The sequence below is a fragment of the Jeotgalibacillus sp. 10bf12 genome (assembly GCF_055597105.1).
Map to the genome: position 1 here is coordinate 1,628,584 of NZ_CP200276.1, position 57,671 is coordinate 1,686,254.

A 57,671-nucleotide genomic window follows, 5' to 3' on the forward strand; every position below is an offset into this window, starting at 1 on the left:
TCGATGCAATGATTCAATTGGCTGATGAACCTGGTACGATTCTTTGCACTTTCGGTGATATGATGCGCGTTCCCGGGTCTGTATCCACCTTGATGAAGGCAAAAGCGGAAGGTAAAGATATACGGGTTGTTTACTCACCACTTGAAAGTGTAAAAATTGCACAGCAGCATCCTGATAAAGAAGTGATTTTTTTAGGAATCGGATTTGAAACCACGATTCCAATTCTGGCGCTTGCGATCAGAGAAGCTGAAAAGCTGGACCTGCATAACTTTACGATCTGGATGACAACAAAACTTGTTGAACCCGTATTGCGTGAGCTGCTGGAGGCCGGGGAAGTTAAGGTAGATGGATTTTTACTGCCTGGTCATGTATCTGTGGTACTCGGAAAGAACAGCTACGATTTTTTAATAAAAGAGTTTCAGGTGCCAGGTGTGATCTCCGGTTTTGAGCCTGTTCAGTTACTGACAGGAATGTATAAATTGGTTGACCTTCTTCATAATCAAAAGGTGGACATTATTAATGATTACACCCACGTAGTAAAAGAAGAAGGTAATCTGGTTGCGAGAGAATTACTACATACATATTTTGAACTGGCAGATGAAGCGTGGAGGGGCATGAGTATTATTCCTGACAGTGGGCTTGTTCTCAAAGAAAAGTACGCAAAATACGATGCGAAAAAGAAGTTTAATGTGGCGGTGAAAGAACCACGAAAAGTAAAATGCCGCTGTGGAGAAATTATCAGAGGTTTAATTAATCCTGAAGAATGTGTGTTATTTAATAAAGGCTGCACGCCTGTTCATCCTATTGGTCCTTGTATGGTTTCATCTGAAGGAACCTGCGCTGCACATTATCAATATATGAGGGAGGAATAAAACTTGGTTCAGCGAATCAGCATGGCCCACGGGGAAGGTGGAGAATTAACACACGAGCTGATTAAAAAAGTTTTTATGAAATACTTTCATAATCAGACACATGCCAGACTCGATGCTGCAATTCTTCCCTGGAACCCGAATGAAATTGTCATGACAACGGACAGTTACGTTGTGAATCCTATCTTTTTTCCAGGCGGCGATATTGGGAAATTAGCCGTAACTGGAACGGTGAACGATCTCGCGGTATCCGGTGCGAAGCCGGTTGCGATAACTGCCGGATTCATTATTGAAGAAGGGTTTAAACTCAATGATTTAAAAGAGATCGCAAAAAGCATGGCAAAGGAGGCAGAACATGCAGGCATTCAAATCGTTGCCGGAGATACAAAAGTGGTAGAGAGAGGGAGTGCAGATGGTATTTTTATCAATACCACAGGGATTGGACAGCTCTATGAACAGCGCTTAGAACCTGAAGCGATCGCAGAGGGAGATACCATCATTATTAGCGGTCCTATCGGAGAACATGGTGTGGCAATCATGAGTGCGAGAGAGGAACTGGGATTAATCACTGATATAACAAGTGATTGTGCTTCCCTTCATCACTTAGTTGAAGAAGTAATGAATAACGTTAAGGGTGTAAGAGTCATGCGTGACCCTACCCGGGGAGGACTCGCGACGACACTGGTTGAATTATGTGAAGATTTTCAGTTTGATCTGGAGTTGGAAGAGTCATGTATTCCCGTACCTGAAGCAGTGCATGGCGCATGCGATATTCTGGGGTTTGATCCGCTATATCTGGCTAATGAAGGAAAAGTGGTTTTTATTACAGAAGCGGGTCAGGAAAAAAAGCTGATGGAAGTCATTAAAAGCCATCCTTTAGGCGAAGGAGCTCAAGTGATCGGCCGGGTGAAATCCTGTGATCATGCGTCCGGGAAATTGTATTTGAAAACGCCAATTGGAACGACAAGGCGTTTATTTCGTCTGGCAGGCATGCTCTTGCCCAGAATTTGCTGATAAACGCAAAGACTAATTCATAGGTTAAGGAGAATTGCTTACTTGAGGAGGATAACATGCATAACACTCCGGAGTTGCTCAGGTTGCAGATAAAGCACCTGGTTGTTTTGGCACAGCGGGATCTTTACAACTTTTCTGAAGCACGAAATCCTTATATGACTGCTGAGCTGACGCTGCAGCGGTTAAGAGAAACATTATTTTCGATTCAGTCGATAGGGGATCAGTTGGCTCAGCATCACCATGTCCAGCAAGTTCAGGGTCAGATGCCGGCCTCCATATTTTTAGGACACTCTGCGATTCCACCCATTACACCGACGCCTCCGCTTCAATTCTATCAGCAGGCTAACCGTGACTTCACAGTGGAGGAACTTTCCACTTTTGATGGAAAAAACGGCAGACCTGCCTATGTAGCGGTTAACGGCGTTGTGTATGATGTAACGAATAATCGTGCCTGGGCGGCAGCGACGCATTTCGCATTAACAGCAGGAAAAGACCATAGTGGTGCATTTGCAAGCTGTCATGCAGGACAGGAGTCGATTTTAGCAACATTACCAGTGGCAGGGAGGCTTATCTAATGGAGAGATATATATTACCGCCCGAATCTCTGACAAACGAGGCGATTGCTTCAAGGTTAAAAAATCAGTTGAATGAACAGATCAGGCAGGGACTCATTAAAAAGAGAAATCTCGTCTACCTTGAACTTAACGGTTGCTCGGGTAATATTATTTCTTTATTAAATGGGCAGAATCCGGATTTCGAATATACCCTGAATTCAATGGTTAATCTCCGGTACAGCAACAGCTTGATGACTGCTGAAGGTGAACAAGCAATTGAGCAGCTGATGGAAGTGCTTGATGAAGATTACATTCTGGCGGTAGAAGGTGCCGTCGCGCTAAAAAATAACGGGTTATATAATGTGATCGGCCGATGGAAAGGTGAGCCTTTTACAGGACTGCAGGCAGCTCAGATGTTAGGAGAGAAAGCATCCCATATTCTGGCTGTAGGGGCTTGCGCCACACATGGAGGCGTATCAGCCGCCAAACCTAACCCTTCAGAGTCAGTCGGTCTGCAAACGGTTCTGCCTGACAAAAATATCATCAAATTAACGGGCTGCCCTGTTAATCCGGACTGGTTTTTAGGCACCTTAGCGCACATTTTGCTGTATGGAGAGCCTGAGACTGATAATCTGAACCGTCCGCTGATGTTTTACAGTACATTGATTCATGACCGTTGTCCACGCCGCCCGTTTTTTGACAGGGGAATTTTTGCTGAAAAGCTTGGTGACAAAACGTGTCTGTTCAAGCTCGGATGCCGTGGACCGGTTACGAGAGTAGATTGTCCCACCCGCCAATGGAACGGTCATGTAAACTGGCCGGTCGGAGCATCGACTCCCTGTATCGGTTGTGCGTCATTCGGTTTTCCGGATGCAATGGAGCCTTTTGTGAGCTATGACACAACAAGGATTGTACAGGATGAATAGAAAGATCATCATCAATCCGTTAACAAGAATCAGTGGGTTTATGGAAATAGACGTAACGGTTGAAAATAACCGGGTGGTTGATGCGAAGACAAAGGGGAACTTATTTCGTGGGTTTGAACAAATGATGGTCGGGAGAAAACCTTTTGATGCTGTTTATTTTACGCAGCGTATATGTGGGATCTGTTCAGCTGCTCACTCGATGGCGTCTTCTGTTGCATTAGAGGATGCGTTAAATATCACCCCTGTTGAACAGGGAAGATACTTGAGGGATATCATTCACTGCTGTGAGTATCTTCAAAATCATATCCGCCATTTTTATCAGTATACAGTACCCGACTTTGTAAAAATGGAACAGAACACACTTTTAGAGTCAGGCCACGAAGACTTCCGTCTGCCGAAAAAGGTCAATGACCGGATCGCCAGGCATTATTTTGATTCTCTTCCGATCAGCCGGTCAGCTCATCAGATGCTTGCCGTATTAGGCGGGAAGGCGCCTCATAATCATGGCGTATTTATTGGCGGAGTCACAACACAGGCTACTGCAGAAAAAGTTGTTACACTTGATGCGCTACTCGATGGCATCATTAAATTTATTGATGACAAAATGATTCCAGATGTATATGAAATTGCTCATTACTATCCGGAGTATTTTCAAATAGGAGGGGGTTACGGAAATTTACTCTCTTATGGAGCTTTTAATCATTACAAAGACCTGGGAACATTGTATGTTGACCCGCTCGTTTATTCAATGAACACGTTAGAGAAATTTGATGAAAGTAAAATTCAGGAGAAGATTGATTACTCCTGGTTTCAGGCTCCGGCAGACACTTATGACCCCAATTCACTGATGCCGGTTCCTGATCAAAACAAACAGAAAGCCTATTCCTGGGTAAAAGCCCCAAGATATAATGGTTTGCCCTTTGAAGTAGGACCGCTTGCGAGATTGATATTGAGCGAAAATTATCACAACAAGGTTTCCGCAATGGACCGGACCATTGCACGTGCACTTGAAGCGAAAAAAATAACAGAAATCATGAAGACACTGCTTTCTCAAATTGAGCCTGATATTGATGTGCAGAGAAAGTATGAAGTTCCCGAAAGTGCTGAGGGGAGAGGGCTTGTAGATACAACAAGAGGAGCCCTTGGACACTGGCTGAAAATCAAAGACAAAAAATTATCCTTCTATCAAATTATTACGCCTTCAACATGGGATTTTTCTACAAAGGATGATCAGGGATACAGAGGGGTTGCTGAGGAGGCACTCATCGGTACGCCTATTCAAAATCCGGACAAACCTGCAGAAATCGGGCGGATTCTCCGGTCATTTGACCCCTGCATGTCTTGTGCGACTCATGTATACAGCACAGGAAATCCAGTCAAAACAATTAAGGTGTTTTGATGAAAAAAGTAATTGTTTTAGGTATTGGAAACCGGCTGATGATGGATGACGGGATCGGAATATATCTTGTGGAAGCACTGGCGGAAGATCATCATGATGACCAGGTTCAATATTTGATTGGAGAATCTGATGTGGATTACTGTCTGGAACAAATTCATGGAGCAGATACAGTCATCATTGTCGATGCAGCTTTCAATCATAAAAAAGCAGGTGACGTGAGTATACTTCCACTTGAAGAACTGCGGCAGCAGCAAAGTCTGGACATCTCACCACACAATATTCATCTCTTTAACGCGCTGTATCAGCAAAAAGATGAAATAAAGGGTTATCTGATTGCAATAGAACCATTTGCTATCCATTTTCAAATCGGACTGAGTAAAGTGCTGGATGAAAAATGGGAGCAGATAAAAGCTGAAGTTGAAAAGAAAATTAACATGCTGAAGGTTGAAACTGAAGGATAGGATCAGACCTTATTCTTCAGTTTTTTTATGCTTATAAACCGCCTCAATGAATGTGGTCTGTGTGATCATAATTGTTAATATATTCTTATTAATAGAACAGCCTTTCTGGTAAGTTTACGGTGAAATGTAAATAAGTTTAAGGAGCACAAGTGATGAGAAAAGCATTAGTCATCTTATTATTACTGATTTTACTTTCAGCCACAGGGTTCGGTTTTATGAAAGCAGTTCAGGCAAGTGTTGAGAAAAGTGTCATCGAATATTTAATCACTGAAAAGAACATTTCAGAAGATCAGATCATTGTCAGTGAACCTTTCATTGCCAATCTCCCGGGTGAAAAAAACTGGATGGTCGGAATCAGGCTGAAAGATGATGAAAAAACCTATTATTACTATAGAAGCAACGGCGAAGTCCTTTTAGAATCGTACACAGAAAAAGGAATAGAGCATGTTGATTGAGAAGGAGCGAAGGATGGGGTCTGACCCTTTACTGCGCTCCTGTTCTGTTAAAACAAGACTCTTACCTTTACCAAATCAATGACACTCCCGTCTTTTGCGCTTCTTGCATATACCCATAGTTCTCCTGTCTGAGCTGTAGGGTTACGGTCAAATTTGATCGGGATAGAGTATGCACCGAATGCAGGACCGCCTTCAGAGGCCTGGATCGGCGCTTCATTGGTTACGATTGTTCCATTTGCATCTGCGATTTTATATAAAATTGCGCCTTCAAATGCGCGGGCGAAGCCGGAGAGCGTTGTGCCCCGGCTGATTTTTGTTCCCGGGAGTGGACTGAAGACGACGATATTAGTTGATGAAGGAAGCGGGATCAGGAAGCGGTAACCCTGAAAGATCACATCAGGTGAGAAGCCTGGCCGCTGTTCATTTGCTTTTAGTATGTCAGAGAGCGGAATCCCGAACCGAGCAGCAATTTTGTTGAGCGTATCACCTGATTCCACCTGATAGACAAATGCAGGAATGAGCAATCTATCATTCACGTATATGAGCCCGGGATCGGCCAGCTGCGGGTTGATGCCAAAAAGTAAATCGACAGTCGTTGAGTAACGCTGGGCAAGGCGGTAAAGATTATCACCAGGCGCAATGACCTGGTTCGTCTGATTCGTACCAGCTCTTGTTACGAGCAGCACCTGCCCCGGGAAAATCAGGCCGGGATCTGTAAATGGCGGGTATAACGCATTGGCAGTTTCGATTTCAACCACGCTGCTTCCAAATCTTCGTGCAATTGAAAATAGTGTATCACCAGGCTGAACAGTATAGACGAAATGCGTGCCACTGACGATCGGCATATCATTCACTCCTTAATAGGTTAGGTCCATATTCTATTTAAGGTATTCATCTTACTTTTGAATCATGATTCGCAGAAGGAATGAAATGGTCACCATTTAACAAAAGAAATGAAACTTTTCAAAACATTTCCACGTAATTGAAATATGAAAGGATGGGGATGGGATGAAGAAAATCATTAGAATTGGTCTGGTGTCTGTCATATTACTTACAGCATGTGAAGAGGCGGACCAGACATTAATGGAGGAACAGACTGAGGAGCTTGTGGTCAATAGGGATTTTGAAGCACCTCCTGGAGCTGCTGATTACCTGCATAACTATCAGGATACAGTTATTCCTGAACTCGATGCAGATACGCTAAAATCACTGACTGAGGAGCGTGAATTGGCAGATCAGCTGACCCATGAAGATATGGAAAATGATCTGAAGACTTTTTTGAGTGCGATGCGCTATGGGTATGGTCCGTATGAATTTTATGGAGGAGATGAAGCATTTCTGTCTGCAGCAGATGAAATGATGCAGTGGATCAGCTCTTCGGAACCAGAAGTTGACGGAGAGGAATATGCAGATCAATTGATAGAGAGCTTTTCGTTTATAAAAGACCAGCATTTCTGGATTAATGGACAGAATGCTTATGAAAAAGAGGTTGTGCAGTATGGAGTTGAGGAATGGACTTTCACGAAAGAAAATGAAGCATACTTTTTTAATGATGAAGAAGTTACGCTGATTAATGATGAATCGCCGCGGGACATTTTAAAGCCGTCACTTGATGAAAACGGTGAATTGATTTACCGGGCTGTTTCATTGTCAGGGGGTGAAGCTGAACAGTGGGAGGTTGAAACAGAGGAGGATATCCATACAGCAAAGCCGCAAAAGCTGTTTACGAATCCAGGTGGAATGAAGCCGTTTGAAGTGAGTGACACAGATGGAGGCATTCCGGTTATTACAATCCGGACAATGATGGTATATGAAGATGACCAATATACTTATGCTGATATGCTGGATACAGTTGATTTAATTAAAGAAGCACCTGCAGCCATTTTAGACTTAAGAAATAACATGGGGGGGAATCTTTATTTAGTAAACAAATTTATTCATGATCTGACAGGCTCCCCACCCTCACATTCGGAATTCGTTTTTCTCGAGACGAATACTGTTCATGCGCTATTATCTCATACAAGAGAAACGTTAGAAGAGACCGGTCTGGATTCGGAAACGTTCTACGATCACCTGCCACAGGCCGTTTATGGAGAATATGATGCAAGTCTTACGGACTTGAGTCCGACTTCAAGGGTGGAGACATTTGGTACGGAATGGGCAGGTACAGGTGTCGAAATTTCAGAAGAACCATCTCTTGACACGCCACTCTATGTACTGATGAATGAAAACACAGCATCAGCCGGTGAAATTATGGTTGAAGGACTAATGGAATATGACAATACGGTTCTCATTGGCGGACCTTCAGCAGGCGTTTTTACAAGTGATATGGGATCAATGATCTTCCTACCGCATTCTGGGATTGTGATTGGTATGCCGTCCATGCTGATTATGAGTCCTTATTCTTATGGAAGAGAAGCCGTTGGATTGGAGCCGGACGTATGGCTCGCAGGTGATGGGGTGATGGAGCGTACGGTTAAGTGGGCGGAGAGTAGATTGGCAGATGAAGAGTAAGGGTTTTGAAGCGTATTAGCGTTGAAAAGGTAAATAGCACCGATCAAAAATGAACGCCTCGATTGCCGGGGCGTTCATTTTTGAGTGAAATACTTAAGTAACTCTCCTGCTTCTTGTATATGTATAACCTGCTGCAATGATCGCTCCCACTATATTTAAGCCAAGCATGATCATATAGTAAAAAGAATCCGAGCCCTGAATCAGGTAGCTTGAATATCTGATTATGTTAAAAGCTAACAATCCTATAAGCAACAATGTTACTTTACTCATCCATCATCCTCCTTTGAAAAATAAGTCTACTATTATTACGTGTGAAAACGGGTGGGGTTTCACTTATCCTTAAAATTCCCACTTTTGGTTACGATCTTTCAATTGTATGATAGACTGATTAAATATCAGATGAAGGAGTTTTTTGATGCTACTCAGAGGATTTATCACGGTCGCAGCGATACTCGTGATGATCGCTGCATCTTACAGCTTTAATAATGAACCTAGCCATTTTTCGACTTTATTTTTAGGGTTATCACTCAGCAGCCTGTTTTTGCTGATTGGGCTAAAAGAGTGGCCGAAGGAAAAAGGAAAAGTACCCGGCGTTATTATGTTTATTGGGGCAGTAGCGGTTTTTATTCAAATGATCAGTATTAGTGTGGGGAACTGATCAGAAAGGGGGAATAAATGTCTGTGCAAAAATCAAAGACTGTCACCTGGCAGCCTGAGGGAATTGAACATTTAGAGGGAAAGAATCCGAGTTATCTTTTCCTGAAATCAATCAAAGTAGATCCGAATTTCCTCGAAATCCTGATTAGCGACTTTAAGGGACACACGATCCGGATTGTGTATGATCAGGGATGCGCTGCTGACTATGCAGTATGGCATTTCGAGTATGATACACATGATGGCAGAATGGACCTGAGATATGATCTGGATGTACAAATTCCAGCTGATCATAATCATACAATCCCTTATTTCATGAAAACCTACCATGCCCCGGAACTTGAAATCTACAAGCGCAGTATCACACTTGCAGATGCCATTCCGCGTGCAGAAACCCATTTATATTCTACGATCAATGAATTTTTCAGGGTGATTAGTGAATATGATCCGGTGATTACGGTTTACGAAGGCTAATGAGTTTTAATCTTCTTCTGTTCTAACATCTCTATCAAAACGGTTAAAAACCCATCTGTAAATCAAATAATAAACAATCGCTATCGGGATAGCTGTTGAGAAGTATAGAATCCCGTTAACAAGCCCATCTTTGGGTATAAAACTATGATAATATGAAACGATACTGCCGGTCAGCAGGATATAAAGTACTTTTAAAATTTTCAATGACACCATCACTCTCTTCTGCCAAACTCGTAATTAATTCTTATGTAAAAGCATTTTCTTAATCACCCTGATCTGCCCGCGGTGATTGATCTCATCCTCCATCACATGATACCAGAACCAGTAGTTATTATGAGCTACGCCGTTATCCCACGTCCCCTCTCTAAACAACCATTCTTCATTTTTTGAGTTTAAAATGAAATAGGTTTTTTCCCTGGTTTCCTGCAGGGTGTTCAAGTAATACTCAAGTGGCTGATTTCTGATCTCGCGGTTTGCTTCAGGTCCGAGTAGTAATGCAGTTTTCCATTTTAAAAGTTCTTCTTCATTCAAATCTCTGTTTTCATGTGAAATCACTTGGTAAACAAAATCTACTGAAGCAATATGCATAAGTAACGCACCTATTGAGTTTGCGCCATCATAAGCGATGAAATCAAGATCATCCTGACTCAGATTTTTTATATCTTCGAGCAACACTGCTCTTGAATAATCAAGCATTGCAACCAGCTCACCGATCTTTCCATCAAAGCCTTCTTTTTGCTTAATCGTAAAATTCATGAACATCCCCCTTTAAAGCATCGTATATATCTAATGATAACAGTAAAAAAATGGAGAACAATACTGATAGATTTAGAGGGAAAATGCTATAATTAAAACAGATACACATTGCGAGAGAAGAAGTGTCAAAAAGACGATCCTGATTGATTGGATCGTCTTTTTTTATACAATACATTAAAACGTACATTCATAAATGTGAAAAATTTTGAATCGAAAAGGTAGATTGTGTCGTCAATAGGGAAGCATATATATAGGTGTCAAATTTCCTGTGTGTCTTCATTCGATATCCGGATAAATGGTTACTTTTGGAAACTTCTGATACCATATACATAATGAATAAACTTGGGGGTCTTTGATGAAAACAAAACTGGCAGGACTTACAGTTATGCTAACGGCTGTCTTTTTAACAGGTTGTCAGGAAGAACCGGTTACACCGGAAGAACGTCTTGGTGAATATGTATCGCACTGGAACGAGCAGGACTTTGATGTGATGTTTGAGGAATACTCAACAACCGAGTCGAAAGAAACTTTTACTGAAGAAGAAATGATTGACTACTGGTCAAAAGTCTATGGTGATATCGAGATATCGAACCTGGATGTTTCAATGGTAGAAGTTCCTGAGGATAAAGAATGGCCAGAAGAGGAGCCTGCTGAGATCGGAATCAGTGTGGCATTCGACACGTTTGCCGGACCGGTTTCTTACAGCAAAAATGTAACGCTGATCAATGAGGAACGCGAGGAAGAAATGAACTGGTATGTGGATTGGGAACGTTCATTTATTCTGCCTGATCTTGAACCGGATGATCAGATTCAAATTTCATCCACCAAGGGTGTGCGCGGTGAGCTGTTTGACCGCAATGGCAATCCTCTGGCGATTAATGGCACAGGCTACCGGTTAGGCGTGATTGCAGGTGATGTGTCAGATGAATCTAAAAGCGAACTTGCGGAAGCCTTATCGATCACCACCGAAGAAATTGACAGCGCGCTGGATCAGGGTTGGGTGAGTGATGGTTTGTTTGTACCTATTCAGGATTTACCGCGTTCGCAGGAAGAAGTGTTAAATGGACTGAATAACCTTGAAGGTGTCGATTATCAGACAGTCGATATGAGGGAATATCCATATGGTGAAGCCGTGTCTCACCTGACAGGCTATATCGCCCCAATCAGCGCTGAACAGCTCGAGGAAGCTGAAGGCGATGGTTATACATCGACTGATTTGTATGGCCAAAGAGGTCTGGAGCAATTGTTAAATGATCGTCTGCGGCCAAAAGCGGGCGGAATTATCGCAATTGAAAAAGGTGAGGAAGTCATTACGGTGACAGAAAATGCACCGGAAGATGGAGAAAGTATGACACTCACCATTGACGCTGAACTCCAGCGCACGGCATTTGAAGCAATGGATGGTCAGCCGGGAACTGCTGCTGCAGTGGATCCGGGGACAGGAGAAACACTTGTGCTTGCAAGTTCACCTGGATTTGATCCAACAGAATTGTCCCTTGGTATCAGTAGCGAACGCCGTGCTGAATTGGAAGAAAATCCAGACCAGCCTTTACTGAACCGCTTTTCAGCAGCATTTGCACCAGGGTCAACACAAAAGACGATTACTGCTGCAATCGGAGTAGAAGCAGGAACGGTTGATCCGAATGAAGGATTCACGATTAATGATGGGTTGACCTGGAGTAAAGACGGCTGGGGTGACTTTCAAGTAACACGTGTATATGAAACAGAAAATCCAGTAGACCTGAACAAAGGCCTTGTTTATTCTGACAACATTTATTTTGCAATGGTGGCACTCGACATGGGTGCAGAAACGCTAGTTGAAGGACTTGAATCTTATGGCTATGAAGAAGAAATGCCGTTTACCTATCCAATGACAGATTCACAGATTTCAAATGACGGTACAATTGGTTCAGAGGGGCAGCTTGTAGATACTTCTTACGGACAGGGTGAAATGCTGACCAATATCCTGCATCTTGCTTCCATGTATGAAGTGGTGATCACAAACGGCACAATCATGAAGCCGCTCCTGCTTGAGGAAGAAGAGCCTGAAGTCTGGAAAGAGGGACTTTTATCTGAAGAAAATGCTACACTTTTAAGAACGGATCTGCGCGAAGTTGTTACTGAAGGCTTCGCTCAGCCGGCAAATATTGATGAAGTCAGTATCGCAGGTAAAACCGGAACAGCTGAACTGAAACTTGCCGGAGAAGAGTCCGGAAAAGAAAATGGATTCTTTGTCGCTTACGACCAAAACGATCCAAGATTTGTGATGGCGATGATGATCGAAAGCGTGGAAGATAAGGGAGGAAGCACCTACGTTTCTGAGCTTGTGACTGAGGTGTTTTTGAATCAATAAGTTATTGAGAGGCGCGGTTTTTGCGCCTCTTTTTTTGTGGGAGAAATATAGTATAAAGTAAACCGGATCAGTATTTTTAGCGGCTGTGACGGTGGAAACCTAGATTTGGTTTGTAATTAAGACACCTTTTGCAATATATCTATCGGCAATATAATGATTCGGTCAGCAATCGGAAAGATTCAATCAGCAGTGGTTTGGCGGAGGAGAATTCCAATACCAATGAGCATGATTCGGTCAGCAATCGGATTTATTTCATCACCTTTTCGAGAATTCGCCCGCAGACGTCCCCGCCCTGCACCCCACCAGAATCCCAACTACATACAAAAAAGGGAGACCCGGATTTGTTTTTTGAAACGTTTTCTATTTCTTCTGACTCTAATAGTCAAAGGAGTTGATCCTGTTGGAGCATAATCTTGAAACAGTAAAGCGCGCAATTGACGGTGACCGTTATGCGCTTCAGGAATTACTGCATATTGAAAAGCCAAAGCTTTACAGGATGGCTTATACATATGTAAGAAATGAAGATGAAGCAGTTGAGGTATTTCAGCAGACTGTTTTGAAATGTATTGAGTCTATTCACCAATTGAAGCGGCCGGAATACTTCTCTACCTGGCTGACCAGAATCTGTATCAATGAAGCATTATCACTGAAACGAAAAGGAAAAAAGCTGATCCAGCTTTCTGAACTGATTAGACAGTCAGGTGGGAAGGACTTTTCAAATGAAATTGTTCACGGTCTGGATGTGAAGGAGGCACTTGAAGCGTTGCCTGATAAATATAAGACTGTGCTGATACTACGGTTTTATAGGGATTTGTCAGTACAGGATATTGCTAATGTGCTGAACTGTCCGCTCGGAACTGTTAAGACCAATATTCACAGAGGACTATCACATCTGAAAGCCCAGTTGAAAGGAGTGTATGAAGATGACACTGGAAAGAGATTCAATTAAAACTGCGATGGAATCAATTCCATTACCTGAAGATCGTTTGGATCGTATCATTGATCAGTCGGTATTTAATCATACAAAGATAAAAAAGCCGACAATTAAAGCTTATGTAAAGCCGCTTTCTGCTGCGGTAGTAGTGCTTGGGATCGGAAGTACACTAATGGTTACAACACCTGTCGGTCAACAGATGGTTTCATACTTACCCTTCGTAGAGTCGGGTTTCACGACAGGATCGGGAGAGTTCAGCAGACCTGAAAAGGCCGTCTATCCTTTAGATGAAAGAATTAGTGAGCAGTTTGTTGAGATTCATTTTACAGAAGTATCTGTAGCGGGTAATCAAGTTGATATTACTTATCAGCAAATTGTGGATCCTGAATTCTATCAAAAAGAAATGGGTATTGAAGCAGAGCTGTTTGCTATTGATAATCTGAACAATCATTATGATGTTCCTTACAATAGTGGGACTGGTTATGGAGAAGGAACGCCAGAAGATATCTACTGGACAGCTACACTTCATGATTTAAGCTTACTTGCAACGTCTGTCACATTTATTCCAATGGCAACCGTTAGCGATGGAGCAATGATGGATGGGGGAACTTCTGAGATTTTCGAATATGATGCGCTTAAAGTGAATCTTATCGATGGCAGCGTGGAGATTGTAGAGAGTCCGGGACTGCCTGCAAAAGTATATGAAAGATGGTGAAAGGGATTAAAGAAATATAGCTACTTTAGTAAAACCTTTAACAGAGTGGCCCGCTCATTAGCACGAACCGGTGGTTGCTAGAAGACTGCCGGTTTTTGCTGAGTTAGAGATTGAGACACCTTTTGTGATATATCTATCGGCAATTTGATTATTCGATCAGCATTTGCACAGATTTAATTAGTAATAGATTTATGATCGGGAATTCCATCATCAATCAGTTGGATTTGATCAGCAATCAGATTCATTCCATCACCTTTTTGAGGATTCATCCGCCGACCCGGGTCTACCTTGGAACAAAAAAACACGGAGGCTAACTCCGTGTTAAAGTCAATTTTCTTCAATGATCTGTTCTTCCGCCGCCTGAAACTCCCCGGTATCTCCTATGTAAATGGGACCGTTAGCATGATCGATTCTGATTGGCCACTCATAAGGTGCCAGCAGCCGTCTTGCGATATGTCTCCAGAAATCAGTTGATTCTTTTTCAAAGTCCTGAAAATCTTTTAATAGTTCTTTGTAAGAGGACCCATCGAACTGAATATTCATATCCTGGAGCCGCATAAATGCTACATGCCGGATCTCAAGGTTTGCTGCCTGTTCCATTTCTTCTTCAGTTGCCTCACCAATGATTGTTCCTGGCGGCGGCATCATTTCATACACATTATCAAATTCAATTACTTCTTCATCATCGTGATGTTTTGACATACTCGACTCTCCTAACCTGTTAAATTATTCTAAATATATCACTGTTTTTGCAAAAAGATATGGATCTTAAGACCTGTAAAACGTAAAAAAACCCGGCTCAAAGTCCGGGTCTGTATCTTAATGCGCCATCATTTCGTGTGCAATTTCTTCACCATCCATGGGTAATATGTCGGCCAGTTCACGACTTCATCAAGCAACGCTTCACGGTCATCGCCCCAATACAGGTGATAGTGATCCGCATCTGTCGGGGAAATTCCGTGGTCACTGAACTGAATGTATGCAGGCATTGTGCCTTCCTGCTCTTCTTGCAGTTTAAAGACATAACGGACGCCGCGGTTTCCTGCTTCGTAATTCAGTACCTCGTATCCATCGTATGTGTAGATGCCTGAAGATTGTTCGCCGTTTTCATAGAATGTGAATGTATCTTCCTCAATGACAATCCGGTCCACACCAGTTACATATCCTTCAGTATAATATTCCTTGTACGCTTCAGCAGTTTTATCGCCTTCCTCTGCCTTATGCTCAAATACTTCATCGAGTGTTCCATCCTGAAGATAAGGATAGACTGACTGCCAGTCACCTTCCCAGTCAGAGAGTGGACGATCTTCTATCTGATCATCTTCAAAATAACCATCATAAATTTTTTGTGCTTCTTTATCGAGATCATGGCTATGATCGTGACTGTGATCATGGTCATGCTCTTCCGGCTCTACAGCGGGTGCTGTAGAAAGCGCGATGTTCAGCTGCTCAAGATTACGCTTCATTAGAGAAAAGTAATCTTCACCATTTTCAATATCCTCATCAGTTAATACAGACAGGTTATGCAGCATAAGCGTTTCTGCGCCAATTTCTTCTCTAACAACTTCAGCGATTTTTGTGGTAACGTTTTGCTCAAAAAAGACATGCTGTAATTCATAAGCTTCAGCAGTTTCCACGATTTCCTGAAGCTCCTTTTGAGACGGCTCCTGTGTCGGGCTCAGACCTGAGACTGCAATCTGATGAACGTCATATGCTTCTTCCCAGTACCCATAGGCAGCATGTGAAACAATAAAATGATTACCGGATGCTTGTTCAATACTTGAAGAGAATTCCTGGTCCAATGCTTCAAGTTCAGCCTTCAATGACTCGAAGTTTTCGTTAAATAATGCTTCATCATCCGGCTGCAGATTTATTAGTAATTCTTTAATATTTTCAGCCATTTCAATCGAACGGATTGGATCGAGCCAGACATGCGGATCATAGTCCCCGTGATCATGATCGTGATCGTGTCCATGGTCATGGTCATGCGCGCCTTCACTCAATTCAATGCCATCAGTTGCTTCGGCAATTAACACATTTTCAGATTCTACAGCTTCAGCAATGCTGTCTGCAAAACCTTCCAGACCTGCACCGTTCATAATAAATGCATCTGCTTCAGCAATCGCAATGACATCTTTTGAAGTAGGTTCATATGTATGTGAGTCAGAACCGGGCGGAAGGATTGAACTTACGTCAGCTTCATCACCTGCAATTCGCTCTGCGAAAAATTGGAGCGGATAGACCGTTGTATAGATCGAGAGAGGGTCAGACTCTGATGACTCAGCAGACGAACCTTCTTCGTTATTATTTCCACACGCAGCAAGCGCAACAACACTTAATAAACTTAACGACATAAACCATTTTTTATTCATTATTTGCCTCCTTATTTAAAATCACAATGAATAATATATCGTAATGATTACGTTTTGTAAATAAGAATAATTACGATTTAATAGATATGGTTCTTTTGGATCTGGAATATGTCAGATGGTTTTTGTTAAGGGAAGAGTGAGGTTGGGCTTGATTACGTCAGCTTTTAGAATATATCTATCGGCAATCTCATTATTCAATCATCAATTGCATGGATTCGATCAGCAGTGGCTGGGCGGTGGAGAATTCCATCATCAATCAGTATGATTCGATCAGCAACCGGATTTATTCCATCACCTTTTCAAAAATTCGCCACCCAACGACGTCCAGACACGAACAACGCTTATACCTCAATCCTCAAACCACCAATATCCCAACTGCATACAAAAAAGGCAGACGCAGGTCTGCCTTTAATCACCTGGTAAAAGTATGGTAAAATGACAGCAACTAAGGTTTGGATGGTGAAATAGTGGTTCGAATAGTTGATACATTTAAAAATATGTTCCTTGATTTATTATCCATGGGAAAAGGTTTTGTATATGGCTTTGTGATGGTAGGTTTATTTATATTAATTGGCGGGGTTCTCATCTATGGGGGACTGTACTTAAAAAATGTTGTTTTTTAAATAGCAAATAAACCGGACAACCGCTTATCTAATCAGGTATCCGGTTTACTTAGTATTATAGGTGATTTGATCTTTTAAACACTCATTTTCAATCTCTCTGCATACTCATCAATCTTCGCAGCAGTCTCAGTCAGCTCCTGGAAATCGCTGATTGTTTCACGGATCTGGGAAGAGCCTTTTTGGATCACTTTCTCTACCTGTTCAGTTCCACTGCTGATCTCTTTCACCTCAGCGCTGATTCCTTCTGCTGAGCTTCTCACTGTTAAAATGGATTCTTCTACTTTACCAGCAAGCTTTTTCACTTCTTTCGCTACCACATCAAATCCACGACCGTGTTCGCCGGCACGCGCAGCTTCAATGGCAGCATTCAGTGCGAGAAGGTTGGTCTGTGAAGCGATTTCTCTGATGGCAAATGTCAGTTGCTGAATATTTTCAGCCTGCATCATCAGCTGAGTCAGTGTTTCAAGGTTCTTCTTTGAATACTCAAGTGTGTGATCAATACTTTCACGCAATTCATCACTCCGTTTGATGCCATACTCCGCTTTATCAGTCATGTTTCCAGAAACGTCTGAAAGGGAGGAGACCAGTTCCGAAACCCCAATTTGTCTATGCGTAATGTCAGTGGCAACCTTTACAACGCCAATGACTTTCCTGTCCTGAAAAATTGGCATATATGTGGCTTCAAGCCAAATCACTGAGCCATCACGTTTTTTTCTTTTGATTTTATTTTGGAATTGGATGCCCGATGATAAATCTCTCCATAAACGCTCGTAGTCAGCTGAATCTGAAAAATCATTAAAGCATAATATCTTGTGATGACGTCCGATTAATTCTTCAGGACGATAACCTGCAGCACCGGCAAATAGATCATTTACATACGTTACTTTTCTATCGAGATCAAACTGAATCATCGCCAGATTTTTCTTGAAAGCCCCCATGACATTTTGTTCAAACAGCATATTTGTTTCACCCATATATATCCCTCTTATCTAATTCTTTTTATAAGTCTTATTACCTAAAAGCCATTTACCTAAACATAAGTTATGAATGTGAAATAACCGTTTACACAACGATGTTTTTAACTATCTGCTACTTAAATGAATTAAAGAATTGTACTTAAGTATACAATTTAAAAGATAAGCAGGGAAGGATAATTTTAATTCTTTTTACCTATTAGTTAGCTTGGATATAAAACTGTATTTAACCGGGGCTCGACTGGTTGTTTTTATGTTATGAGTTATCTACAACCATTTGCTAAATAGTCAGCTGAAAATAAAGGGTTTTTATCAGGAAATGTCGTAGTTCTGCTTAATCTATATTTTCTAAGGAGGCGCTCACATGAAGGCAGCCATATGTACAGCGTATGGACCACCTGAAGTCTTAAAACTGAAAGAGATCGACCAGCCAAAGCCAAAAGAGTTTGATCTGCTGATTAAAGTCTTTACATCTGCTGTCCAGTCCGGAGATCGCAGGATCAGAGCGCTTGATGTACCTGCAGCAGGCCGTCTGCCAATGAGAATTGTGCTCGGGCTTAAAGCACCGAGAAAACCTGTGTTGGGCGTGGTGGTTGCTGGTGAAGTTGTGGCAGTGGGCAGCCGCGTCGATCAGTTTAAAGTGGGGGACAGAGTCTATGGACTGACAGGAATGCGACTTGGCGGATATGCAGAATATGCATGTCTTCATTCTCGTAAATGTGTGCATTTCACGCCGCTAAATGCAAGTTTTGCGGAAGCTGCAAGTATGCCCTTTGGCGGGACAACAGCTCTTCATTTTTTAAGAAAAGTAAACATTGAACAGGCAAACACAGTGCTCATTTATGGTGCGTCAGGCGCAGTAGGATCGGCTGCTGTTCAAATCGCTAAATATTATGGCGTACATGTAACAGCTGTCTGCAGCGGTCGTCATACAGAGGTAGTCAGGAATCTTGGGGCAGATGTCGTGATAGATTATAAAGTGGAAGGGTATGACAATCATCTATCAACATACGATGCCGTCTTTGATGCCTCAGGTAAAGTAAAGAAATCAGCCGCCAGCAAACACGCAGGTAAGAGCAGTCATTTCAGCAGTGTGGCAGGACAGGGTGTTGCCAAAGAACTGAAGGAAGATCTAATTCTGCTTAATCAGATGTTTGAAACAGGAGACTTTAAAGCGGTTATAGATAAAGTATATCCAATAGATGAAATCGTTGAGGCTCACAGGTATGTAGATGCCGGGCGGAAATATGGGAATGTGATTGTGAAGGTTGCGGAGGAGTAAAGCTGACTGGACACTTTGGGGACGGAGGTTAGAGTGACATGAAACGTACAGCGCCAGGGACAGGCTTGACCAGCTGCCATCGAAAACTGTGTGGCGGGAGATGGCATTGTTTCCACTAGTGATCGACCAGACGTGAAGGCCGTGAATGTCTTTGATTCTGCTTCCGGATCAACATTTTCAGTCGTCCCCTCCATGAGCACAAGAATGAGATGATTTGCCACCCGCCAGCCGCAGACTGTTTGGGTAAACAGTCCACTGCAGGTACAGTGGAAAATCTTATCATTTTGCTAAAGTTCAGTTTTTTACACAGATGATATTTTCTGGAGAAATCAGCTGTCAACTTTAGTAATGCCTTTTAGAAAGACAGGTGAAATGCCGTTGAACTTTCATATAATGAAGGATCACTCCTGCCTGACGTCCTTCGGGTGTATACGGAGACTGGATTGATGATAGCCTATGAATGAACGCTTCATCACACGCACAGTAATGACCTGTATACTGATAACATTCATCATGCTCTTTACATGCAGCATCCGTTTCGTTAATGGGATGACCTGGTCCGCTGCAGCCAGGGCCGCACCATCGATAGCCGGGAAATACACAAAATCTGAGCCGTCTGTTTCGGTACACGGCGCATCAACTCCTTTTAATACACTATATGAAAATGGAAAGCAGGGTATATAGTTCATTTTCAGTTTTTATGAATTTTCAGCACATAAAAAGTGCAGTCCCAGTTCATGAGGACTGCACTTTTTATAAAATAAACCATACAAACCCTTGAACATAAACCTGCACCATCAAGTAAAACGCAATGGCAAATTTATAATTAAATAGAAAGCTGTTCTTCACAATACTTAATCCATTTACCGAGCTCAGAACAATCGTCGGCAAAATCAGCGGTGAGAGCATGATTGAAATCACACTTCCAGACGTGATGCCAAGCAGGACAATTTCAGGCGGGTAGGGTACTGCAACACCCTGCAGAATGCCTGATACAAGTACAATAACCGTTAGTGGACCGAGTCCGATAAAACCTAAGATAATGACAACGAAAGGTAATACCCACAGGAAATTTAAAAATGGAATCGCGTCTGACACTAAAAATAATCCATCTACAATATATTCCCCATAGCCCGACTGATTCACCGCATCAATTAAAAAGCCTGCAGCAAGCAGAATCGAAAATTGCTGAGCTTTGTTTGGCACACCTGACTTTGCATATTCCATGCTGTTCTCAAAAATTTTGCGTGGCTTTTGACGAATGACAAAGTTGAGAATGACCCACGATATGATCACCAATGGAATAATGAGAAGCAGACTTGCATCCCAGATTGAATTGATCAGGAAAATAGAGCCGAAAAGTGAGACGAATAAGAAGATAAATTCTCTCACTTCATGATTGCCGCCGGGCTGCTGCTGATCGGCAATTTTAGCAAGCTGCTCCTGAATACCTGCTGTCAGGTCCTCGCCATATCTTCGCTCTCTGATATAAGAGGTGAAGACAGACAGCAGAATACCAGCAAATGAAATGATAAATCCCTGCAAAATTGACAGTCCAAGTGACGCACCGAGCGCATCCACTGCGAAAATAAAGCTTGGAATACTGATGACCCACATCGTGGTTAAAGCGAAGCCTCTAAGCAATGCAGTTCCTTTAAAGTTCTCCCACGCTTCTCCGCGCTGATCACTCAGGAAATTGTTAATCATGCCATAGACCATTGGGATGGCGCCGAATAATAAAAAGTAAGAAATAATCTGTGTGATCACCATCATGCCAAAATAAAACTTTCTGCTCGTATTCAGCAGCTTTTGAGCAAAATGAATAACAGATTCAATGTATGGCTTTTCATTTAGCACCCAGCTGATAATTGGTACAATTAACAGCAGCGCAATCAGCCCGCTCATCACTGTAAAACCTGACACAGCCGCCTCTAAAAGAGAGGTGCCTGCAAAGAGGTGTATAATAATTGCAATGGCTAACAGCATGATTGAAATCGAGGCCTGTTTGAAAGGCAGGAAAAAATAACCGATCATAAAAGCTGTGAGACCGAATAAAGAAAGCGGCGTCGTCAGTGAATCAGCCTGTGCCAGTGAGATGATAAAATGTGTCAGTACATATAAAAGGATAAAAAAGGTGTAAACCCATTTAGCAAATTGTTTCATCACAGATACTCCCATCTGCTTCGTGTTGTGTGCACAGATATCGTATCACAGAGCGTCTGCATAATCTTTTTTTGTGTTTTCTCTATCCGGGGTTTGCGCAGCAAAGATGACAGGGAATTCTATTTAACAGACAATCTATTTAATGATGAGGAGGAAATTTCAATGAAAGCAGTACAAGTAATCGGATACGGAAATACAGATCAGCTGAAAGTAGTTGATATACAGATACCGCAACCAAAAGAGGATGAGGTATTAGTAAAAGTAAAGGCTTGTGCCATCAATAATACTGAAATCTGGATGAGAGAAGGAGCTTATGGCACCGGTGAAAAATCCGGATGGCGTCCTGAGGGTGTTCAGTTTCCGCGGACTCCGGGTTCTGATATTACAGGTGAGGTTGTCAGCGCAGGGAGCCGGGTAAATGAAGACATAATTGGTAAACGCGTTGTATTATTCCCATTCACATCAACAGGTGAAGCAGGAACAGAGCATATTTCAGAGGACATGTCCTTTATTGGATCAGAATATGACGGCGGTTACGCAGAATACGTCGTCTGGCCGGCAGCACTCTGTTATGACATGCCGCTTGAAGATTTTGCTGAAAGTGCAGTTTTTTCGGTAAGCGGACTGACTGCCTGGCATATGGTGAATCAAATACAGGCAAAGCCCGGAGAGACCATTCTTGTGACTGGAGCAAACGGCGGCGTCGGGTCATTAAATATTCAGATTGCTGCAAACGTATTTGGCGCAAAGGTTATTGCGGTGGTAGGGGATATGAAGGATGAGGAAAAACTGAAGGAGCTTGGTGCAGCGCATGTTGTCTCCTATCGGTCTGAAACACTAGAAGAGGATATTTTAAAAGCGGCTGACGGACCTGTTGATTCAGTGCTTGATGTGGTTGGAGATGCGCTGTTTAAAACCTCTTTAGATGTGGTGAAAAAAGGCGGTAAGTTCTGTATTTCAGGCTCTGCAGGCGGTCAGCAGACGAATCTGGATTTCAGAACGCTCTATTTGAAGCATATTACGATGTATGGTTCTGTGCTTGGCACAAGAGCAGAGTTTAAAGACATGCTGAAGGCAATTTCAGAAGGAAAGATTAAGCCTGTCATTGATAAGCGGTTTCCGCTGGAAGAGGCGAGAGAAGCGCAGACTTATTTTAAAAATAGAGGGAAGCTTGGAAAGATCGTGCTGATCCCCTAGAAGAATCAAACGAAACGCCTGAGGTAAACGACCTCAGGCGTTTCGTTTGATTCGTACTTAAAAAACCTTTTTCTCCTCACGATCCTCTGTTATCAGCATGACAGCTTCCTTGAAACGCTGCGCGTGAATGATTTCACGTTCCCTCAAGAACCTGAGTCCATCATTTAAATCCGGATCATCTGACTGGTCAATGATCCACTGATAGGTAGCACGTGCTTTTTCTTCAGCAGCGATATCTTCGTAGAGGTCAGCGATCGGATCGCCTTTTGCCTGGATATAGGTTGCGGTGAACGGGACACCGGCTGCATTGCTGTAAAAGAGGGCACTGTCATGACTGACATAGTGTTCTGCAAGTCCGGCTTCACGGAGCTGATCCGGCGTGGCGTCTTTTGTGAGTTTGTAAATCATCGTCGCAATCATTTCAAGGTGGGCAAATTCTTCAGTTGCAATATCATTTAACACGCCAATCACTTTATCTGGAATTGTATAGCGCTGATTCATATAGCGGAGAGCAGCAGCAAGCTCGCCGTCAGCGCCACCGTACTGTTCCATTAAGTATTTTGCAAGGGTGGGGTTACATGTGCTTACTCTTACAGGGTACATCAGCTTTTTTTCATAACTCCACAAATGATATTCCTCCCTAAGTAAAAGTGTAAGGCGCTTGCTCAGCTGCGACAAGCATAAGACGCAGAACGAAAAAGGGTGCACTTTCCCTTTATCGGTCAGTGGCTTATGACTCGAGCAGCTAGCGCCTGAAGCTGGATAAAGTAAAAGCGTAAGGCGCTTGATCAGCTCTGACAGGCATAAGACGCGTAGCGAAAAAGGGCGACCTTTCCCTTTATCGCTACGTGGTTTATGACCCGAAGAGCTAGCGCCTGAAGCTGGATAAAGTAAAAGCGTAAGGCGGATAAAGTGCTTAGACCTGCCAGGGCCAAGGTGCTTCAGCCCATTCCCAGTGCTGGTGCTCCTGTGTAGGCATTCCAAAACGGAGCGGACCGTAACAGGCTTCAAATTCAGTTTTCAGTCTGCTGCTGTAGGCGCTGTAGTAGTTATATTGCTGTATTGCCTGTGCATCATCGGGGTGAGTGTTGAGGTAGAGCACCAGGTCAAAAATGACAAAATCAATCGCCTGAATTGCCTCAAGCTTGGCGTAATATTCTTTTGGCAGCTGTTTTTCCATCGGGTGAACCTCCTTTATTTACGGTAGGGGCTCTCATAGTAATCAAAAAACGGTTCCCAAAGTGTCCCTTTTTTCAATGCCTCTAAAGGAGGGAACTGTGGAAAGTCAGGCGGCTGGAAACCGATAAATAAGTTCGGCGGAGTCACGTAGACCTTTGGACCAAGCGGTGGGCAGGGATCGAACATTCCTCTAAAAGGTAGGTGATATCGTCTGAACGGGTTATTTGGTTGAGACATAGCTGTCCCTCCTGTGGATTCAGATTACCTGAAGATTATATTCAGGTGGGGGTGGGAGTAGAAGTTTGAGGAGATGCTTTGTGGATTTTGAAATGAAGGGAATTGTGCAGAGGTGATCGAATTATCCAGCTTCCTGAAGGAATTAAATGTTGGCATGACGGAAAAGACCACGTTGAAATTGCATTTAAGGAATTAATTTCAGGATTGAAGGAATGAGCTGTAAAATTGAAGGGAAGATTTCAAGATTGAAGGAAAATATTCTATTTTGAAGGAAATACGCAAACCGGCCCACACCCACCCCGCCATCTCGAAAACTCTATTTATAAATAAAAAAGAACCGCCATCGCAGGCGGTTCTTCAATTACTCTATTATCGCTGTTCGAGACGCGCAATACGCTCATCAAGGTCAGGGTGAGTAGAGAATAGTCTCATCACGCCGCCTTTACCACTGATCTTCATCGTGGCAACAGCTGAATCATCTGTATGATCTTTTACATTCGTACGGCCTACCTGTGCTTTTAATGAACGCAGCGCGTGCGCCATCTTATCGTTACCGGCTAAGTCGCCGCCGCCACGGTCAGCGTGGAATTCGCGGTGTCTTGAGTAGGCACTCACGACAAGGCTTCCGAGAATCGAGAATAGAATCTGGAAAACAATAATCGCTGCGAATTGAACCACAAACTGCAGATCTTCACGGACAAAGCGGCTGAGTACGATCGCTACAATGCGGGATAGGAATACAACAAATGTATTCACGATACCCTGAAGCAATGTCATTGTCACCATATCACCGTTTGATACGTGTGCGACCTCATGCGCGATAACGCCTTCGACTGCATCGTCATCCATGTTATCTAGAAGCCCCTGCGATACTGCGACAAGTGACTTTTTCTTAGACGGTCCGGTTGCAAATGCGTTCACTTCAGGTGAAGGATAGATTCCGACCTGAGGCATATGCGTTAGACCGGCAGCACGAGAGAAGCGGTGTACCTTTTCAACAACCTCACGTTGCTGTGCAGTCAGACTGCCATCCGGATCCAATACCTTTACCTTCATCATCCATTTCGCCATCATGCGTGACATCGCAAGGGAGATAAATGACCCTGCAAAACCTACAATTAAACTGAATACACCAAGTGAAATGAAGTCAATTCCAAGCCCTGGTCCGCCTGTCTGGAATGAACCGTTGATTCCTGTATATGAAACAATGAGTGACCAGACGATCACAATTGTCGTCATGACAAGGATGTTTGTTAATAAAAACAGTAAAATTCTTTTGCCCATTTATGCGCCTCCTCTTATATTTGATTGTGATTATTGTAGCATAATTTTCTCAGGAAAGCGTGACAAAAGAAAGGCAAAGACTTCCTTCATTAAAGCATCTTAATTGTTTATATGAAAAGCTGTCAGTAGAATGAAATCATGATTAGCAAAAAGACGGGAGTTTTAAAAAATGAATCAACCAATTGTGATTGTCGGAGCAGGATTAAGCGGCCTGCATACAGCGTCTTTGCTTGCTGCAAATGGCATTGAATGTAAAGTCATTGAGTCAAGAGACAGAATCGGTGGAAGGGTGCTGACTGAAGAAGCTGCCGGGGCTATGTTTGATCTCGGACCAACATGGTTCTGGCCGGAACATGAGCCTGCGATTACAGCACTTATCCAGACACTGGGATTAAAAACATTTACCCAGCATACAAAAGGTGATCTGTTATTTGAACAGTCAGCTGAAACTCCGGCGCAGCGGCATACATTGCCTGCTCATGCAGTTGAAAGGTCTGAGCGGATACAGGGAGGCATACAGTCACTGATAACAGCAGTAGCAGAGACGCTTCCGGCTGAAACGATTGAATTGCACTCAAGCGTAACGGCATTAAAAATGAATCATGAGAATGAAGTCAGCGTTCATGCGATCAATGGAGACGGAGAGGAAAATGTAATTGAAGCCTCAGCAGTCGTTCTTGCACTTCCTCCACGTCTCACAAATAGAATCTCATTTTCACCTGAGCTTCCGGTACTGTCTGATCTGCCGACATGGATGGCTGGTCAGGCAAAGGTGGTTACAGTCTATCATCAGCCTTTCTGGCGTGAACAGCATCTATCAGGACAGACGATGAGCTGGACTGGTCCTCTGCAGGAAATTCACGATGCCTCACCGAAGTCAGGTCCTGGTGCTTTATTTGGTTTCTTTAGCCTGTCAGCCACCCAGCGCCTTGAGCTTGGTGAGGAAAAAGTGAAGGAACTGGTGCTGGATCAGCTCCAGCGGCTGTACGGAAAAGAAGCCGGACATCCGATCGCTTACTTATATAAAGACTGGGCAACCGATTCTGACACATCAACAGAGGAAGACAGTCTTCCCCTGACTGATTTTCCGCAGTATCGTCCACTTAATGTAACAGCTCCATGGGATGAAAAGCTGATCTTCTCAGGGACTGAGACATCTGCAGGATCGGGCGGTCATTTAGAAGGGGCAATCCGTTCAGCAGAGCGGGCAGCAAATACAATACTGAAAAGAATTAACTAATAAATCAAACAATAAAAAACACTATTGTACTGATAGCGCTTACCCATTTACACTGATCTGTGAATTGAATCACAAAATTTACACGGAAATCAGGATGGTGAAGCATGGAACAGTCTACAATCGAGAAATTATTAGGCGCTGCTACTCTAAAAAGAGATTTACTTAATGAGCAGCCGAATCATTATATAGTACGTGCAATGCTTGCAGGAATGTACGTCGGCATGGCCGTTGTCATGGCATTTCGTCTTGCGCAGCCGTTTTACGAAGCAGCATCACCGGCAACTTATTTTATTAATGCTATTTTCTTTGGTGTTGCATTTTGCTTGATTTTATACGGGAAAACGGAGCTTTTTACATCAAATACAATGTATATGGTCGTTGGTGCTATGAAGAAAAAAACAAACTGGATGGACACCCTGCGTGTATGGGGCGCGTGCTATCTTGGTAATCTGGTCGGAATTTTATTTTTCACAGGATTAATCGTGATGACGGGCTTATTTGCGACAATGGACCCTTCAGAATCTTATCTGATTACGGCTGCTGAAAAGAAAATGAACCTGCCTTATTCTGAAATGTTCTTCAGAGCGATTCTTGCGAACTGGCTTGTCTGTCTGGCTGTATGGATTCCGATGCAGGTAAAAGATGATATGTCTAAAATTGTGCTGATGATCCTGTTTGTCTTCACCTTCTTTATTTCCGGTTATGAACATAGCATTGCAAATATGGCACTATTCTCAATCGCACTGACAGCACCGCACACTGCACTTGTCACTGTGCAGGCCGCTGTTGAAAACGTACTGATCGTGACACTTGGCAATATCGTGGGAGGCGCATTCTTCGTCGGCGTACTTTACACTTACCTGAATTCAGCTAAAAAAGAAAAAGAACTGACGGCGAAATCGTCTGCTAAAGCATCAGCTCCAAAAGCTGCTTTAGAAAAATAATCATCATTAGACTGTCTTTGTTCAGTGGAAACTGGATGAAGGCAGTCTTTTTAATGTGTAGACTGGAATATTTTACATGGGTTAAAAGGTTTTTAAAGCCGGAGTGTTGAATCATAATCATGAGAGAAAAATACCTGTAAGTAAAAGAGGGATTCCATTGAGACCGGCTGAAAGCATAAACTTTGCGATCGCAGGAGTTCTTGTACTACTGTTCGTGATCGTCACATGGTTCATTTTTAAAAAGAAAAAAAGAATTGCTATATCCATTTCAGTCCTGCTTGTAACAGGATTTGCAGCAGTCTATTTTTATTTTCCAGTTTACAAAGCACACGAACATGCCGACCGTTTTGATGTCATGATGACCTACCTTGGGGAAAATTATCCGGGCGAAACGTTCAATGTCAGACGTGAGGTATACGAACCCGGTGTAATTGTTGGCGAGTTTGATATTGCTTACACAGATACACCGGAGATAGGTGTAACCATGCAGGTCGAGCGTGATGGACAGGTATTCCAGAGAAGTACCTGGACAGACGACAGCACACCCGGGCAGGAGGAACTGTGGCGGGAGCTTCCCTTTTTTTATGGAGATGAGTATACCCTTGGTAAGCAGCTGCCTGAGTTAAAGAAGGTTGATCAGTATATCGATGGGAAGCTAACCGTCTTTGCACTTGATATTAATGATCACCCTGCTATCGCGGTATATGAGTATGACCGGAAGGGTTATGGACTGTTAGCGTTAGAAGAGGGGCAAGAAGATGAGTTTGTACAAATAGAAACCGGGGGAAAACTGTTTATCTATGCCGATAAAGATATTGAAGAAAATGAGATTGATCTTTTAAACAGTCATGAACCTTTCATTATCTCTGATCAAAAAGGAAAGCTGATTATTCATAAAAATGAGGAGGGATAACATGTTTTCAAAACTTGGACAGGTGATGTTGTATGTCAATGACCAGGAAGTGGCAAAGCGTTTCTGGACAGAAAAAGCAGGGTTTCATGTGATGGCGGAAGAAGAATCACACGGAATGCGCTGGATTGAGATTGCGCCTCAGAAGGACTCGGAAACCACACTGGTCCTGCATGACAAAGCGGCTGTTGAGAAGATGTCGCCTGGCGTTCATCTAGGTACGCCGTCACTCATGTTTTACAGCAATCAGTTTGACGAGTTGTATCAGGTATTTACAGCAAAAGGAGTGACGGTTGGCGAGGTCGTTGACATGCCTTCAGGAAGAGTGTTCAATTTTGCTGATGACGAGGGGCAGTATTTTGCGGTGATGGAGACATAACGTCGTTTTATAATTGAATAAGATTTTGTGTAAAGGGAATTTCTATCTATATCTATAGAGAAATTCTCTTTTTTTGCCCTTAGCCAATTCTTTTCCCTGTGATTCAATTCATTTAACCCCCTAAACACTCATGACCTCCATTAAAAAGGTTTGTATAGACCCACTCATGGGCAGTCTGTTAGGATAATGAAGCTGCAACAAATTTGCACAGGTGGTGTGATGATATGAACAATCGATTTAAAGAAGCTGAATTTGCCACATGGGTCGGGATTGTGGCAAATACGCTATTAACCATATTAAAAGGCGTATTCGGCTATATTTCAGGGAGCCGCGCGCTGGTTGCGGATGCGGCGCACTCTGCTTCAGACGTTGCCGGATCTGTCGCTGTTCTTGCTGGGCTTCGTACAGCAAGGAAGCCGCCGGATGAAGATCATCCATACGGTCACGGGAAAGCGGAAAATATCGCAACCATTATTGTTGCTATTCTTCTTGTTGTGGTTGGTGTGGAAATTGCCACTTCATCTGCCGGCGTTTTCTTCGGAGAAATTCCCGAAGCACCGGGTACGATCGCACTTGCTGTCATTTTATTTTCTATTCTCGTTAAAGAAATCTTGTTTCACTATAAAAAGCGGATTGCCAACAAAATCGGCAGCTCTGCACTGATGGCAGAAGCATGGCACCACAGATCAGATGCGCTTTCTTCAGTCGCTGCTTTTCTGGGAGTCGGGGGAGCGATTCTCGGTGAGAGACTCGAGCTGACCTTTTTACTTTATGCCGATCCGATCGCCGGGCTGGTTGTATCATTGATCGTTATTAAAGTCGGTTTCTCGCTCGCAAAAGAAGCAGGCTCTATTATGATGGAGCAGGTACTGGATGCGGATAAAACAAATCCATTTATAGAAACGGTCATGGCAACACCAGGTGTGAAAAGGGTAGACGAGCTGTTGGCCAGAACACACGGTCACTATATTGTTATTGATATCAAAGTAAGCGTGGATCCATTCATTACAGTAGAAGAAGGGCACCGCATTTCGAAAAATGTAAAGCGCAGACTGCTTGAGCGGCATGAGGATATCAATAACGTACTGGTTCATATTAATCCATATAATGAAGAGTAAGTTCCTGATACAAAAATGTTCACACAGCGCATGATCACAGAGAATAAGGGTATCGGTAATGTAGGTTCTTTATTTTGGACGATTCCGCATTAAAGCTGGTTGGCATAAGAGAAAATGTGCTAACGTAAAACAAACGGATCTGTGCCACACCAGCTGGATGAACGAAAGGAGCACGTCTCATGGCTGTGATCGAAACAGATGTATTGATTATCGGAGCAGGACCCGCGGGACTCATGGCTGCAAACGTCATGACCAAACGTGGGGTAGACTATATCTGTCTGGAGAAAAAACCGGGCCGTTCAGTGCTATCAAAAGCGCTTGGCATACAGGCAAGATCTCTTGAGCTATTTGAATTTCTCGGTGTCAATAAACCATTTTTGAAAAGAGGATACCCCGGACCCGGTGCAAAGCTTCACCTCGCCGGTAAACATCCATCTTACGTTGAAATGTATCATATACAAAGCAGATATCCGTATCTGCTGATTATTCCTCAGGATGAAATCGAAGAGATCCTGGAGAACCATCTGAATGAAAGAGGCGGTCAAATCTTCAGAGAGCATGAAGTGCTTGATGTTACGCAAAAAGATAACGGCGTATACGTGACCGCTGTTCATAATGGCATTACTAAAACCTATTTTGCGAAATATCTGCTAGCCTGTGACGGCGCACACAGTAAAGTGCGTAAAGAGCTCGATGTGCCTTTTATCGGCGAAGATGAAGGGATCACGTTTTTTACAGGGGATGTAGAAATTCCTGATATGAAGGAAATTCACATTAACCTGCACTTAAATGACAGAGGAGCGGCCGCATTCTTTCCATATAAAGACGGCACTTACCGGGTCGTTGGCTTTGACAGAACGAGACAGGGCGGTCCGCGCAAGCGGGAAATGAAGCTGCATGAACTACAGACGACACTTGATACCATTTTAGACCACTCCTATAAAGTTCAGCATCCAAAGTGGCTCGCCTACTTCGGTACTGCACATAGACAGGTACCGAGTTATCGTGTCGGAAATGTTTTTTTTGTTGGGGATGCAGCCCACGTCAATAACCCGCTCGGCGGTCAGGGAATGAATATCGGACTTGAAGACGTCGGCAACCTTTGCTGGAAGATCGATACGGTGTTAAAAGGGTATGCTGGCAACCCATTTTTGGATACGTATCACGAAGAGCGTGCACCGGTGGCTAAAGAAGTGATCTTCAACACGACAATGGAATTAAAGCTGATTAATATGAAAGGCATACTCGGACAGGCGAGAAACTGGTCAGGAAAAGCAGTTCTCTCACAGGGGTGGGTCCAGTCCAGATTCGCTAATGCACTTTCCCACGTTCACAGTGACTATGACAAAACGCCGATTAATCGATCATTTAAAGACAAGTCTTTATCCCGGAAAGCAATTCAGGCCGGTGAACGTATACCGGATCAGATTCTCTTTAATGAAGGAACAACGGATGAACGTTTGTATCCACTTATCCAGCGAATCGGATATGTATGCTTAATCTACATTGACTGCTATGAACAGGATCTGATTGACTACGCATATGATTTTGCCCACGAAGCGAACCGTGCCTTTCCGGATATGCTGAAGGTCTATCTTGTCGCACGTGGCGGAACTGTCCTTACAGAGCGTGACGAGCTCCCGATCATCTATGACGTACATCGAGATTTGGATCATAATCTCGGTATGCAAAAGGGAAGCACGCTGTTCATCCGTCCGGATGGTCACGTCGGTTTTCATGACGGGTCAGCTGATGTGCGGAAAGTGATGGCGAAGTTAAAGCGGTATTTTATTTAAATAGTAAGTTAGTGAAGAAGCCTTGATTGCGGGGCTTCTTTTTTTGTGACTGGGCGAGCTTGGTGAGGGAATGCGGCAACTTTGACGGGTAAAGCGGCAACTTGGCCTGGGATAGCGACAAACTCCCGGGTGGATCACGACAACTCCGGCATGAATTGCTACATATCCGGCGTAAATACAGACAAACGACGCAAGCCGCCCTGTATGCACTTGGGAAACCAATGCCTTGTTTCTTAAGAGCATCAAGAGGGTGTGGTGCAACAACTTATATATGGAATAGAAACATTTCCGGGCCGGAAAGCAACATCCTGGCCTGGGATAGCGACAAACTCCCGGATGTATCGCGACAACTTCCCACCTGTATTGCAGCAACCTCGGCGAAAACACTGACAACATTTGTTAGCCGCCCTGCATTTCAGAAGCAGAGTGCTAATTTCTCAAGCGTGTTAAAAAGTTGATGCCTGCATGCTTTTATATGACCACAATCATTTCTGATTTTTACGTCAGCCCGAATAGGAATAAAATAAATCCAAAAAAAATTCACCCTTCAAAGACTGTCATATCAACGGATGTTCAGTCTCAAAAGATAAAAATAAAAACTTTTTTAAAAAAAGTGATCCAAATCAAAACTTCCTTCGTTAGCTGTTTGAAATCAAATAGATTACAACGAAAAGGAGAGTTAAACATGAAAAATAAAAAACTACTTAAGAGAATCGCAGCACCAGTACTTGGACTTTCATTAATCGCACCAACAACAGGGCTTGCAGCACATGAGCCTACGGCAATCACGCCGGCATCAGATCTGCGTTCGACATTGGATCAACTGTTATCAGAACATTATGTTCTGGCAGTTAATGCGATGGTGAAGGATTACAATGATGCACCGGATGAAGAGCAGGCTTATGCAGCACTTGAACAAAATGCTTTAGATATGACGCCTGCTATTGAATCAATTTATGGAGAAGAAGGTGCACAACAGTTTGAAGAGATCTTCGTTAACCATAATGATTACTCACCTGACTTCGTTGAAGCAGCAAAATCAGATGATGCTGACTTAAGAGCACAGGCAGAAGCAGAAGTTGAAGAATTTACACAGGAATTCGGTGGTTTCCTTGCAACAGCAACTGAGGGGAATCTTCCTGAAGAAGCAGCAGTAGAAGTACTGGTTGCACACGAACAGGATGTGATTAGCGCATTTGACAGCTATGTAGAAGGTGACTATGAAGCTTACTTCACTAACTTCATGGAAGGCTATGACAGAATGTTTGATATCAGTAAAGCACTATCTGTCGCAATCGTAACGCAAATGCCTGATAACTTTGAAGGATCAAAAGCAGATGCACCAGCAGCTGATCTGAGATCTACTCTTAACAACCTTGCAGCTGAGCACTTTGCACTTGCAACAATGAGCATGCAACAAGGTGTAAGCGGATCTGAAGCTTATGACTTTGCAACATGGGCTGAAGATATGCACACAGATGAATTCACTGCAGCAATCGGTTCAATCTATGGTGAAGAAGGCGCGGCTCAGTTCAAGCAGCTTTGGACTGGAGAGCACATTAATGCCCAGGCTGACCTTGTCAGTGCAACAGTAGCAGGTGATGAAGAAGGAATTGCCGCTGCAAAAGAAAGTCTTTCAATGTTTACTGAAGAATTCGGTATGTTCCTTGCAACAGCAACTGAAGGAAACCTTCCTGAGGAAGCAGCGATCTCTTCACTGACAACGCATGAAGACCAGGTTGTAAAAGCATTTGAATCTTATGTAGCTGAAGACTATCAGACAAGCACTGACACATTCCGTGAAGGTTATGCATTCATGTTTGGTGTAGGTGAAGCACTAGGTGATGCAATTGTGAAGCAGATGCCTGATCAGTTCGCAGCTGACATGCCTGCTGATATGCCTAACACGGGTCTTGGCGGCGCTGCTGAACAGCAGACACCTATCGCAGTGTATGTAGCAATTGCAACAGCACTTCTTGCAGCAGCAGGGTTTGCTGTTAAAAAGAAAACAGCTAATCAGGAATAATAGTCTCACTGGATATGTGGAAGAGCGGTTTAAACCGCTCTTCTCTATTCATATAAATGGAGGAATGAAGCCATGAAGAAAAAGCTTTTTGTTCTTATAGCGGCAGTGGTTTTGCTGAGTGTGGTCAGCTATCAGGCGATTGCAATGAACCAGACAAAAGAAGAAGAACCACAATCAGCTTCAACAGAAGAACCACAGGACTTAAAAGAAGAAATTGAGGAAGAAACGGCGAAGCAGACAAAAGCAGTTGCCCATCAGGGAGAAGAGTTTGTTCTTCTTGACTCTTTAAAAAAACGTCAGGCAGAGCTTGAAGAACAACTAAAGATTCAAGAAGAGGGAATTAATCCTGCCCGTATCCAGATCCCGAGTCTTGATATCGATACCGGTGTCATCCCGGTAGGACTTCTTGATAATGGTGAAATGGAAGTACCTGAAGAAACAGACGTCACCGGCTGGTATGATCGTGGCGTACAGCCAGGGGAAGTCGGTAACTCTGTGATCGCAGGTCACGTCGACAGTAAAGAAGGACCGGCCATTTTCTTTTATTTAAAAGACATTGAAGCTGGAGAAGAGATTATTGTAACAGATGAAAACGGAGTGGAACTGACTTTTGAAGTGAAAAAGAAAGAAAGCTATCCGACAGATGAATCACCAATTGAAAAAATCTTTGGACCATCTGATAAAAGAAACCTGAACATTATTACTTGCACAGGTTCATTTGATCGAGAGCAGCATTTGTATCCGGACAGACTGGTTGTTTATACAGAACTTGTATCTCAGGAAGAACCATCTGATCCATTAAAAGTTACAAAAGCACCTGAAAATGTTGAGTACGAAGCGGGATCAATCACATGGCACGCTGTCCGCAATGAAACGGTAATCGGCTACCGCGTCTACAAAAAGTCAGAACAGGATCCACGTTTTGTCCATGTAGCAAGCGTGTCAGCACATGAACGGAAAAACTACTATGATCCGGATGCGTCGGCAGGGGATCAGTATTATGTGACGGCAATTAATTTGAAAAATAAAGAATCAGCACCATCGAAAAAGGTAGAGGGAAATTGAGTTGAGCCGCAAAGCGCCGGGGGGTGCTTTGCGGTTTTTGAGTTGAGTGGATGATGAGCTGAAAGTCCCGAAGTGTCGAAGTTGAGGTGATAAGCGTCGAACAACACAGGTTAAGCGTCGAACAACCATGCTCAGACGCCGAATCAAACGGCCTGAAGCGCGAATCCCACCGCACAAACGTCGAACCCTCATACGCCACCCAATAGCTCACTTATCCAAATAAGAAAGCCCTTCATTCACAAAACTGTTAATCAGCACCGCAAGCTCTTGAGCAGGCTGATCCAGATCGTCCGCCAGCCATTCTTTAATGACGTGAATCGCCCCACTCACAACAAAAGTACTTAAATACTTCGATTCCGTCTGGCGGACACCGTTATCATTCATCAGATTATTCATCAGATAAAGCCGTGTCAGTTCCATCACTTTTTGCTCAAAAGAAGATGAACCGTTCGGGCTGAGCAGGGCCTGAATAATATTTTTATGTTCAATCATATACTCCAGAATTTTTTCTGTAAGCTGAAGTGCTTCTTCATCAATTTCGGTGCTGTACTGCTGGAGATAACGATCCATATCCTCAACGATTTCCTCTTCGATTTTATGTAGCAGGTCAAAATGATCCCGGTAGTGTGTGTAAAAAGTAGAACGGTTAATATCCGCTATTTCACATATTTCTTTAACGGTTACTGAAGAAATCGGCTTTATCCCAAGCAGTTGAATGATACTTTCTTTCAATATTTTACGCGTATATTTTTTACGGTGATCCAGTTTTTCAGTCATGTTGATACCACTCCTCATCTTAAAGTCCATCAGTATTTATACACAGCTGATGAATGTAGCGCAGGGCGGTGACTCACACGCCCGAGCCGCGGAAAGCATCCGCCTGAAGCTGCGATTCTCAGCCAGTTCATTATGCGGTTATGTTAAACCTTTGTGAAAATCCAACACCTAATAGACATTGTGTTGGATAACTGACAGAATGAAACAGACTGTCTGTTGAATACCCAACACTGTGTCAATATAATATTAGTGTGTATGAAAGTGCTGTGCAAGAGAGGATGACGCTTTATCGACTGGACGTCACAGGTTATTAAACGTAAAAAAAGTATCGTAATCATCTTTTTTATACTGACGATTATTAGTGCGGCAGCCCAATTTGCTGTCTCAGTTAATTACAATATGGCAGATTATCTGCCGGACGATGCACCGTCGATTGAAGCGGTAGACATCATGCAGGAAGAATTCGATGAGCCAATGCCGAATGCAAATGTGATGATTAAAGACGTCACCATTGCTGAAGCGCTTGATATAAAAGAGCAGCTGGCAGAAATTAATGGGATCTCAAGCGTTACCTGGCTTGATGATGTCATGGATCTGACGGTTCCACTCGAAATGGCAGATGATGAGATGCTGTCATCTTATTATCAGGACGACGCGGCGCTGATTTCAATCACGATTGAAGAGGAGCAGGAAGTAGCAGTTACCAATGAAGTTTATGAATTGATTGGTGATGAAGGCGCGCTGACAGGTGAGGCAGTGACCACTGCAGTGTCTCAGCAGATGGCCGGAGACGAATCCATGTATGCTGCACTGCTACTTGTACCAATTATTATTATCATATTGATCTTATCAACGAATTCCTGGATTGAACCGGTCTTTTTCTTAACAGCGATCGGTGTATCGATCCTGATTAATCTTGGAACAAATATTTTTCTCGGGGAAGTTTCGTTTATTACACAATCAGTTGCCCCGATTCTTCAGCTCGCTGTATCGCTGGATTATGCGATCTTTTTACTCCACAGCTTTTCTGATTACCGTAAAAAGGTGGATGATCCGACTACCGCGATGAAGCTTGCGATGAAACGGTCTTTCCCGGCAATTATTGCAAGTGCTTCAACGACCTTCTTTGGGTTTATGGCACTTACATTTATGGAGTTTGGAATTGGGTCTGATTTAGGGATCAACCTTGTAAAAGGAATTCTGCTCAGCTTTATCAGTGTCATTATTTTCTTACCTGCGCTGACGTTGATGTTTTATAAATGGATTGATAAAACGCAACACCGTCAGTTCATCCCTGACTTCAAGGGAGTTGGTAAGCGTGTCATTAAGCTTCGCGTGCCAAGTTTAATCTTAGTGATGCTGCTGATTGTGCCGGCCTTTCTGGCACAAAGCAATACGACGTTCATCTATGGCGCAGGTGAGCACCCGGAAAATACGCGTGCAGGGCAGGATGCAATCGCAACAGAAGAGATTTTTGGGAAGGAAACGCCAATGGTTCTGCTGGTCCCTGCAGAAGACCGCGGAACTGAAGAAGAGCTTGTCCGTGAGATTGAAGCACTCGACAATGTTTCAGGCGTCATGTCCTACGTTAATATTGCAGGGGCGGCAGTTCCACCGGAATATCTGGATGAATCAGTAACAGAACAGTTTTATTCAGAGGACTTTGCAAGAATTACGATTTTTGCGGAAACGGAGACTGAAGGTGACGCAGCTTTTGCGCTTATAGAAGATGTGAAGGAAACAGCAGACAGCTATTATGAAAACACCCATCTGCTTGGTGAAAGTGTAACGCTGTATGATATGAGAGAGATCGTTCAAAAGGATAATACATTTGTGAATATCATGACGGTTGTGACGGTTGCACTCGTTCTATTGATTACATTCCGTTCATTATCCATCCCGGTTGTACTCCTGATCACCATTCAGGCGTCAGTCTGGATTAACCTGGCGATCCCGTACTTTACGGATGCACCGCTCGTGTATATCGGCTACCTGCTGATCAGTACGATTCAGCTGGCTGCAACGGTAGATTATGGAATTCTATTTACAGAAAATTACTACAAACTCAGACAGGAAATGACTGCGCTTGAGGCGATCAAAAAGACGATTGATGAAAAGCTGTTTGCGATCTTTGTATCAGCTTCGATCCTTTCAAGTGTCGGCTTTATTTTATGGATCACCTCAACAAACCCGGTTGTTTCATCAATCGGATTATTGCTCGGACGCGGAGCGCTGCTGGCCTTCATTATGGTCGTCTTTGTACTGCCGGCACTGCTCGTGATATTCGATAAAGTCATTGAAAAGACAACGTTTAAAGCAAACTTTTTTAAGGGGAAATGACAATGAAATTTAAACGCACAAGCGCAGGATTTGCAGCCTTTCTACTTGCCATGCCAACCCTTCTCGTCTCAGCGGAAACACAGAATTCTGCTGAAGAAAAAGAAACGGCGGGAGAAGGCACTTTTGATAAAAAGACAGAAGTCGTCTATGCAACGCTCGATGCTGCAGGTGATCAAAAAGATCTTTACGTCGTCAATAATTTCACTGTCAGCAATTTTGGTGAGATTACTGACTTCGGGGAATATACTAGCGTTCAGAACCTGACTGATCTGACACCGATTGAACAGCAGGAAACTCTGATCACATTGAACGCTCAGGAAGAGGAGTTTTACTACCAGGGGAACCTTGAAAACCGTGCACTGCCATGGGAATTTGATATCAGCTACTCGTTAGACGGTGCAGCTGCAGAGGCTGATTCGCTGATCGGTCAGGACGGGAAGCTCGACATTCAGATCGATTCCTCTAAAAATGCTGATGGTGAAGAACTCTTTTTCAACAACTATATGGTTCAGATCACAATGACATTTGACGCTGAAAAATTCAAAAACATTGAAGCACGGGACGGAACCATTGCAACTGCCGGAAAGAATAGACAGGTAACGTTCACCGTCATGCCTGAAAAAGAAGAAAGCTACACGGTCAGCGCGGACGTAACGGACCTTGAAATGGAAGCCATTGAAATTGCAGCTGTACCGTCATCTGTGTCAATTGATGAACCGGATACGACTGAAGTAAAAGAGGAAATGACATCACTTTCTGATGCTACTGCTGAAGTAAACAACGGCGTTGGAGAGTTGCAGACAGGCATTGCGGAACTGAATAACGGTACAGCAAGCCTGTATGACGGATCGTCACAATTCCGGGATGGCATTAGTCAGCTATCACAAAATGCAGGCGGATTAATTGAAGGGTCTTCTTCGATTCAGCAGGCGTTAAATCAGATGAGTGAATCTGTCGGAGCGGGTATTGGCGACGTTGATACGAGTGAATTCAGTGAGCTGCCGGCAGCTTTCAGACAAATCGCCGGCGGACTTGATGAAGTGAGTACCGGCCTGACAAACTTAAGCGGAAGCTATGAGCAGGCTTATCACGCACTCGATCAGGCCATTGCAGCAGTACCTGAACAGCATGTGAGTGAAGAAGAAATCGCTGCACTTTATGAAAGCGGAGCGGATGAGGCGACGGTCAATAAGCTTGTAGAAAGCTATCAGTCCTCACTTGCAGTAAAAGAAACGTACAGACAAACGCAGGAAGCATTTGCAGCTGTACCTGGTGCGCTTTCTGAGAGTACAGGTGCTTTGGGTGATATGAGCAGCAGTCTATATGGGATTGCTGACCAGCTTGAGAATGGACTTGCAGCAACTGATATGGATGAATCATTAGGTCAGCTGCAGCAGGGTCTTGCAACGCTTGCAGCAAATTATGCAGCATTTCATTCAGGACTGACTGATTATACTGGCGGCGTCAGCGAACTTGCTGGTTCATATGGTGAGCTTCACAGCGGGCTCGGTGGTCTTACAGGTGGTACAGACGAGCTTGAAAATGGCGCAGGTGCGCTTTATAGCGGCACATCAGAACTTGCCTCAGCAACCAGCGAACTGCCTGACCAGCTTCAAAATGAAATCGATGCAATGCTGAGTGAATTCGATAAATCAGATTTCGAGCCGGTCTCCTTCGTAGCTGAAGAAAATGAAGGTGTTGAATCGGTTCAGTTTGTCATTAAAACAGACAGCCTGAAAAAGGAAGACGAAGAAGAAGCAGAGGAAGCTATTGAAGAGAAAAGCTTCTGGGACCGTCTTGTCGATTTATTTAAATAAAGAAAAGGTCTATCTGAGAACACAATCAGATAGACCTTTTTTATGCCGTTTTGTTATGAATATAATTTAATGCAGCTTTTACATGACTGAATGCATTTAAAGATTTCATATCCACCTGAATGGCTGTCATCTTTTGTGCAAGTGAAGGCTGGATACCGGATACAATTGCAACCGTTCCAGTCAGTGAAATCAGCTTATGCAGATCAACGAGATGGTTCACAGCAATCTCATCAATTTCCACAAGTCCGGATAAATCGATGATCAGGTAACTGTCAGTCGTATCCTGAAGATAAATCATGAGATTCTTAATCAGCATTTCATAGCGCTGTTCGTTCAGCTGGCCAATCAGCGGGAGAACTGAAGCATGCTCGTTTACGGGAACAATCGGCGTTGACATTTGCTCCATTTCTTTAAAATATAGATCAAGCTGATCTTTCTGACGTATGTTTTCAGTAACATCCTTTTGAACACCGACAAAGTACAGTTTATTATCCAGATACAGTGGGTCTACAAAAAGTTCATTCCAGAAAATCTCATTGTTCTTTGTATAATTCAAAATCTGCACATTTACAGACTTCTTTGCAAGAATCCCATCTTTTAGCTCTTTTATAGTAGCCGGGTCGGTTTTTTCCCCCTGCAAAAAACGACAGTTCTGTCCGAGCACTTCTTCTCCACTGTAGCCAGTCATATCAAAAAATCCCTGATTCGCATAAATAATCGGATTATCCGGAAGCGTAGAATCCGTAATGATCAATCCTGCTCTCGTGTAGTCAAGTGCTTTTTCTATGAACGTTGTCAGTTCTTTGCTGTTTTCAGATCTTATCAATCACTTCACCTGCTTCTCAATATTTCGTGCTTAACAATATGATACTTTTTTACCCTTATTATTTTAACTTTAATCCTTCGAAAATGAAAATAAATAACCGAGCTTCATGTATTGCTTTGGAGACTGACAAAGCAGCTTTTCAGTTTACTTTAGGAACATTTGTTCGTATAATGGAATAAGAGGAGGGATGATCATGAAAGAGAAGTTATTCCGCTACTGGCAGCAGGGCCTGACGGTGAAAATGATCTATATGAAGAGTGACGGTGTCTGTACTGAAAGAAGAGTGTTGATCAGAAAACTAGGCGACACATCATTCACAGCCTACTGTCTGAAAAGAAGAGCAGTCAGGACTTTTCACTATGACTGCATCCTATCCATTAAGCCACTGATTAAAAAGGAAAAGCTGATTATCTGATCATAAGAAAGAGTCCTTCCGGAAGCAGATGCTTCAAAAGGACTCTCATTTACATATTAAGACTCTCTTTTTTCTTCCATTCTTCTGATCTCCTCATAGCGCTGACGGTGCCTGTATCCATAGGTTGATGAAAGGACCACTTCTTCATCTTCAAGTGCTGAACCGAGCGCGCCGATAATTGTTGCAATACTCGTGGCTGTCCAGGCAATGTAAAAGTAGTTCACGTACCCGACATCAGGTGAAACCTCAGACTGCAACAGGCTAAATGGAATAAACAGAATCACGGTAAACGAAAATAAGATAAACAGCATCATGTAATAAAAACAGACAGCTGCAAACAGCGTAAAAAATGTTGTTGCATTATAAAGCCTCGTCAGGTGGGTTCCCTTCTCTGTCTGCTGCTTTTTCTCCCAAAGCTGATGAGCGGAAATAATCCAGAATACCATGGCAAGAATCGAAATATTCGAGAGTAAAAACATACGCCAGATGCTATATTCATTACTCAGCAACCAGAGAGTGGGGAATATCAGTGCGTAAGCACCTGTTGTAAAAGCGAGCATCATCACTTTTTTAAAAGATGAAAACATCACCCACGGCTTATTCGCCCGAACCATTCCGGTTAACAATCGCAATGCACTGCCAAAGTAAGAGTTGACTTTGAACCGTACATCAATATTTTCTGTATCCTCAGGTAACTCTCTTTTTATCGGAGAAATTTTGTCAAACCCTTTTCTTCCGACTAATCTTTTCGGATTTCTTGTCTTTAACCCTTTATCTTCTGTCTGATCCTTCTTTTGGAGGCGCTGTTCAGCCTTCTCGCGACCTTCTTCAGAAGATGTGTAATACATTTCATTTACCAGCTGCAGAATAGAGTCCCTGACTCTTCGGGCAAGTGGAACTGCGCCAAGGCCGGGCAGGCTGATTAAAGCAATATTTGCTTCTTCATAAGCTTCTGCAATGATCGCTTTCTTACCATGCAATAAGGGGAGGTCTGTAATTGCAACTGTGAAATCCCATTCATTCTCATCTTTAAGTGAAAGGATGGCTTTCATAACCTTATCAGACTGATCCGTCCCGCCGGTTAACGAGTCGATCGAACAATCAACCTTCCATTTGTGTGTGTCATCAACATAGTAATCCAGCAGCTCTGGCAGTTCACCCTTCAGCGAATCAATTAACTCCTTTGGGTAACCCGGTGCTGCGATTAGACCTACTGTATAATCTGATCCGCTCATTTTTTCACCCCCTCAATTTATAGTTGTCTTACCTCTTTAACCTAAAACGACCCATTTAAAAACTTTCCTTTAAAATTAATAGGTATTATATTGAATTTAAAATTGTTGTTGACCTTCACGTTACGTCAAGCCTTATGCTGTATTTGTCAGGAGGGTTTTAAATGGAATATACAGTCCAGCAGCTCGCAAAGCTGTCCGGTGTAAGCGGCCGCACACTGAGATACTACGATGAGATCGATCTGTTAAAGCCTGCAAGAATCAGTTCGTCAGGTTACCGGATCTATGGTGAAAAAGAAGTGGATCTGCTGCAGCAGATTCTCTTTTACAGGGAGCTTGAAGTGAGCCTGGATAAAATCAGACAGATTATTCATCACCCGGACTTTGATCTGGTCTCAGCTTTGCAGCAGCATGTTCAGAAACTGCAGGAGAAACATGCCCGTCTTGAACAAATCATTTCAACCGTACAAACAACGATTGAAAGCAAAGAAGGAGGTACTCCAATGAAAGATCAGGAGAAATTTGAAGGGTTAAAGCAAAAGATGATTGATGAAAATGAACAGCAGTATGGTAAAGAAGTGCGCCAACAATATGGGGACCAGGTAGTAGATGACAGCAACGCAAAAATGCGGGGCTTAACTGAAGCAGACTTCAAGCGGATGAACGAGGTTGAAAAAGCATTTTTTACAGAGCTTAAAAAAGCGTTTGATACAGGAGACCCCGCTTCACCTGAAGCACAAAAAGCAGTCGCACTGCATAAAGAATGGCTCAGCTTTACCTGGCCAAAGTATTCAAAAGAAGCACATGCCGGTCTTGGGGAAATGTACGTAAGTGATGATCGGTTTACTGCCTACTATGATCAGCACATTGAAGGCGGAACTGTATTTTTACGTAATGCGATCAATGTGTATACTGGAAAATAATCTTTATCGAAAAGTCATTTGCAGACGTGCAGATGACTTTTTTAGTCTTTACTGATTCCATGCTTTAAAATAAATACAGTGTTCATTTTATTGACGCAGGAAAGGATGAATGATTGTGATCACATGGAAAGAAGAAACAATGATTAATGCACATATTGAAGAAGTCTGGGATTTATTTAAGGATAAAAATATTAAAAGAATTATGCCAAAGGTGATTTCGCATGATCTTGTGGAAGGTGAGGAAACTGTAGCAGGCGCAAAGCATCAGCAAACGTATGGCGAGGGGAAGCGCGTAGAAACCTACTTTGTACATACCCTTGCTTATGAGGATCATGAAAATGAAAAGTATAAGAAGGTTAACTTTATATTGGGTAAAGCGTTTGATACGACATTTTCTTTTAAGCTGCTTAAAGAAAGTGAGGAGCAGACAAGACTCATCTATGAAGGAGAAAATAAAGGAGCTAATTTCGTCGGTAAAGCGATGATGAAGCTTGCCGGTAAAAAACAGGACAATAAAGTTGTGCTCGAGTTCCTGGAAAGAGTAAAGAAAGAAGCTGAAAGCAGCTGACCTGTGATTGAATATTCTCAATTTTGCTGATTGTATTGACTTATCCGACTGAATCACTTATATTTCTACAATCATTAAAAACTTCATAACATCTTCTTATGATGAGAGGCAGAGGGACTGGCCCTTTGAAGCCTCGGCAGCGGACTCTTAATTTGAGTACTGTGCCAATTCCAGCAGGCGTTCGCCTGAGAGATAAGAAAAGTTGTTTGCTTATACAAGCCTCTTCTTTTTCTTATTGAAGAGGTTTTTTTGTGTCCGAAAAACCTCTTCAGTGTTTGTTTTAAACCAATATGGGTACTTTTTCAAGATTAGGGCACGATTTTATTTCAGGAGGCAAAACAGATGAATCAGGAGAATATTCAGAGCAATCCGCTCGCACTTATTCCGTTTGGCGTATTTATTTTACTTTTTATCGGATCAGGAATTTTAACAGGCGACTTTTATTTCATGCCTGTATTAGTTGCATTGTTTACAGCGATTTTAGTCGCAATGCTCATGAATCGAAAAACAGATTTTCAGACGAAAACGATGCAGCTTGCGAAAGGTGGAGGACATCCGAACATTATCTTAATGGTTGTGATCTTCCTACTGGCCGGTGCATTCGCTTCAGTCGCAGAAGGTGCCGGTGCTGTTGATTCAACGGTTAACCTTGGACTTTCACTGCTGCCGCAAAACCTGCTGATTGTTGGTCTGTTCGTCATTGCATGCTTTATCTCTATTTCAATGGGGACATCAGTTGGAACAATTGTAGCACTGGCGCCAATTGGACTTGGACTGTCAGAGCAGACTGATATTGGCGTAGCACTTGCGATGGGGGCAATTGTCAGTGGTGCAATGTTTGGTGATAACCTGTCAATCATTTCTGATACAACGATTGCAGCAGTCCGTACGCAGGGAACAAAAATGAAGGATAAATTTAAAGCGAATATCTTTATCGTATTACCGGCAGCGATCATTACAGCGATTATTTTTGGTGTAATGACAGCTGGGAATAGTGCTTCAATTGATGGAGATAACCCGTATAATTTAGTGCAGGTACTGCCTTATCTCGGCGTATTAATTTTTGCTGTTGCCGGGGCAAACGTAATTCTCGTTTTACTTGGCGGCATTATTTTTGCAGGGGTTGTCGGATTGGCACTAGGTCAATACCGCTTTATAGACTTAATTGGTCTGATTGGAGACGGCTTTACAAATATGCAGGAGCTCGCGATGATCGCCATTTTGCTTGGCGGACTGGTAGAGCTGATCAGAGCAAATGGAGGAATTGAATTCCTGCTTCAGTCAGTCACAAAGCGCGTGAAATCGAAAAAAGGTGGAGAAGCAGGGATCGCAGGGCTTGTCGGGACAGTGAATCTTGCGACAGCTAATAATACCATTTCGATTATCACTGCCGGACCGCTCGCAAAACAGATTGCTGATGAGTACGGTATTGATAAGCGCAGATCAGCGAGTTTGCTTGATATTTTCTCAAGTTCAGTACAGGGTATGATTCCTTACGGTGCACAGCTTCTTGCTGTTGCTGGTGTAGCAGGAATATCTCCTGCTGAGATTGTCCCATACTGCATTTATCCGATTCTGATTGCGCTGTCCGGCTCGATTGCGATCGCCATTCAATTTCCTAGATTTAAGGAGAAGAGTGTATAGTTTTTGGTGGAACAACTTGATTCAACATAAAAGCCGCAGCAGAATTCACTGCTGCGGCTTTTATTATAAAGCTGCCTTAATCTTTGCTTCCATATCCAGCGGCTCTGCTGTTGGTTCAAAGCGCTCGACTACCTGTCCATTCCGATCGATTAAAAACTTTGTGAAGTTCCATTTAATCGAGTCTCCATCCATATAGTGTGGAAAGCGTTCATTCACAATAGAAACCAGCAATTTAGAAATTGGGTGAGCCATATCAAATCCTTGAAAAGGCTTCTGTTCAGCTAAGTAAGTAAACAGAGGAGACGCATCATGATCTCTAACATTTATTTTTTTAAAGATAGGGAAATTGACACCATAATTCATTGCGCAAAACTGTGTAATCTCTCCATCCCCAAGTGGCTCCTGTTCAGCAAATTGGTTAGAAGGGAAACCTAATATTTGCAGCCCGTGCTCCTCATAACGTTCCTGCAGTTTCTGCAGATCTTCGAGTTGTGGTGTGAACCCGCATTTAGTTGCTGTGTTAACAATTAACAACAGCTTTCCTTTGTAAACATCTAAACTTTTCGTGAAGCCACTTGATGTTTTTACTTTGAAATCATAAACGGTCATTAGTTGATTTCTCCTTCGTGAAAAGTCCAAATATATAAATGAACTTGTTTTAAGTTTTTTGAGCTTTTATACCTATATCCTTTATTTATATATAATAAACAAAAATACCTATATTTTAGTGGTGAACAGTTTTTATTGGTCTTTATTCAAAACCATTTCACTGCTGAGTTGTATGATAGCGCCGCGGGCATATATCATTCAAAAAATCATAGCATAAGAAATAAAGCATGCTTTGAAAGGGGTAATATGCTTTTTAAAAAGAGCATCGCAATTATGATTGGAAGTTTCATGCTGGCGACAGGAATTAATGGCTTCTTAGTCCCTCATCATCTGCTTGACGGAGGGATGATTGGTCTCGCGTTAATCGCGCATTACTATTTCGGTGTACAAGTTGGTCTGGCCATGATTTTATTGAGTGTGCCGCTATTTATTTATGCCTGGTTTATGAAAAGAGCCTATTTTTATAATAGCCTTCATGGTTTGTTCGTCTCATCTCTGCTCATTGACTGGTTGTCACCGCTCAGGTCATTTTTTCAAATGCCGATCCTGCCAAGTGTGATCGCAGGCGGACTGCTAATTGGTTTTGGAATTGGTCTGATGCTGCTGTTTGAGACAAGTACTGGAGGTACAGACTTATTGGCTCATATGATTTCTAAAGCCGTCTCAATGAATACCGGGATCGTCATTTTTATTGTGGATGGGGTCGTGATTCTGCTTGGCTATCAGGTGCTCGGACTTCACACATTTTTGTATTCCTGTGGTGTCATCATTATTGTCGGGGCTGTAACAGCAATCACTTTACAGAGGAAACCGGACAAATAACTTGCAGATGTTTGATGAGAAATATTAAAATGAACTCTTCCTTGCCAAATGATCATTTTTCGGGTAAGATGTCATTAATCAATATATAGTGCTTTTTAATTTTACGCACAACTACATATAGTGTTGCCGAAAGATAAGATGCGAATATCGCTTAAAAGGGAATCCGGTGAGAATCCGGGACTGCCCCCGCAACTGTATGTGCTGACGAACTGAACAATCCACTGTATAAGAGAGCTCTGGTAAAGGGTCCTTATATGGGAAGGGTTCAAAGTAGAGTGACGCACAAGTCAGGAGACCTGTCTTATTTTTTGTTTTCATTTCTTCGGGGTGTGAGGAAAGAAACGGTGGCTTTATCAGACAGGTCCCTTGTGAGGACTATGCTCTTATAATTCATATCGTTTATCTGACCGCCTATCCCGATAGGCGGTTTTTATTATGCCTTTTCCCTATATTGTGGTCGTGCAAAGAGAATGTTTACAAGCAATATTCAGCTGACCCTCTACGTTGCGGACGTGGACTCACGCCCTGACCTGTGAGATCCCCAAGGAGAAGCCTGATGAAGCTCACCGTCCGGGGCAGGAAAGCGCAGTCCTCGACGGAAAGGATCAGTGGTTATAGAAAGTTAACTACATTATTTTAGGCGGAGGTACACAATCATGACCACACAAAAAACAACCACTCTCCATCAGACGCTGCAAACAATCAAAGACGCAGCAATCAAACACAAGCTCGATGCAGCTGAACTGATGGATCAACTCACACAAAGAGAAGATACTGCACGCGATTTTGCTATGCACTATGCCCTGAACCGTGTGGCGATGGACGCACCGGACTGGACGTTTCTTGCAGCTAGACTCTATCTGGACGAACTGTACGACCAGGCAGCAGCTAACAGGAATTATAACCCTGCGCAAAAATACGGCAGCTTCCATCAGCTGATCGAAACATTGATACATAAAGATATTTACACAGAAGCACTTAATACTTATTCAAAAGCAGAACTTGATGAATTAGGCCGGGAAATCACACCTGAGCGGGATTACCTTTTCAACTATATCGGTCTGTTCCTGCTCTCTGACCGTTATCTGGCGCGTGATCATGACCGCAATCTTTACGAGCTGCCACAGGAACGCTTTATGATCATTGCAATGCTGCTGATGAAAAATGAAGCGCCGGAAAAGAGGGTCACGCTTGTAAAAGAAGCCTACTGGGCAATGAGTAACTTATTTATGACAGTTGCAACACCGACTTTATCGAATGCCGGTAAAAAGACCGGGCAGCTTGCTTCCTGCTTTATTGATACAGTGGAGGATTCGCTGGACGGCATTTATACAAATAACTGGGACATTGCGCGTCTCAGTAAAGACGGCGGTGGGATCGGCGTTTATTACGGAAAGGTAAGAGCACTAGGGTCTGATATTAAAAAGTTTAAAGGGAATTCGTCAGGTGTGATTCCCTGGATCCGTCTGCTGAATAACACAGCTGTCAGCGTTGATCAGCTAGGTCAGAGACAGGGTGCTGTTGCAGTTTATCTGGATGTTTTCCACAAAGATATGATGAATGGTTTTCTCGATTTAAAAACGAATAATGGTGATGAAAGAAGAAAAGCGCACGATATATTTACAGGTGTATCAGTTCCGGATTTATTTATGCAAAGGCTTCAGGAAACAGATGAGACGGGTCGCAGTATCGGAGAGTGGCATACGTTTTGTCCGCATGAAGTGAAAACAGTGATGGGCTGGAAAGATGACGAAGGAAATCCGCTTGGGCTGGAGGATTTTTATGATGAGGCTGATCGTAAGTATTTTACTGAGAAGTACGAAGAGGCAGTCAATCATCCATTGTTACCACGGAAGACCTATCGCGCAATGGACATGATGGCGCGCATCATGGTCTCTCAGCTTGAAACAGGCACGCCTTATATGTTTTACCGTGATGAAGTAAATCGTCAGAATCCAAATAAGATTGAAGAAGGGAGAACTTCGATTTACTGCAGTAACCTATGTACTGAAATTGCGCAGAATATGTCTGCGACGACGATTACAAAAGAATACGAGGATGAGGACGGGACTATCGTCATTGTCCGTAAGCCGGGTGACTTTGTCGTATGCAATCTTTCATCTATTAATCTTGCACGGGCTGTGAAAAGTGATGTGCTGAAGCGGCTGATTCCGATTCAGATCAGAATGCTTGATAACGTGATTGATTTAAACAATATTACAGTTGGTCAGGCACAGCGGACGAATCGGAAGTACCGTGCGATCGGGCTTGGGACATTTGGCTGGCATCATCTGCTCGCACTTGAAAGTATTCAGTGGGAGTCAGAAGAAGCAGTGGATTATGCGGATAAACTCTATGAAACGATTGCATTTGAAACGATCAAAGCATCGAATGCGCTGGCTGAAGAAAAGGGCGTGTACAGTCAATTTGCCGGATCGGAATGGCAGACGGGCCGCTATTTTGAAAGAAAAGGTTATCAGTCTGAAGAATGGCAGTCATTACGTAAAGACGTGCAGGAAAACGGAATCCGAAACGGCTGGCTGATGGCAGTCGCACCGAATTCATCCACTGCAAAAATCGGAGGATCAACTGATGGGATCGATCCAATCTATGCGGTTGAGTATGCAGAAGAGAAGAAGAATTTTAAATTTAAAGTGACAGTGCCTGACCTTGATCACAAAACCTACAGCTATTATAGAAAAAGTCGTCATGAGCTTGATCAGCTGTGGAGTATCAGACAGAATGCTGCGCGTCAGAAGCACGTGGATCAGGGGATCAGCTTTAATTTTTACGTGAAGCATACGATCAAAGCAAAGGAACTATTGAATATGCATATGGAAGCGTGGAAAAACGGGCTGAAAACGACGTATTATGTCAGAAGTACATCGCAGGCTGAGATTGAAGAATGTGAAGCGTGCCACAGCTAAGGAGGAAAAATGATGACACAGACATTGAAGAAAATGAAGCTCTTAAATCCTGAACATCCGAATAAATCAACAGGCATTATTAACGGGGAGAACTCAGGACTTCTAAACTGGAATGATATTGCACACCCGCAGATGTATGATCTTTATCAGACACTGCTCTCAAACTTCTGGAAGGCACAGGAGATTAATATGCAGGATGATATTAAGCAGTGGGATCAGCTGAGTGATACAGAAAAAGATATATTCCTGCGCATCAATACACAGCTTGCTTCACTCGACAGTCTGCAGACGCCGACAATGAACCAGGTGATGGATTACGTGACGGATTCAAGCTTTAAAGCGATTTTTGCTGTTATTTCACAGCAGGAAGCCGTACACAATGAATCCTATTCATATATTCTGAGTTCCCTTGTTCCTGTAAGCGAGCAGAATGAACGCTTTAACCAGGCGAAGTCAGATCCGATTGTGCGAAAGCGTAATGAATATATTTTAGAAGCGTATGAGCAGTTCAGAGAGGAACCGACGCCTTCAAATCTATTCAAACTCGCAGTCAATTCTATCAATCTCGAAGGCATTTATTTCTATGCAGGATTCGCATTCTTTTATCATCTTGCACGTAATCAGAAGATGCTGAAGACCAGTACGATGATCAGCTATATTCAACGTGATGAGATGCAGCATGCTTACTTTATGTCACAGTTTATCAGAATTCTTTTAGCTGAAAATCCCGAACTGAATACGGCTGAAAATATTGATTATATCTATCAGTCTATCGGCAGAGCGGTTGAGCTTGAAAAGGAATGGTCACGAGACATTTTAGCTGAGATTGACGGCATTGACCTTGAAGAATTTGAACAGTATGTGGAGTATCTCGCGAATAAACGTCTCAGACAGCTCGGGCTTGAAAATTCTTATGAAGAGATCAGCAATCCGATGCCTTGGATTCAGGTGTTCAGTGATGAGATGATGAATGAGACAAAGTCGGATTTCTTTGAACAGAAATCCAGAACGTATACGAAGGTATCTTCATCAAACGGATTTGATGAATTGTGAACGCGCTTGTGGTGTATGCCAGCAGGACAGGAAATACAGAACAGCTGGCACATCTGATTCAAAAGGAGATTGAACAGATAGCGTCAAGAACAGATATGGTAAGCGTCGAAGACTTTGATCCTGACCGGTTAACGGATTATAGAATATGCGTGATTGTTACTTATTCCTGGGGAAATGGAGATCTTCCACGTGAAATGATCAGGCTGTATGAAGCGATTGAACAGCAGACGCTCTCATCACTTGTAACAGGTATCGCAGGAACCGGTGACCAGTGCTATCCACATTTCTGCGGGGCCGTGGATCGTTTCCGGGATATGCTGTATGTGCATACAGCACTTGCTGTTACGCTAAAAGTGGAGCTTGCACCGCAACAGTCAGATGCAGCAAAATGCACGCTTTTTGCAGGAAAGATTGCTGAAAGAATCAAGCGGGAAATGGTATTGAATTAATAAAAAATGGCCGGGCGATCATCAATCGTCCGGCCATCTGCTTTTATTATCTTTTATCAGACCAAATAGCTGTTTTCTGCGCTTTGATGACTGTTCTGCAGCCTCTTTGAATGTTTCATCGTCCTTCACAGGTATACCCGCTTTTCTGAGAGACCCGGTGCCTGGAAGAGGTGGCTCTTCAGCAGCTGGAGAAATATGTGTGCCGTGTAACGTTTCGAGATAATCATTTATTGATGATCTGGTCTCTTTTAATAGCAATGCATTTGGCCAGTGTGGCTTCGGGACACTGTGATAAATCAGAGAAATTGCTTCATCAAGTGAAGCAACAGCGACGACGCCTTCTGTCTGCGCATTGATACTGTGATAGTGATGAAGAATCGGATACGCCTTATGCTGTGCGGTTAATTTGCTCAATTCAGTTGAAAATGAATTTAACAGCAAATCCAGGTTGTGCAGGTCCTGTCCATTCCAGGCTGAGCTGACAATATCCGCTCCGCTTTTGCCAATCCCGCTTACACTCTGGGCGAAGGCTCTCTTTTGCGTCACAGCACTTAAAACTGACAACAGATAGGTTACTGCAAACGTGATCGAAAACATACCGGTACCGGTTGCTATGATCGTCAGGATCTTCCAGTTATCACCGTTAGGAACGATCTCTCCATTACCGAGCGTAAAGAAGACATAGCCAGTAAAATAGATGTGATCCATGAAATCAGCAGGCAATCCATTTTCAGTATTAAATAACGCCCCATACTGACTGGCGAAGATAAATGTCCATCCTGCCCAGAACATCGCGACCCAGACGACAATGGTCATCACCAGAATGAGAGGGCCGGCAAGACTTAGTACCTTGGAATTCCCAGCGCTTATCCCCTTCATCATTTTCCAAATCCCATTTGATAAATGATTTGTAATTGGACCGGCACCACCCTCAACCCATAGTGTTGTCCAGATAAAATCGATCAATGTAACCACTAACAATATGACGCCAATCCATATATACCATTCATTCAATGGTCAGCCCTCCCTGTAAAATCTTATAGTCTGCTATTTCCCTAATCATTTGTTTTAAACGACATTGCGATGAAATTACCTTCAGCTTTTCTTTCATCCTGTTAAATTGCTGTGAAACCGGGAAGTATACTGATACGTATAGACAATAAAGGATGGTGCATGATTAGTGGAATCAAGAGCTTATCTCGAAAGTGAATTAAATCGGATCAACAAGTGGGAAAAGGATCAGGGCGGTGGATGGTTTTGGGATAAACTGCTGAGACTGCCTTTTAAGGTGCTGGACAAGCTGACACCAAAATTTATTCAAAGGAAAATCGGCGTGCTGCTCGATGAGATCGGCAGCTTTATTCAGACTGGCGGACGTTACATTGCAAGTGAAAAAAGAGTCTACCGCTTTTTTGAAAAGACAACGGGACATCGTATTCAATCAAAAGAAGATTTTCAGTATGTTCCGATTGAAGATATGAAAAAGGCATCACAAAAAGTAGCAAACCGGATGAAGAATACAGCCACTGCACAGGGTGCAAGCACTGGTGTTGGCGGTATATTCACACTGGCAATCGATATCCCGGCCATTCTGACGCTGTCGCTGACCACACTTCAGGAAATTGCACTGATGCACGGCTACGATCCGGATGATAAAAAAGAGCGCGTCTTTATCATTAAATGTCTTCAGTTCTCAACCTCTGATGTTGTCGGAAAAGAAGCCATTTTAAAAGAACTATCGAACTATCACCAGGGTGAAAAATCGAATGATGTGATCTCACAGATACAGGGATGGCGTGAGGTTACATTCACCTTTACTGAACAGTTCGGTTTGAAAAAATTGCTTCAAATTGTTCCGATTGCAGGTATTCTGATCGGTGCACTGATCAATAGAACAATGATTGATGAGTTGGCAGAGACAGGTACGATGCTTTATCAGAAGCGGAAGATTATGGAGCGTCTCGAGAAGGTGGCATAAGAGGATAGCGCACCCAACTTGTTGTGTGAAGACGTTCGATTCATGAAATGCTACACTCAATTGAAGAAATACAACGTTCGATCGTGAGAATACAGCACTCAACCCGGGTGTGTCACTACCTCAAATAGAAACACACATACTTCAACTGTCACTGCACCACCACACTTCATGCATTTGAGAAACAAAAGCACTGTTTCCTGAAGGCATGAAGAGAGATGGTGCAGTTTTCGTTGGTCAGAATCAGCATGCTGCTCGGCAGAACAAATTCAGCCTATCTACCTTTTGCATTCCTTTTAAAACTCTTTTACACTAAATCCATAACCAGATACTGGAGGCAAAATGATGAAATCAGTGCACAGTGATATTCTGCAGTTTAGAGGAACGCATTACGATTTTGGCGTGTTTCAGGGTGAACAGCTGAAGGACTCACTCACCGTTAAAAATAGAGAAAAGCAGTGGAAGGTAAGGATCCCGCGTTTTACAGTGAAAGAAGCGGAAGTGAAGGATGCCATTACGAAGGTCGCACCGGGGATATGGGATGAACTGATCGGACTTCGTGATGCACTTGAATGGCCAATGGCGCGCATCATGATGGAATTTGGCGGCTACCGGACAGATTATAAACGCTCAGGCTGCTCGATTTTAACAGGGGATAATTATCTGATCAGAAACTATGATTATATGCCAAAAACCTATGAAGGTCGCTACAGTTTTTATCAGCCAACGGACACCGGTTATGCGATCGCAGGTCCAACCCAGCGGATCACTGGCAGAATGGATGGCATGAATGAGCATGGCCTTACAATGGGCTATAATTTTATGCACAGGAAAAAGCCTGGTGACGGGTTCATCTGCTGTATGATCGGCCGTCTGATTTTAGAGGAGTGCGCGAATGTTGATGAGGCAGTTGCGATGTTAAAAGAGATTCCGCACCGTCATTCGTTCAGCTATACAGTCCATGACCGGAGCAACCGGACGTATGTGATCGAAACATCTCCGCGCGGCGTCGCTGTACGTGAGTCAAATGTATGTACGAATCATTTTGATATCATGAAGGAAGAAAACAGAAACCACCTTGTTGATTCGATGAAGCGGCTGGATGCCATGAACAGTCATCGCGGGGAACTGAAAACGGCGTACGATGCATTCCGTCTGATGAATGACTCCGACAAAGGTGTCTTTTCAGATCTTTACAGTCAGTGGGCAGGCACGATTCATACTGCGGGCTACCTGCCAACAGAAATGAAAACCTGGTTCGCACTCGGCGGTGACCGGGAGCCTGTTGAATTTGATTTTGCAAGATGGCTGGATGGGGAAGATGTCCTGCTTGAAAAGATTACCGGAGAAGTAGATACAGATATTCCGTTTGTGCATATGGATGAAGGTGCTTACTGGAGTGCGGGGAAGAAGAAAGCTATGAAATGAAGTGTAAAGAAGCCGGGTAAATAGACTTCTTTTTTAAATGCCTTGTCTTCATATGAAGGATGATTCGAATCTTCGGAGGTGTGGTCCAATTATCGCCCAGGACCCTGCACGCACAGGGTCTGACACTCACGGTAGCATCCGGTTTAACTAAGCGATTTCCTAAGTCCTGCCAGTCCCCATCTCAGCACGTCATAGTCTTCGGTATTTTTCGCATAACGAATCAGTACGGTCATAATAAAGACTGCTTTGAACTGCGCCAGCTCCTGTGTGCGTTCGTCAGCACCTCCATATGCCTCAAAGAATAAGACGCGTACTTCAGGTGTCATACAGGCGAATCCGATAGAAAGGTCAACTGCCGGATGACCGATATGTGCATCTCCCCAGTCAATAATGCCAGCCAGGCGTCCATCGCGCACGATCATATTTTTGGGGTGCAGATCTCCGTGGAGCGGAACTGTCCCGGATACGTTTTCCCATTCCTCCAGCTGTTCAATATAATGGATCAGCTTTTTGTATAGCGCTTCAGGAATCACCGGTGCAGATTGACACGCAATGTCGTGAAGATGATGTTTTCGAAGTTTAGCAGACAGGCGGTGCAGGTGATCAGGATCTGCATCGATTCCGTCAGCAGGGAGTGCATGCAGTTTTTTCAGGAAAATACCCAGCTCTTTTGCATGCAGGTGCAGCAGATCTATATTCGTTTCTTCGGTTAACACGTGCCCCTTGATGTTTGTAAAGCCGACAAATGGATAATCATCACCCTCAGCCTCCTGGTAAAAAACAGGTTTTGGATACTCAAATCCACCGTCAAATGCCAGCCTGTCCAGACTCTTAAGCATTCTGTCTTCAAACTGCATCGCTTCATAGCCAAGCTTTCTGCGTGGAAACCGGAAGACGTAGTCGCTATTTACTTCATAAACGGTATGATCAAAGCCTGATCCGTACGCTTTTACTTCAGCTGGCATTAAGGACGGGAAGTGACGTTCAATTTTCTCTTTCGCTTTTTTCAGTGATACAGGGTGTGTTGCTTCCCATGGATTCAATTCAATCACTCATTTCATCAGATATGTTTTTCATCATACAATGACTCATTAAAAATCAGAAGCCGGTCACAATTATTTTTAAAATAGAGTGTACGTCAATCTGACGAAGGGAATAACATTCTTTAACAATACATATGTAAGGGGAGAAAAGCATGAGCGTAACAAAATCAAAAGATATTCAGCAGATGTTTCAGGACATTCGTGCGTATAGCGAAAAGCTGGTCGCAGAGATGGAGATTGAGGATTTTATTCTGCAGGCAGATTCATTTGTCAGCCCGACCAAGTGGCATCTGGCTCACACGACCTGGTTTTTTGAAAAGTTCATTCTGACAGAATTTGTGGATGGCTATGAACCTTTTAATGAACAGTTCTTCTATCTGTTTAATTCCTATTATGAAACAGTAGGAGAATTCCACCCGCAGTCGAAGCGTGGACTAATCTCGCGTCCGACGGTGAAAGAAACACTCGGTTACCGGGAGCATGTCAATGAACAGGTCAACCAGCTATTTGACACGACAGAAATGACAGACCATTTATATGAGCTGATTGAAATGGGGCTTCAGCATGAACAGCAGCACCAGGAGCTGATTCTGATGGATATTAAATATAACTTATCATTTAATCCGCTTTATCCCTCGCTTTTTGAGCAAAAACCAGCTAAAGGCGGTCATGCACCTGAGATGACATTCACTTCTTTTGACAAAGGAATGACAAGAATCGGTACAGATGCTGAAGCGTTTGCTTTTGATAATGAAACACCCTGTCATGATGCATATTTGAACGGCTGTCAGATTGCGAATCGTCCGGTGACAAATGGTGAATACCTTGCGTTTATTGAAGATGGAGGTTATGAGAAAGCTGAGTTTTGGCTGTCAGATGGCTGGCAGCTGGTGAAACAGGAGAAGTGGCATGCACCGCTATACTGGCGTAAAAAAGATGGGAATTGGTCGTACTTTACACTGAGCGGAATGCAGACTGTGGAGTTGGATGCGCCTGTCACGCACGTCAGCTATTATGAAGCGGATGCCTATGCGCGCTGGGCAGGGAAGCGTCTGCCGACTGAGCAGGAGTGGGAGCACGCGATGAAGCGTGAAGAAGTAAAGGGTAACTTTATGGATGACGACCGCTATCAGCCGGATGACACTTACAGCGGTGCACGCTTTGAAAAGGCATTTGGTGATGTGTGGGAATGGACGCAGAGTCCCTATACCCCATATCCGCGCAGTAAGCCGCTTGATGGCGCACTTGGTGAGTATAATGCCAAGTTCATGTCGAATCAGATTGTCTTAAAAGGCGGATCATGTGTTACGCCGCTTTCTCATATCAGGCTGACTTACCGTAATTTCTTTTATCCGCACATGAGATGGCAGTTCAGCGGGATCAGACTTGCGGATGATCCGGTGGAAGGATTATAAAATGTAACCGGCTCACTGCGCGCCAGGCGGAAGCTTTCCGCGGCCGGGCGGTGAGCCCATTTTGTGTCATTCCAGGGTCTCACCTGCCCCTATCCGCGCCCCGCCTTCTGCTCCATTCGTCTCAAATTTTTATCTATCATTATTTATGTATGATCTATTTCATCATTAATTATTGAAGTAGTCTTTTGTCCCGATCCCCACATCTTTTGATGCAATTCACAATCTGTTATTGTTTTAGTACAGAAAATTATATAACAGATGAAATTTTATTTATTGCTTTAAAAACAGTAATGAACGCGATTACATGAAAGGTTCGGATCTTCTGTATCAGTTTGAAACAGTTACTGTAACACAAATTTCTTTTTGCGTTATGGAAATGATTGTGATACTCTTTAACAGACAATTTAATTAATTTATTTACTGGGGGAGCCGAGTGGCTGAGACAGTCTTTTGCTGAACCCTTTGTACCTGATCTGGATGATGCCAGCGGAGGGAAGTATGCTTACATAGCTACGTGTATAAGCCACTTCCTTTAATAGGA

General features: G+C 43.2%; 55 protein-coding genes, 1 pseudogene and 3 riboswitches (1 of these 59 running past the window's edge). Of the genes and pseudogenes, 36 read left to right on the forward strand and 20 right to left on the reverse strand.

The features are described from left to right. The 7 genes from hypD to DH10bf12_RS08610 all read left to right on the forward strand — a co-directional run. Positions 1-872, forward strand: the 3' portion of a protein-coding gene (hypD, locus tag DH10bf12_RS08580) for a hydrogenase formation protein HypD (protein ID WP_471738076.1). 238 nt of this gene lie to the left of the window's left edge; 872 of the gene's 1,110 nt are visible here — the last part of the coding sequence; the start codon falls outside the window, past its left edge; it ends in the stop codon at positions 870-872. A gap of 3 nt (positions 873-875) precedes the next feature. Next, positions 876-1,883 (forward strand): hydrogenase expression/formation protein HypE, encoded by a 1,008-nt coding sequence (gene hypE / locus DH10bf12_RS08585; RefSeq protein WP_471738077.1) that lies wholly within the window; start codon positions 876-878, stop codon positions 1,881-1,883. Positions 1,884-1,939: 56 nt separating this feature from the next. Next, positions 1,940-2,458, forward strand: coding sequence for a cytochrome b5 domain-containing protein (locus DH10bf12_RS08590; protein WP_471738078.1), 519 nt, complete (start codon positions 1,940-1,942; stop codon positions 2,456-2,458). After that, positions 2,458-3,363 carry a hydrogenase small subunit gene (locus DH10bf12_RS08595; RefSeq protein WP_471738079.1) on the forward strand — a complete coding sequence of 302 codons (906 nt, stop codon included), beginning with the start codon at positions 2,458-2,460 and terminating at the stop codon, positions 3,361-3,363. Before DH10bf12_RS08590 ends, DH10bf12_RS08595 begins: the two co-directional genes overlap by 1 nt. Beyond that, positions 3,356-4,762, forward strand: coding sequence for a nickel-dependent hydrogenase large subunit (locus DH10bf12_RS08600; protein ID WP_471738080.1), 1,407 nt, complete (start codon positions 3,356-3,358; stop codon positions 4,760-4,762). The genes DH10bf12_RS08595 and DH10bf12_RS08600 overlap by 8 nt, the downstream gene beginning before the upstream one ends. Further along, positions 4,762-5,223 (forward strand): hydrogenase maturation protease, encoded by a 462-nt coding sequence (locus DH10bf12_RS08605; protein WP_471738081.1) that lies wholly within the window; start codon positions 4,762-4,764, stop codon positions 5,221-5,223. The genes DH10bf12_RS08600 and DH10bf12_RS08605 overlap by 1 nt, the downstream gene beginning before the upstream one ends. Before the next feature lie 152 nt (positions 5,224-5,375). Continuing rightward, positions 5,376-5,678: a hypothetical protein gene (locus DH10bf12_RS08610; RefSeq protein WP_471738082.1), complete on the forward strand. Its 303-nt coding sequence runs from the start codon at positions 5,376-5,378 to the stop codon at positions 5,676-5,678. Positions 5,679-5,725: 47 nt separating this feature from the next. Here the strand turns inward: DH10bf12_RS08610 and DH10bf12_RS08615 are convergent, their stop codons facing one another. Next, entirely contained in the window at positions 5,726-6,523 is a 798-nt protein-coding gene (locus tag DH10bf12_RS08615; protein ID WP_471738083.1) for a LysM peptidoglycan-binding domain-containing protein, read from the reverse strand. Between the two features lie 163 nt (positions 6,524-6,686). Here DH10bf12_RS08615 and DH10bf12_RS08620 point away from each other — a divergent pair, with 163 nt between their 5' ends. After that, complete coding sequence (locus DH10bf12_RS08620; protein ID WP_471738084.1) at positions 6,687-8,192, forward strand: S41 family peptidase; 1,506 nt, start codon at positions 6,687-6,689, stop codon at positions 8,190-8,192. Positions 8,193-8,285: 93 nt separating this feature from the next. Here the strand turns inward: DH10bf12_RS08620 and DH10bf12_RS08625 are convergent, their stop codons facing one another. Next, on the reverse strand, positions 8,286-8,462 hold the full coding sequence (locus tag DH10bf12_RS08625) for a hypothetical protein (RefSeq protein ID WP_471738085.1): 177 nt from the start codon (positions 8,460-8,462) through the stop codon (positions 8,286-8,288). A gap of 145 nt (positions 8,463-8,607) precedes the next feature. On the opposite strand from DH10bf12_RS08625, the gene DH10bf12_RS08630 reads away from it, so the two are divergent. Together DH10bf12_RS08630 and DH10bf12_RS08635 are read left to right on the forward strand one after the other, a co-directional pair. After that, the gene (locus DH10bf12_RS08630) at positions 8,608-8,850 is read left to right on the forward strand and encodes a hypothetical protein (RefSeq protein ID WP_471738086.1); all 243 of its coding nucleotides are present in this window, start codon (positions 8,608-8,610) and stop codon (positions 8,848-8,850) included. 17 nt (positions 8,851-8,867) lie between these two features. Next, positions 8,868-9,320, forward strand: coding sequence for a hypothetical protein (locus tag DH10bf12_RS08635; protein ID WP_471738087.1), 453 nt, complete (start codon positions 8,868-8,870; stop codon positions 9,318-9,320). Between the two features lie 6 nt (positions 9,321-9,326). Here the strand turns inward: DH10bf12_RS08635 and DH10bf12_RS08640 are convergent, their stop codons facing one another. Together DH10bf12_RS08640 and DH10bf12_RS08645 are read right to left on the reverse strand one after the other, a co-directional pair. After that, a complete protein-coding gene (locus tag DH10bf12_RS08640) occupies positions 9,327-9,533 on the reverse strand; it encodes a hypothetical protein (RefSeq protein WP_471738088.1) in 207 nt (68 codons plus the stop codon). A 24-nt stretch (positions 9,534-9,557) separates the two neighbouring features. After that, entirely contained in the window at positions 9,558-10,076 is a 519-nt protein-coding gene (locus DH10bf12_RS08645; protein ID WP_471738089.1) for a DinB family protein, read from the reverse strand. 355 nt (positions 10,077-10,431) lie between these two features. Here DH10bf12_RS08645 and DH10bf12_RS08650 point away from each other — a divergent pair, with 355 nt between their 5' ends. The 3 genes from DH10bf12_RS08650 to DH10bf12_RS08660 all read left to right on the forward strand — a co-directional run bounded on the left by DH10bf12_RS08650 (position 10,432) and on the right by DH10bf12_RS08660 (position 14,078). Next, positions 10,432-12,429 (forward strand): penicillin-binding transpeptidase domain-containing protein, encoded by a 1,998-nt coding sequence (locus tag DH10bf12_RS08650; protein ID WP_471738090.1) that lies wholly within the window; start codon positions 10,432-10,434, stop codon positions 12,427-12,429. Positions 12,430-12,829: 400 nt separating this feature from the next. Further along, complete coding sequence (locus DH10bf12_RS08655) at positions 12,830-13,378, forward strand: sigma-70 family RNA polymerase sigma factor (protein WP_471738091.1); 549 nt, start codon at positions 12,830-12,832, stop codon at positions 13,376-13,378. Further along, positions 13,353-14,078 (forward strand): hypothetical protein, encoded by a 726-nt coding sequence (locus DH10bf12_RS08660; RefSeq protein ID WP_471738092.1) that lies wholly within the window; start codon positions 13,353-13,355, stop codon positions 14,076-14,078. The genes DH10bf12_RS08655 and DH10bf12_RS08660 overlap by 26 nt, the downstream gene beginning before the upstream one ends. A gap of 327 nt (positions 14,079-14,405) precedes the next feature. On the opposite strand, the gene DH10bf12_RS08665 is transcribed toward DH10bf12_RS08660, so the two are convergent. From DH10bf12_RS08665 to DH10bf12_RS08680, 4 genes and pseudogenes are all read right to left on the reverse strand, one after another. Further along, positions 14,406-14,780 (reverse strand): hypothetical protein, encoded by a 375-nt coding sequence (locus DH10bf12_RS08665; RefSeq protein ID WP_471738093.1) that lies wholly within the window; start codon positions 14,778-14,780, stop codon positions 14,406-14,408. A 128-nt stretch (positions 14,781-14,908) separates the two neighbouring features. Beyond that, entirely contained in the window at positions 14,909-16,450 is a 1,542-nt protein-coding gene (locus DH10bf12_RS08670; RefSeq protein WP_471738094.1) for a metal ABC transporter solute-binding protein, Zn/Mn family, read from the reverse strand. Positions 16,451-17,147: 697 nt separating this feature from the next. Next, positions 17,148-17,627: a methyl-accepting chemotaxis protein gene (locus DH10bf12_RS08675; RefSeq protein ID WP_471738215.1), complete on the reverse strand. Its 480-nt coding sequence runs from the start codon at positions 17,625-17,627 to the stop codon at positions 17,148-17,150. A gap of 60 nt (positions 17,628-17,687) precedes the next feature. Next, a pseudogene (locus DH10bf12_RS08680) lies at positions 17,688-18,047 on the reverse strand (PAS domain-containing protein); the annotation flags it as partial. A gap of 364 nt (positions 18,048-18,411) precedes the next feature. Between DH10bf12_RS08680 and DH10bf12_RS08685 the strand changes: the two are divergent. Then, positions 18,412-19,329 carry an NAD(P)-dependent alcohol dehydrogenase gene (locus DH10bf12_RS08685; RefSeq protein ID WP_471738095.1) on the forward strand — a complete coding sequence of 306 codons (918 nt, stop codon included), beginning with the start codon at positions 18,412-18,414 and terminating at the stop codon, positions 19,327-19,329. A 342-nt stretch (positions 19,330-19,671) separates the two neighbouring features. On the opposite strand, the gene DH10bf12_RS08690 is transcribed toward DH10bf12_RS08685, so the two are convergent. Further along, positions 19,672-19,959 carry a phospholipase gene (locus DH10bf12_RS08690; RefSeq protein ID WP_471738096.1) on the reverse strand — a complete coding sequence of 96 codons (288 nt, stop codon included), beginning with the start codon at positions 19,957-19,959 and terminating at the stop codon, positions 19,672-19,674. 123 nt (positions 19,960-20,082) lie between these two features. After that, positions 20,083-21,492 (reverse strand): hypothetical protein, encoded by a 1,410-nt coding sequence (locus tag DH10bf12_RS08695; protein ID WP_471738097.1) that lies wholly within the window; start codon positions 21,490-21,492, stop codon positions 20,083-20,085. A 162-nt stretch (positions 21,493-21,654) separates the two neighbouring features. Here DH10bf12_RS08695 and DH10bf12_RS08700 point away from each other — a divergent pair, with 162 nt between their 5' ends. Beyond that, complete coding sequence (locus DH10bf12_RS08700; RefSeq protein ID WP_471738098.1) at positions 21,655-22,689, forward strand: zinc-binding dehydrogenase; 1,035 nt, start codon at positions 21,655-21,657, stop codon at positions 22,687-22,689. Positions 22,690-22,746: 57 nt separating this feature from the next. Here the strand turns inward: DH10bf12_RS08700 and DH10bf12_RS08705 are convergent, their stop codons facing one another. The 4 genes from DH10bf12_RS08705 to htpX all read right to left on the reverse strand — a co-directional run bounded on the left by DH10bf12_RS08705 (position 22,747) and on the right by htpX (position 25,389). After that, positions 22,747-23,316, reverse strand: coding sequence for a manganese catalase family protein (locus tag DH10bf12_RS08705; protein ID WP_471738099.1), 570 nt, complete (start codon positions 23,314-23,316; stop codon positions 22,747-22,749). A 289-nt stretch (positions 23,317-23,605) separates the two neighbouring features. After that, entirely contained in the window at positions 23,606-23,869 is a 264-nt protein-coding gene (locus DH10bf12_RS08710) for a spore coat protein CotJB (protein WP_471738100.1), read from the reverse strand. 14 nt (positions 23,870-23,883) lie between these two features. After that, complete coding sequence (locus DH10bf12_RS08715; RefSeq protein ID WP_471738101.1) at positions 23,884-24,105, reverse strand: spore coat associated protein CotJA; 222 nt, start codon at positions 24,103-24,105, stop codon at positions 23,884-23,886. A gap of 369 nt (positions 24,106-24,474) precedes the next feature. Further along, entirely contained in the window at positions 24,475-25,389 is a 915-nt protein-coding gene (gene htpX / locus DH10bf12_RS08720; protein WP_471738102.1) for a protease HtpX, read from the reverse strand. Between the two features lie 169 nt (positions 25,390-25,558). Between htpX and DH10bf12_RS08725 the strand changes: the two genes are divergently transcribed. The 8 genes from DH10bf12_RS08725 (at position 25,559) to DH10bf12_RS08760 (ending at position 34,867) form a co-directional block, all read left to right on the forward strand. Continuing rightward, positions 25,559-26,629 carry a flavin monoamine oxidase family protein gene (locus tag DH10bf12_RS08725; protein ID WP_471738103.1) on the forward strand — a complete coding sequence of 357 codons (1,071 nt, stop codon included), beginning with the start codon at positions 25,559-25,561 and terminating at the stop codon, positions 26,627-26,629. 104 nt (positions 26,630-26,733) lie between these two features. Next, complete coding sequence (locus DH10bf12_RS08730; RefSeq protein ID WP_471738104.1) at positions 26,734-27,573, forward strand: formate/nitrite transporter family protein; 840 nt, start codon at positions 26,734-26,736, stop codon at positions 27,571-27,573. 157 nt (positions 27,574-27,730) lie between these two features. Then, the gene (locus DH10bf12_RS08735; RefSeq protein ID WP_471738105.1) at positions 27,731-28,486 is read left to right on the forward strand and encodes a hypothetical protein; all 756 of its coding nucleotides are present in this window, start codon (positions 27,731-27,733) and stop codon (positions 28,484-28,486) included. 1 nt (position 28,487) lies between these two features. After that, on the forward strand, positions 28,488-28,862 hold the full coding sequence (locus DH10bf12_RS08740) for a VOC family protein (protein WP_471738106.1): 375 nt from the start codon (positions 28,488-28,490) through the stop codon (positions 28,860-28,862). A 224-nt stretch (positions 28,863-29,086) separates the two neighbouring features. Then, positions 29,087-29,980 (forward strand): cation diffusion facilitator family transporter, encoded by an 894-nt coding sequence (locus DH10bf12_RS08745; protein ID WP_471738107.1) that lies wholly within the window; start codon positions 29,087-29,089, stop codon positions 29,978-29,980. Positions 29,981-30,159: 179 nt separating this feature from the next. Continuing rightward, positions 30,160-31,776 (forward strand): FAD-dependent monooxygenase, encoded by a 1,617-nt coding sequence (locus DH10bf12_RS08750; protein WP_471738108.1) that lies wholly within the window; start codon positions 30,160-30,162, stop codon positions 31,774-31,776. A 685-nt stretch (positions 31,777-32,461) separates the two neighbouring features. Continuing rightward, positions 32,462-33,802: a copper amine oxidase gene (locus tag DH10bf12_RS08755; protein ID WP_471738109.1), complete on the forward strand. Its 1,341-nt coding sequence runs from the start codon at positions 32,462-32,464 to the stop codon at positions 33,800-33,802. Positions 33,803-33,874: 72 nt separating this feature from the next. After that, a complete protein-coding gene (locus DH10bf12_RS08760) occupies positions 33,875-34,867 on the forward strand; it encodes a class F sortase (RefSeq protein WP_471738110.1) in 993 nt (330 codons plus the stop codon). A gap of 207 nt (positions 34,868-35,074) precedes the next feature. Here the strand turns inward: DH10bf12_RS08760 and DH10bf12_RS08765 are convergent, their stop codons facing one another. Further along, positions 35,075-35,644 carry a TetR/AcrR family transcriptional regulator gene (locus DH10bf12_RS08765; RefSeq protein ID WP_471738111.1) on the reverse strand — a complete coding sequence of 190 codons (570 nt, stop codon included), beginning with the start codon at positions 35,642-35,644 and terminating at the stop codon, positions 35,075-35,077. Positions 35,645-36,043: 399 nt separating this feature from the next. On the opposite strand from DH10bf12_RS08765, the gene DH10bf12_RS08770 reads away from it, so the two are divergent. Next, on the forward strand, positions 36,044-37,984 hold the full coding sequence (locus DH10bf12_RS08770) for an efflux RND transporter permease subunit (protein ID WP_471738112.1): 1,941 nt from the start codon (positions 36,044-36,046) through the stop codon (positions 37,982-37,984). A 2-nt stretch (positions 37,985-37,986) separates the two neighbouring features. Further along, positions 37,987-39,801 (forward strand): YhgE/Pip domain-containing protein, encoded by a 1,815-nt coding sequence (locus tag DH10bf12_RS08775; RefSeq protein WP_471738113.1) that lies wholly within the window; start codon positions 37,987-37,989, stop codon positions 39,799-39,801. Between the two features lie 40 nt (positions 39,802-39,841). Here DH10bf12_RS08775 and ytvA read toward each other — a convergent pair whose 3' ends face one another. Beyond that, entirely contained in the window at positions 39,842-40,627 is a 786-nt protein-coding gene (ytvA, locus tag DH10bf12_RS08780) for a YtvA family blue-light photoreceptor (protein ID WP_471738114.1), read from the reverse strand. A 193-nt stretch (positions 40,628-40,820) separates the two neighbouring features. Between ytvA and DH10bf12_RS08785 the strand changes: the two genes are divergently transcribed. After that, the gene (locus tag DH10bf12_RS08785; protein ID WP_471738115.1) at positions 40,821-41,042 is read left to right on the forward strand and encodes a hypothetical protein; all 222 of its coding nucleotides are present in this window, start codon (positions 40,821-40,823) and stop codon (positions 41,040-41,042) included. A gap of 56 nt (positions 41,043-41,098) precedes the next feature. Here the strand turns inward: DH10bf12_RS08785 and DH10bf12_RS08790 are convergent, their stop codons facing one another. Beyond that, positions 41,099-42,277 (reverse strand): hypothetical protein, encoded by a 1,179-nt coding sequence (locus DH10bf12_RS08790; protein WP_471738116.1) that lies wholly within the window; start codon positions 42,275-42,277, stop codon positions 41,099-41,101. A gap of 161 nt (positions 42,278-42,438) precedes the next feature. On the opposite strand from DH10bf12_RS08790, the gene DH10bf12_RS08795 reads away from it, so the two are divergent. The 3 genes from DH10bf12_RS08795 (at position 42,439) to DH10bf12_RS08805 (ending at position 45,409) form a co-directional block, all read left to right on the forward strand. After that, complete coding sequence (locus DH10bf12_RS08795; protein WP_471738117.1) at positions 42,439-43,197, forward strand: MerR family transcriptional regulator; 759 nt, start codon at positions 42,439-42,441, stop codon at positions 43,195-43,197. Positions 43,198-43,312: 115 nt separating this feature from the next. Continuing rightward, positions 43,313-43,765, forward strand: coding sequence for an SRPBCC family protein (locus DH10bf12_RS08800; RefSeq protein ID WP_471738118.1), 453 nt, complete (start codon positions 43,313-43,315; stop codon positions 43,763-43,765). A 93-nt stretch (positions 43,766-43,858) separates the two neighbouring features. Beyond that, a riboswitch (SAM riboswitch) is annotated at positions 43,859-43,964 on the forward strand. A gap of 143 nt (positions 43,965-44,107) precedes the next feature. Next, complete coding sequence (locus tag DH10bf12_RS08805) at positions 44,108-45,409, forward strand: Na+/H+ antiporter NhaC family protein (RefSeq protein WP_471738119.1); 1,302 nt, start codon at positions 44,108-44,110, stop codon at positions 45,407-45,409. 63 nt (positions 45,410-45,472) lie between these two features. Here DH10bf12_RS08805 and DH10bf12_RS08810 read toward each other — a convergent pair whose 3' ends face one another. Next, a complete protein-coding gene (locus tag DH10bf12_RS08810; RefSeq protein ID WP_471738120.1) occupies positions 45,473-46,018 on the reverse strand; it encodes a glutathione peroxidase in 546 nt (181 codons plus the stop codon). Positions 46,019-46,291: 273 nt separating this feature from the next. Between DH10bf12_RS08810 and DH10bf12_RS08815 the strand changes: the two genes are divergently transcribed. The 4 genes from DH10bf12_RS08815 (at position 46,292) to DH10bf12_RS08830 (ending at position 51,269) form a co-directional block, all read left to right on the forward strand. Next, on the forward strand, positions 46,292-46,840 hold the full coding sequence (locus tag DH10bf12_RS08815; RefSeq protein WP_471738121.1) for a YitT family protein: 549 nt from the start codon (positions 46,292-46,294) through the stop codon (positions 46,838-46,840). A 119-nt stretch (positions 46,841-46,959) separates the two neighbouring features. After that, positions 46,960-47,158: riboswitch (cobalamin riboswitch) on the forward strand. A gap of 338 nt (positions 47,159-47,496) precedes the next feature. Continuing rightward, a complete protein-coding gene (locus tag DH10bf12_RS08820) occupies positions 47,497-49,767 on the forward strand; it encodes a ribonucleoside-diphosphate reductase subunit alpha (protein ID WP_471738122.1) in 2,271 nt (756 codons plus the stop codon). Positions 49,768-49,779: 12 nt separating this feature from the next. Beyond that, complete coding sequence (locus DH10bf12_RS08825) at positions 49,780-50,820, forward strand: ribonucleotide-diphosphate reductase subunit beta (RefSeq protein ID WP_471738123.1); 1,041 nt, start codon at positions 49,780-49,782, stop codon at positions 50,818-50,820. Then, complete coding sequence (locus DH10bf12_RS08830; RefSeq protein WP_471738124.1) at positions 50,817-51,269, forward strand: flavodoxin domain-containing protein; 453 nt, start codon at positions 50,817-50,819, stop codon at positions 51,267-51,269. The genes DH10bf12_RS08825 and DH10bf12_RS08830 overlap by 4 nt, the downstream gene beginning before the upstream one ends. 21 nt (positions 51,270-51,290) lie before the next feature. Here the strand turns inward: DH10bf12_RS08830 and DH10bf12_RS08835 are convergent, their stop codons facing one another. Next, positions 51,291-52,283, reverse strand: a complete 993-nt coding sequence (locus DH10bf12_RS08835; RefSeq protein WP_471738125.1) for a potassium channel family protein — start codon at positions 52,281-52,283, stop codon at positions 51,291-51,293. Positions 52,284-52,449: 166 nt separating this feature from the next. Here DH10bf12_RS08835 and DH10bf12_RS08840 point away from each other — a divergent pair, with 166 nt between their 5' ends. Then, positions 52,450-53,247, forward strand: a complete 798-nt coding sequence (locus DH10bf12_RS08840; RefSeq protein WP_471738126.1) for an EcsC family protein — start codon at positions 52,450-52,452, stop codon at positions 53,245-53,247. A gap of 342 nt (positions 53,248-53,589) precedes the next feature. Further along, entirely contained in the window at positions 53,590-54,672 is a 1,083-nt protein-coding gene (locus tag DH10bf12_RS08845; RefSeq protein WP_471738127.1) for a C45 family autoproteolytic acyltransferase/hydolase, read from the forward strand. A gap of 143 nt (positions 54,673-54,815) precedes the next feature. Here the strand turns inward: DH10bf12_RS08845 and DH10bf12_RS08850 are convergent, their stop codons facing one another. Next, a complete protein-coding gene (locus DH10bf12_RS08850; RefSeq protein WP_471738128.1) occupies positions 54,816-55,715 on the reverse strand; it encodes a phosphotransferase in 900 nt (299 codons plus the stop codon). 152 nt (positions 55,716-55,867) lie between these two features. Here DH10bf12_RS08850 and egtB point away from each other — a divergent pair, with 152 nt between their 5' ends. Then, complete coding sequence (gene egtB, locus DH10bf12_RS08855) at positions 55,868-57,130, forward strand: ergothioneine biosynthesis protein EgtB (protein WP_471738129.1); 1,263 nt, start codon at positions 55,868-55,870, stop codon at positions 57,128-57,130. 412 nt (positions 57,131-57,542) lie between these two features. Continuing rightward, a riboswitch (TPP riboswitch) is annotated at positions 57,543-57,642 on the forward strand. Positions 57,643-57,671 lie beyond the last annotated feature (29 nt).

Excerpts from the sequence above, each read along its gene's own strand:
- DH10bf12_RS08730 (WP_471738104.1), top strand. The coding sequence starts at position 26,734 with ATGGAACAGTCTACAATCGAGAAATTATTAGGCGCTGCTACTCTAAAA.
- DH10bf12_RS08765 (WP_471738111.1), bottom strand. The coding sequence starts at position 35,644 with ATGACTGAAAAACTGGATCACCGTAAAAAATATACGCGTAAAATATTG.
- DH10bf12_RS08750 (WP_471738108.1), top strand. The coding sequence starts at position 30,160 with ATGGCTGTGATCGAAACAGATGTATTGATTATCGGAGCAGGACCCGCG.
- DH10bf12_RS08845 (WP_471738127.1), top strand. The coding sequence starts at position 53,590 with ATGAAATCAGTGCACAGTGATATTCTGCAGTTTAGAGGAACGCATTAC.
- DH10bf12_RS08650 (WP_471738090.1), top strand. The coding sequence starts at position 10,432 with ATGAAAACAAAACTGGCAGGACTTACAGTTATGCTAACGGCTGTCTTT.
- DH10bf12_RS08815 (WP_471738121.1), top strand. The coding sequence starts at position 46,292 with ATGATTGGAAGTTTCATGCTGGCGACAGGAATTAATGGCTTCTTAGTC.
- DH10bf12_RS08825 (WP_471738123.1), top strand. The coding sequence starts at position 49,780 with ATGACACAGACATTGAAGAAAATGAAGCTCTTAAATCCTGAACATCCG.
- DH10bf12_RS08670 (WP_471738094.1), bottom strand. The coding sequence starts at position 16,450 with ATGAATAAAAAATGGTTTATGTCGTTAAGTTTATTAAGTGTTGTTGCG.
- DH10bf12_RS08805 (WP_471738119.1), top strand. The coding sequence starts at position 44,108 with ATGAATCAGGAGAATATTCAGAGCAATCCGCTCGCACTTATTCCGTTT.
- DH10bf12_RS08700 (WP_471738098.1), top strand. The coding sequence starts at position 21,655 with ATGAAAGCAGTACAAGTAATCGGATACGGAAATACAGATCAGCTGAAA.
- DH10bf12_RS08710 (WP_471738100.1), bottom strand. The coding sequence starts at position 23,869 with ATGGAAAAACAGCTGCCAAAAGAATATTACGCCAAGCTTGAGGCAATT.
- DH10bf12_RS08620 (WP_471738084.1), top strand. The coding sequence starts at position 6,687 with ATGAAGAAAATCATTAGAATTGGTCTGGTGTCTGTCATATTACTTACA.
- DH10bf12_RS08665 (WP_471738093.1), bottom strand. The coding sequence starts at position 14,780 with ATGTCAAAACATCACGATGATGAAGAAGTAATTGAATTTGATAATGTG.
- DH10bf12_RS08610 (WP_471738082.1), top strand. The coding sequence starts at position 5,376 with ATGAGAAAAGCATTAGTCATCTTATTATTACTGATTTTACTTTCAGCC.
- DH10bf12_RS08685 (WP_471738095.1), top strand. The coding sequence starts at position 18,412 with ATGAAGGCAGCCATATGTACAGCGTATGGACCACCTGAAGTCTTAAAA.
- DH10bf12_RS08760 (WP_471738110.1), top strand. The coding sequence starts at position 33,875 with ATGAAGAAAAAGCTTTTTGTTCTTATAGCGGCAGTGGTTTTGCTGAGT.
- DH10bf12_RS08725 (WP_471738103.1), top strand. The coding sequence starts at position 25,559 with ATGAATCAACCAATTGTGATTGTCGGAGCAGGATTAAGCGGCCTGCAT.
- DH10bf12_RS08615 (WP_471738083.1), bottom strand. The coding sequence starts at position 6,523 with ATGCCGATCGTCAGTGGCACGCATTTCGTCTATACTGTTCAGCCTGGT.
- DH10bf12_RS08640 (WP_471738088.1), bottom strand. The coding sequence starts at position 9,533 with ATGGTGTCATTGAAAATTTTAAAAGTACTTTATATCCTGCTGACCGGC.
- DH10bf12_RS08755 (WP_471738109.1), top strand. The coding sequence starts at position 32,462 with ATGAAAAATAAAAAACTACTTAAGAGAATCGCAGCACCAGTACTTGGA.
- DH10bf12_RS08770 (WP_471738112.1), top strand. The coding sequence starts at position 36,044 with ATGGCAGATTATCTGCCGGACGATGCACCGTCGATTGAAGCGGTAGAC.
- DH10bf12_RS08695 (WP_471738097.1), bottom strand. The coding sequence starts at position 21,492 with ATGAAACAATTTGCTAAATGGGTTTACACCTTTTTTATCCTTTTATAT.
- egtB (WP_471738129.1), top strand. The coding sequence starts at position 55,868 with ATGAGCGTAACAAAATCAAAAGATATTCAGCAGATGTTTCAGGACATT.
- DH10bf12_RS08630 (WP_471738086.1), top strand. The coding sequence starts at position 8,608 with ATGCTACTCAGAGGATTTATCACGGTCGCAGCGATACTCGTGATGATC.
- DH10bf12_RS08810 (WP_471738120.1), bottom strand. The coding sequence starts at position 46,018 with ATGACCGTTTATGATTTCAAAGTAAAAACATCAAGTGGCTTCACGAAA.
- DH10bf12_RS08625 (WP_471738085.1), bottom strand. The coding sequence starts at position 8,462 with ATGAGTAAAGTAACATTGTTGCTTATAGGATTGTTAGCTTTTAACATA.
- DH10bf12_RS08795 (WP_471738117.1), top strand. The coding sequence starts at position 42,439 with ATGGAATATACAGTCCAGCAGCTCGCAAAGCTGTCCGGTGTAAGCGGC.
- DH10bf12_RS08790 (WP_471738116.1), bottom strand. The coding sequence starts at position 42,277 with ATGAGCGGATCAGATTATACAGTAGGTCTAATCGCAGCACCGGGTTAC.
- DH10bf12_RS08820 (WP_471738122.1), top strand. The coding sequence starts at position 47,497 with ATGACCACACAAAAAACAACCACTCTCCATCAGACGCTGCAAACAATC.
- DH10bf12_RS08745 (WP_471738107.1), top strand. The coding sequence starts at position 29,087 with ATGAACAATCGATTTAAAGAAGCTGAATTTGCCACATGGGTCGGGATT.
- htpX (WP_471738102.1), bottom strand. The coding sequence starts at position 25,389 with ATGGGCAAAAGAATTTTACTGTTTTTATTAACAAACATCCTTGTCATG.
- DH10bf12_RS08675 (WP_471738215.1), bottom strand. The coding sequence starts at position 17,627 with ATGACTGATAAAGCGGAGTATGGCATCAAACGGAGTGATGAATTGCGT.
- DH10bf12_RS08715 (WP_471738101.1), bottom strand. The coding sequence starts at position 24,105 with ATGTCTCAACCAAATAACCCGTTCAGACGATATCACCTACCTTTTAGA.
- DH10bf12_RS08740 (WP_471738106.1), top strand. The coding sequence starts at position 28,488 with ATGTTTTCAAAACTTGGACAGGTGATGTTGTATGTCAATGACCAGGAA.
- DH10bf12_RS08590 (WP_471738078.1), top strand. The coding sequence starts at position 1,940 with ATGCATAACACTCCGGAGTTGCTCAGGTTGCAGATAAAGCACCTGGTT.
- DH10bf12_RS08660 (WP_471738092.1), top strand. The coding sequence starts at position 13,353 with ATGACACTGGAAAGAGATTCAATTAAAACTGCGATGGAATCAATTCCA.
- DH10bf12_RS08600 (WP_471738080.1), top strand. The coding sequence starts at position 3,356 with ATGAATAGAAAGATCATCATCAATCCGTTAACAAGAATCAGTGGGTTT.
- DH10bf12_RS08595 (WP_471738079.1), top strand. The coding sequence starts at position 2,458 with ATGGAGAGATATATATTACCGCCCGAATCTCTGACAAACGAGGCGATT.
- DH10bf12_RS08605 (WP_471738081.1), top strand. The coding sequence starts at position 4,762 with ATGAAAAAAGTAATTGTTTTAGGTATTGGAAACCGGCTGATGATGGAT.
- DH10bf12_RS08785 (WP_471738115.1), top strand. The coding sequence starts at position 40,821 with ATGAAAGAGAAGTTATTCCGCTACTGGCAGCAGGGCCTGACGGTGAAA.
- DH10bf12_RS08635 (WP_471738087.1), top strand. The coding sequence starts at position 8,868 with ATGTCTGTGCAAAAATCAAAGACTGTCACCTGGCAGCCTGAGGGAATT.
- DH10bf12_RS08775 (WP_471738113.1), top strand. The coding sequence starts at position 37,987 with ATGAAATTTAAACGCACAAGCGCAGGATTTGCAGCCTTTCTACTTGCC.
- DH10bf12_RS08645 (WP_471738089.1), bottom strand. The coding sequence starts at position 10,076 with ATGAATTTTACGATTAAGCAAAAAGAAGGCTTTGATGGAAAGATCGGT.